Raw genomic sequence first — 56,929 nt, 5'->3', positions numbered from 1 at the left:
CCTTGCCGCGGGCCACGGCCGTGAGGATCTTCAGCAGCGCCTCGCCGACATGGTCGAGATCATGGGGCACGCGCTCGGGCAAGGTGACGTGATCACCTGCGCTCGGGCCGACGCGGAGTTTCACGCCCTGCTCATCCAGGCCGCGGGCAACCGCATGCTGGAGCACCTCTCCGGCATCGTTTCCGCCGCCCTGCATGTCTCGGGTGGCCCGGTGACCGGTTGCGACCGCCCCAATGAGGCATCGCTCGGCCACCACGCGCGGATCGTCGACGCCCTGGCGTCCGGCGACTCCGCAGGCGCCGAGGCGGCCATGCGCCAGCTGCTCGCGATCCCTCTAGAGGTGGAGCGGGTGGTGCCGGCGCCGCGCGAGCACTGAGCGCGCGGCACGGTCAGGGCGTACGAGCCAGGTGTCGCCGGACCCTCGTGGTCCGGCGGCACAATTGTGGGGGGATGTAGCCCCTGGTCGCGTTCGTCGGAAATGGGGTGTGACTCGGGCCACGCGGATTGGGCGTAACACTCCTCGAAACAGCGCGATGACTTAAGAGGTGACCGCCGCGGAAGGAATACAGCAGCCGATCAGTGCGCTGTGCAGTTCTGAGGCATAGCCCGCGCCGTCGGCACACTCCCAGCCGACGGTCGTCGGTTCAGCCCTCTCCGGGCCGGGCCGGAAGCCGTTTCCATCGTTCCGAGAGGTTGTTCGTGTCGGCCAGCACATCCCGTACGCTCCCGCCGGAGATCGCCGAGTCCGAATCTGTGATGGCGCTCATCGAGCGGGGAAAGGCTGATGGGCAGATCGCCGGCGATGACGTGCGTCGGGCCTTCGAGGCTGACCAGATTCCGCCAACCCAGTGGAAGAACGTTCTGCGCAGCCTCAACCAGATCCTCGAGGAAGAGGGTGTGACGCTGATGGTCAGTGCCGCGGAGCCGTCCAAGCGCGCCCGCAAGAGTGTCGCAGCGAAGAGCCCGGTCAAGCGCACCGCCACCAAGACTGTCGCGGCCAAGACGACCGTGACGCGTACCGTCGCGGCCACCGCCGCCCCGTCGGCCGAGACCGTGGACGTGGTGGCCGATGACGCCACCGCGGCCGCCCCTGCGAAGAAGGCGGCAGCCAAGAAGACGGCTGCCAAGAAGACCGCCGTGAAGAAGACGGCGGCCAAGAAGACCGCGACGAAGAAGGCCGGCAAGCAGGACGACGAAGCCCTTGACGGCGACGACGCGGCCGAGGATGTCAAGGCCGGCAAGGGTGAGGAAGAGGAGGGCGAGGGCGAGAACAAGGGCTTCGTCCTCTCCGACGACGACGAGGACGACGCACCTGCGCAGCAGGTCGCCGTCGCCGGCGCCACGGCCGACCCGGTCAAGGACTACCTGAAGCAGATCGGCAAGGTCCCGCTCCTCAATGCCGAGCAGGAGGTCGAGCTCGCCAAGCGCATTGAGGCGGGTCTGTTCGCCGAGGACAAGCTGGCGAACTCCGACAAGCTCGCGCCGAAGCTCAAGCGCGAGCTGGAGATCATCGCCGAGGACGGCCGCCGCGCCAAGAACCACCTGCTGGAGGCCAACCTCCGTCTCGTGGTCTCGCTGGCCAAGCGCTACACCGGCCGCGGCATGCTCTTCCTGGACCTGATCCAGGAGGGCAACCTCGGTCTGATCCGCGCGGTCGAGAAGTTCGACTACACCAAGGGCTACAAGTTCTCCACGTACGCCACCTGGTGGATCCGTCAGGCGATCACCCGCGCCATGGCGGACCAGGCCCGCACCATCCGTATCCCGGTGCACATGGTCGAGGTCATCAACAAGCTCGCGCGGGTGCAGCGCCAGATGCTCCAGGACCTGGGCCGCGAGCCCACCCCGGAGGAGCTGGCCAAGGAACTCGACATGACCCCTGAGAAGGTCATCGAGGTCCAGAAGTACGGCCGCGAGCCGATCTCCCTGCACACCCCGCTGGGTGAGGACGGGGACAGCGAGTTCGGTGACCTGATCGAGGACTCCGAGGCGGTCGTCCCGGCCGACGCGGTCAGCTTCACGCTCCTCCAGGAGCAGCTGCACTCGGTGCTCGACACCCTCTCCGAGCGTGAGGCCGGCGTGGTCTCCATGCGCTTCGGTCTCACCGACGGACAGCCGAAGACGCTGGACGAGATCGGCAAGGTCTACGGCGTGACGCGTGAGCGCATCCGTCAGATCGAGTCCAAGACCATGTCGAAGCTGCGCCACCCGTCGCGTTCGCAGGTGCTGCGCGACTACCTCGACTAGGTCGCAGGAGTACACGGAACGAGGGCCCACGTCCCAGGGGGATGCGGGCCCTCGTTCCGTGCTTGGGGTGCGGATCGACGTCGGCGGAATGACTCTGGGTAGGCATCGTCCATCGCAGAGTCAGGAGTACGCGTATGTCCCGTACCGTCGTCCGCGCCATGACCCGGGCGCTCGCCCTCACTGCCGCCGCGGCCGTGATACCGCTCGGATTCCCCGCCCCGGCCGTCGCGGACAGCATCGTCATCGGGGGTCAGCCCGCTCACGTCAAGGACAGCCCGTGGGTGGTGGCTCTCTCCAGCCGTGACCGGTTCGGAGATGCCCGCGCCGGCCAGTTCTGCGGCGCCGTGGCGGTGGGGCCGAAGAAAGTGCTGACGGCCGCGCACTGCCTCAGCAGGGAGGCGCTCGGTGTCGATGTCGGCCAGGTGCGCGATCTGCGGATCATCTCCGGCCGGGACGAGCTGAACGGCTCCGGCGGCAAGGAGATCGCGGTGAGCGGGACCTGGGTCAACCCCGGGTTCGACACCAGCACCAACAGCGGCGACGTCGCGGTGCTGACCCTCGCCGAGGCGTTGCCGGAGCAGAGCGTGATCCCGATGGCCGAAGCCGGTGACGCCGGGTACCAGCCGGGTACTCCCGCTGTCGTCTACGGGTGGGGGGACACCACGGGCAACGGCGACTACGCGTCGTCACTCCGGTCCGCGAAAGTGAGCATTCTGCCGGACAGCTCGTGCGAGCAGGCCTACCCGGGCGGCAGGAACGGCACGTACAAGGCCTCTGCGATGCTCTGTGCGGGCGAACCGCAGGGCGGGTACGACGCATGCCAGGGTGACAGCGGAGGGCCCCTGGTGGCCCATGGGCGGCTTGTGGGGCTGGTGTCCTGGGGGAGCGGCTGCGGTCGCGCCGGGAGCCCCGGGGTCTATACGCGGATTTCCGCCGCCATCGGGTGGATGGCTGACGCCGGCTGACCGATACCGGCTCCGGGCACGAGAACGGGCGGCCCCCCTTGCGGAGGGAGCCGCCCGTCGGCCGGTCCGGGACCGGACCCTGGCTCGTCGTGGATGCGAGGTGTCAGTGTTGTTCCTCTTCGGCGGCTTGGGCCTGCACGGCCGTCAGTCGGTCCGTCTCATCCTGTATTTCCGCGGCGATCTTCTTGAGTTCCGGCTCGAACTTGCGACCGTGGTGGGCGCAGAAGAGCAGTTCACCGCCACTGATCAGGACGACGCGCAGGTATGCCTGGGCGCCGCAACGGTCACAGCGGTCTGCTGCGGTCAGCGGGCTCGCGGGGGTCAGAACAGTAGTCACGTCGCCTCTTCTCTAGCTCGACGAGCTGTCGTACCAGGGTCAACATCCAACCAGCCCGAAAACGTTCCCGCTCGTGGCTTTTCTTCGAAACTTCTTCTCGAGATGGCTGTCTGTTGCCGGTTCGCGGCGAATGTGCCGTATTGCGTGGCGCTACGGTTTCGCGTTGCTTGTCTTGGTCGGTCCGTCCGGCCGGCTGGCTTGCCGGCTTGTTCATGAGGACGTGCCCGGAGCCTAAATGGTTCATGCGTGGAAGGGAACGTGATGTGCACGTCACTCCGACAAGGGATCGAACGTGCATGCGAGGCTGGACTAGTGTGAGCGTTCTCCGAGGGTGGCGTTACACCCGCTCCACCAGGCCTCGGTACCCTCTCAGCGGCAACCGAAGCCGAGCCCGTTACCCACTGGGCCCCAAATGAAATTCAGCGAGGAGCGAACCGCGTGACCGCCGATACGTCCGTGCCGTCCACTGCGCTGCTGACCGGAGCAGACCGAGACGGTTCCAACTACACCGCGCGGCATCTGCTCGTACTCGAGGGGCTCGAAGCGGTTCGCAAGCGCCCCGGGATGTACATCGGGTCCACCGACAGCCGCGGCCTCTTGCACTGCCTCTGGGAGATCATCGACAACTCCGTCGACGAGGCTCTCGGTGGGTACTGCGATCACATCGAGGTCATCCTCCACGACGACAACTCCGTCGAGGTCCGCGACAACGGCCGGGGCATCCCCGTCGACGTGGAGCCCAAGACCGGTCTGTCCGGCGTCGAGGTCGTGATGACCAAGCTCCATGCCGGAGGCAAGTTCGGCGGTGGCTCGTACGCCGCCTCCGGCGGTCTCCACGGCGTGGGCGCCTCCGTGGTCAACGCACTCTCCGCCCGGCTCGACGTGGAGGTCGACCGCAACGGCGTGACCCACGCGATCAGCTTCCGGCGCGGGGTTCCCGGCATGTTCACCGAACAGGGACCGGACAGCCCCTTCGACCCGGCCAACGGGCTCCTCAGGGGCAAGCGGGTCCCGAAGGCGCGAACCGGTACCAGGGTCCGGTACTGGGCCGACCGGCAGATCTTCCTCAAGGACGCCAAGCTCAATCTGGACACGCTCTACCAGCGGGCCCGTCAGACGGCCTTCCTCGTTCCCGGTCTCACCATCGTCGTGCGCGACGAGCGGGGCCTGAACGGCGAGGGCAAGACCGAGGAGACCTTCCGTTTCGACGGCGGGATCAGCGAATTCTGCGAGTACCTCGCGCAGGACAAGGCCGTCTGCGACGTTATGCGCCTGACCGGTCAGGGCACCTTCAAGGAAACCGTGCCCGTACTCGATGAGCGCGGGCACATGACGGCGACCGAGGTCACCCGCGAACTGGTCGTCGACATCGCCATGCGCTGGGGCACCGGGTACGACACCAACCTGAAGTCCTTCGTCAACATCATCGCCACCCCCAAGGGCGGCACCCATGTGTCCGGGTTCGAACGCTCCGTGACCAAGACGATCAACGAGGTGCTCCGCTCCGCGAAGCTGCTGCGCGTCGCGGAGGACGACATCGTCAAGGACGACGCGCTGGAGGGCCTCACCGCGGTCGTCACCGTACGGCTCGCGGAGCCGCAGTTCGAGGGGCAGACCAAGGAGGTGCTCGGAACCTCCGCGGCCAACCGGATCGTCGCCAACGTCGTGGCCAAGGAGCTCAAGGCACACCTGACCTCGACCAAGCGGGACGCGAAGGCCCAGGCCAGGGCCGTCCTGGAGAAGGCGGTGGCCGCCGCCCGCACCCGGATCGCGGCCCGCCAGCACAAGGACGCGCAGCGTCGCAAGACGGCTCTGGAGTCCTCCTCGCTGCCCGCGAAGCTCGCCGACTGCCGCAGCGACGACGTGGAGCGCAGCGAGCTGTTCATCGTGGAGGGCGACTCCGCGCTCGGGACCGCCAAACTGGCCCGGAACAGTGAGTTCCAGGCCCTGCTGCCGATCCGGGGCAAGATCCTCAACGTTCAGAAGGCATCCGTCTCCGACATGCTGAAGAACGCCGAGTGCGGCGCGATCATCCAGGTCATAGGAGCAGGGTCCGGACGGACCTTCGACATCGACGCGGCCCGCTACGGCAAGATCGTCCTGCTGGTGGACGCCGATGTGGACGGCGCCCACATCCGGATCCTGCTGCTGACGCTCTTCCAGCGGTACATGCGGCCGATGGTCGAGGCGGGGCGGGTCTTCGCCGCGGTGCCCCCGCTGCACCGGATCGAGCTCGTCCAGCCGAAGAAGGGCCAGGACAAGTACATCTACACGTACTCGGACAACGAGCTGCGCCAGCGGCTGCTGGAGCTCCAGCGCAAGAACGTCCGGTACAAGGACTCGATCCAGCGCTACAAGGGGCTGGGCGAGATGGACGCCGACCAGCTGGCCGAGACCACGATGGACCCGCGCTTCCGCACGCTGCGGCGGATCAACATCGGCGATCTGGAATCGTCCGAGCAGGTCTTCGATCTGCTGATGGGCAACGAGGTGGCGCCCCGCAAGGAATTCATCACCAGCTCGGCCGCCACGCTGGACCGCTCGCGCATCGACGTCTGAGTCCGCGGCCGTCCGGCCCGTGCGGCACCGGAGCCGTCGTCTCCACCCAGGGGTGGAGATGACGGCTCCACCCACGATCCACCCCTGAGCCGATCCCCTGACCTGGCTGTTTCCGTAGCGTCGGAGTCGTAGAACTTCCCGCTATTCGGAGGCCTCCATGTCCGGGCTCGTCAATGTCCTGGTGATCGTCGCGGTCATCGCTCTCGTAGTGGTCCGCCAGTGCTCGGCGCGGCAAATCTCCGGCGACCGGCGCTGGTGGGTGCTGCCGGGTGTCCTGCTCGTCATGGCGCTGCGCGAGCCCGGACTCGTGGACCGGCACCACGAGACACTCTCCCTCGTCGTCCTGGGCGCCGAGCTGGTCGTGGGGCTGGTCACGGGCGCCGCCTGGGGATGGACGGCCCGGCTCTGGCGGGCGGAGGACGGCTCCCTCTGGAGCAAGGGGACCAAGGCCACCGTCTACGTCTGGACCGGAGGTCTGGTGCTGAGGGCGGCCCTCTACGGGGTGGCCGCGGCGCTGGGCGTGCATCAGGGCAGCCCCGCCCTGATGACGGCTCTCGCCGTGACACTGCTGGTGCGCAGCGGGGTGCTGGACCGGCGGGCCGCGGAGATACCGGCGTCGTACGGTGTTGCTGCTGACCGCGCGCCGTTCCGGCAGGCATGGAAGGACCGTGTGTGACACCCGCTTCGTGGACGAGCTGGCCTTCGCGGGAGGCTCTCTCGCGGGAGACGCGCACCCGCTCACGGATCGTCATCGCGTGGTCCGTACGGGCCGGGCTGCTCACCCTGATGCTCTGGGGGACCTTCACGGGCGGGCTGTTCGAGCCCTGGGAGATCGCGGTCGGCCTGATCGGGGTGCTCGGCTGCGCGGTGCTCGCGGTGGTCTTCTTCCGGGCCAGCCTGGAGAACCGCCTGTGGGTGTCCCTCGGCACGCTCGCCCTGCTGATGCTGGCGGCGTTCGGGGCCCAGCAGGCCGGGGCCACAGTGCCGGCGGTGGTGCTCTGGTGCGGCTGCGCGGTCACGGCTCTGGAGCGGCTGCCGCTGGTGGCGGGAGTCCCGTCCACGGCGGTGGCACTCGGCGCGTACGCCGTCGTGAACACCGACGACTGGCCGGCCACCGCTATGACCACGGCGGGGCTCTGCCTCGCGGGCTACGTGCTGCGCCTGGACGCCGAGGCCCGCGGCAGCGCGCGGCGGCTTCTCGCGCAGGAGCGGGCCGCGCGGAAGGCGGAGGCCGAGACGGCCGCCCTGGACGAGCGGTCCAGGATCGCCCGGGAGATCCACGATGTGCTCGCCCACAGTCTCTCCGCGCAGTTGGTGCATCTGGAGGCGGCGCGGCTGCTGATCGAGCGGGAGCCCGCGGGGCAGTTCCGGGACCAGGTCCTTCAGCGGGTGGTCGCGGCCCGCTCCATGGCCCGTGAGGGGCTTGCGGAGACCCGCCAGGCGCTCTCCGCCCTGCGCGGCGAGGTATCGCCGGTGGAGGACTTCCTGCGCCGGCTGGTGGCGGCAGAGCCGGCCGAGGTCAGGGTGGAGGGCGAGCGCCGGACGCTGACCGCCGAGGCCTCGCAGACGGTCCGGCGCGTCGCACAGGAGGCGCTGACCAATGTGCGCAAGCACGCGCCGGGGGCCAGGGTGATCGTCCGGCTGGAGTACCTGCCGGACGGGATCGCCCTGGAGGTCAGCGATTCGGGTGGGAGAAGTCCCGGGGGCGACCTCGCTGTCAGTGGCTCCGGATACGGTCTGCTGGGAATGAGGGAGCGCGCCGAACTGCTGGGCGGCACGCTGGAGGCCGGTCCCGGCGAGGAGGGGTTCGTGGTGAATCTGAGGGTGCCCGCGTGACCGCGCGGGTGGTGGTGGCCGATGACCAGTCGGTGGTGCGCGAGGGAATCGTCATGCTGCTGGGCCTGCTCCCCGGGATCGAGGTGGTCGGATCGGCGAAGGACGGGGAAGAGGCCGTTGCCCTGGTCGCCGAGCTTGCACCCGACGTGGTCCTGATGGACCTGCGGATGCCCCGCTGCGACGGGGTGGAGGCAACGCGCCGTATCCGCAAGGACTTTTCCGCCACCCAGGTCGTCGTGCTCACGACCTTCGCCGAGGACGACTCGCTCTTCCCCGCACTCCGGGCCGGGGCCCGCGGCTATCTCACCAAGGACGCCGGGGGCGACGAGATCGTGCGGGCCATCGAGGCGGTGCTCTCGGGCGAGGCCGGGCTCTCGCCCGCCGTGCAGCGCCGGCTGCTGGAACAGGTCACCACGGGGCCGTTGCCCCTGGCCGGGGGCGGTGAGCCGGAGCTGCCCGACGGGATGACCCCTCGCGAGGTGGAGGTGCTCGTCCTGATCGCCGACGGGATGTCCAACGCGGAGATCGCCCGCGGCCTGCACATCTCGCAGGCCACCGTGAAGAGCCACATCAACAACCTGTTCGCCAAGGCGGGGCTCCGCGACCGGGCGCAGGCGGTCCGCTACGCGTACGTTCGAGGGCTCGCACAGCCACCCGGTACATCCTTCACCTGAAGAGGTGAAGTCCCGCGAATGAAGTGCCCGGGATCTTCCCGATCTGCCCATTCTTGGGTACGCGGCCGAAGTGGTCCGTGGACAAGGGGAGTTGTTCGGTGGAGAAGGAAGCAGGGCGCGAGTCCGCAACGATGAGACTCGACGACCCGTGGTACGACGCGCTGGCCTCCGGATGGGGGGAACTGGACGGTACGGGAAGCTTCGCGCCCGCCGGGACGCCCGATTCCGTGGCACCGCAGCGCGGCCACAGCGCGGCGGACATCTACCTGGAGGTGCAGCGTAGCGACGCCTTCCAGGAGGTGCGGCGCCGGTACCGGCGCTTCGTCGTCCCCGCCACCCTCGCCTTCTTCGTCTGGTACCTCGCCTACGTGGTCATGGCGGTCACCGCGCCCGGCCTGATGGCGAGACCGGTGGCCGGGGCGGTCAACGTCGCCATGGTCGCGGGGCTCGGGCAGTTCCTCACGACGTTCCTGCTCACCGGCGCGTACGCACGGCACGCGCGGCTGCGCAGGGACCGGGCGGCGCTCGATCTGCGCTGGGAGACACAGGAGATGACACGGGGGCTGGGGCGTTGAGCGGGAATCACCAGACCCTGGCGCTCCTGCTGTTCAGCGTCTTCATCGCCGTCACACTCGGCATCACCACCTGGGTGAGCCGCAACCGGCACGGTTCGGCCGAGGAGTTCTACGCCGGCGGCCGGCTGTTCTCGCCCATGGAGAACGGATTCGCCATCGCGGGCGACTACATGTCGGCCGCGTCCTTCCTCGGCATCTCCGGTCTGATCGCCCTCTTCGGATACGACGGCATGCTGTACTCCGTCGGCTTCCTGGTCGCCTGGCTCGTCGTGCTGCTCCTCGTCGCGGAACTCGTCCGCAACTGCGGCCGGTTCACTCTCGCCGATGTGGTCGCGGCGCGCATGGCGGAGCGCCCGGTCCGGATCGCGGCGGGGACGTCATCCGTCACGGTCTCCGTGCTCTACCTGGTGGCGCAGATGGTCGGCGCGGGCAGCCTGGTGGCCCTGCTCCTCGGCGGAACGAGCGGCGCCACGCGGTCCTGGACCGTCATCGGCGTCGGTGCGCTCATGGTGATCTACGTGTCGCTCGGCGGCATGCGCGCCACCACCTGGATCCAGATCGTGAAGGCCGTCCTGCTGATGGCGGGCACGATCGTCCTCACCGTGCTCGTCCTGGTCCACTTCCACGGCAATGTCAACGAGCTGCTCAACTCCGCGGCCGACCGCAGCGGGTACGGCAAGAAGTTCCTCTCGCCCGGTCTCCGGTACGGCGGCACCTGGACGGCACGCGTCGACTTCATCAGTCTCGGACTGGCCCTGGTACTCGGCACGGCCGGACTGCCGCACATCCTGTCGCGCTTCTACACCGTGCCGACCGCCCGCGCGGCCCGCCGGTCGGTCGTCTGGTCCATCGGCCTCATCGGCAGCTTCTACCTGATGACGATCGTGCTCGGATTCGGGGCGGCGGCGCTGGTCGGCTCGGCGGACGTCCGGGCGTCGAATCCCGCCGGGAACACGGCCGTTCCGCTGCTGGCCCTGGTGCTCGGCGGCGGCGAGGGCTCCACCGGGGGAACGATTCTGTTCGCCGTGGTCGCCGCTGTGGCCTTCGCGACCATCCTCGCCGTCGTCGCCGGGATCACCCTTGCCTCGTCCGCCTCCGTCGCCCACGACCTCTACGCGTCGCTCCGCCGTCCGGGTTCCAAGCAGCGCAGCGAGGTCGCCGTGGCCCGGGTCGCCGCAGCGGGGATCGGGGTGGCCGCCATCGGTCTGGGGCTGCTCGCCCAGGACCTGAACGTGGCGTTCCTGGTGGGCCTGGCCTTCGCCGTCGCGGCGTCGGCGAACCTGCCGGTGCTGCTCTACTCGCTGTTCTGGCGGAACTTCACCACGCGCGGGGCGGTCTGGTCGGTCTACGGAGGGCTGATCCCCGCCGTGCTGCTCGTCCTGTTCTCCCCGGTGGTCTCCGGCAGCGCCACCTCGCTCTTCCCCGGCGTGGACTTCCAGCTCTTCCCGCTGGAGAACCCCGGCCTGGTCTCCATCCCGCTGGGATTCCTGGCCGGCTGGATCGGCACCGTCACCTCGCAGGAGCCGCCGGACGCGGCCAAGCACGCGGAGACCGAGGTCCGCGCACTGACCGGAGCCGGCGCAGTCTGACGGGTGACGGCGCGCCCTCAGGTGCGCGGGAGGCCGTCGCCCCAGGCATAACGGTGCTCCGGAGGCATCCTGCTCGGCCGGTCGCCGCACCAGTGCGAGCCCCGGGCCTCGCTTGCCGTGCGCGGGCGGGTCCTTGGCCGCGCCGAGGGCGACGACGCCCTCCCGGATGCCGTGCAGCATCGCCTCGCGCTCCGTCGGCAGCCCGGCGATATCGGAGAAGCCCAGGTCATGGGTCTGCCGTTGCAGGCGCCGGAGATCAGCCGCGCTCTGCGCGACGGCCGGCGCCCGGCGCATCGCCCGGTCGTCGAGTTGTGCGCTGAGGGGTGCCGGAAAGAGGCCGGTGGCGAGTACGGTGACGCCGGTGGCGATGGTCGGCCGCATCAGCGGTACCTGCGAGAAGACCCGCTGGGGCCGGCCGAGCTGACGCCGCTTCCTGGCCGTGGGCGGTGTGACGCTCATCGTGGAGACGGCAGAGGGCATTCCGCTGTCTTCCGAAAATCGTCTCGTTTCCAGCCCCACGCAATCCGCTTGCGTTTCTTGCGCTAATCTTGCACTCATGACGCGACGACTTGCTCAGGTGGCACAGAAGGTTGGAGTCAGCGAGGCCACGGTCAGCCGGGTGCTCAACGGCAAGCCAGGAGTCTCCGACGCCACGCGGCAGGCCGTCCTGTCCGCGCTGGACGTCCTCGGGTACGAGCGGCCGACCCAGCTGCGCGGCGAGCGGGCCCGGCTGGTCGGCCTGGTCCTGCCCGAGCTGCAGAACCCGATCTTCCCCGCCTTCGCCGAGGTGGTCGGAGGTGCGCTGGCGCAGCAGGGTCTGACGCCCGTCCTGTGTACCCAGACCAAGGGCGGCGTCTCCGAGGCGGACTACGTCGAGCTGCTCCTCCAGCAGCAGGTCTCGGGCGTCGTCTTCGCCGGTGGCCTCTATGCCCAGGCCGACGCCCCGCACGACCACTACAAGGTGCTCGCCGACCGTAAGATCCCCGTCGTTCTGATCAACGCGGCCATCGCCCATCTCGGCTTCCCGGCCGTCTCCTGCGACGATTCCGTCGCCGTCGAGCAGGCCTGGCGCCATCTGGTCTCGCTCGGTCACGAGCGCATCGGCCTGGTGCTCGGCCCCTCGGACCACATGCCCTCGCTGCGCAAGCTGGCCGCCGCCCGGGTGCTCGCCGAGGAGTCCGGCAGGGCCATCCCCGACGCGTGGGTGGCCAGGGCGATGTTCTCGCTCGAGGGCGGGCAGGCGGCCGCCATGCGGCTGCTGGACGAAGGGGTCACGGGGTTCATCTGCGCCAGCGACCCGCTGGCCCTGGGCGTGGTGCGCGCGGCACGCCGCCGCGGCCTCTCGGTCCCCGCGGACGTCTCCGTCGTCGGGTACGACGACTCGGCGTTCATGAACTGCACCGAGCCGCCGCTGACCACGGTCCGCCAGCCGATCGAGGCCATGGGGCGGGCGGCCGTCGAGCTGCTCTCCGTGCAGATCGGAGGGCGGGCAGTGCCCTCCGACGAGCTGCTCTTCGAGCCTGAGCTGGTGGTACGCGGCTCCACGGCCCAGCCCCCGCGCAACGCTTCCCGCTGACCGTCGCTAATTTGCGCCTGGCGAACCGTCTATTGCGGCGGCGTCCCGATGGCGTCGGGCAGCGGTCGAGGCGGTCGCGGCCCGGTGTACTGGCCGATGGGGCGCATCCGCAGCGGGCGCTCCCCGTACTCCTCCAGGGCATGGGCGATCCACCCCGCGGTTCGGGAGATCGCGAACACGGTCTCACCCGCCTCCGCCGCCATGTCCGAGGAGACGGACAGCACCGCGAGCGCCAGATCGACATTCGCGTGCAGCGGGGCGTGGCGCGCGGTCGTGGTGACCACGTCGCGCGCCGCGGCCAGCGCCGGCGCTGCTCGCGGGACCTTTGTGAGCAGCGCGAACAGCGTCGTGGCCCGTGGGTCCTCGCCGGTGTAGAGCCGGTGGCCCAGCCCCGGTACCCGGCGCCCGGTGCGGAGGTGGTCCGCGACCACCGGGGCCGCGCCGCCCCGCTCCAGGGCCTCGGCCAGCATCCGGTGCGCCAGTCCGCTGGCCGCGCCGTGCAGCGGCCCCTCCAGCACCCCGAGCCCCGCCGACACCACCGCGTAGGGGTGGGCCCGAGCGGAGGCCGCGACCCGGGCGGCCAGGGTGGAGGCGGCCAGGTCGTGGTCGATCAGCAGTCCCAGAGCGGTGTCCAGCACGGCGAGTGACGCCTCGTCGGCCGGGAGTGCGGTGAGTTTCGGCCACAGTTGACCCGCCAGACCGGTGTCGGAGGATGCGCCCGCGCCGCCGGCCCCGGCCCCGGCCCCGCCCGCGTCCCCGTTCGCGCCGCCGCCCCTGCCCCCGTCCGCGCCCACCGTCGGCAGTGCGGCCACCAGGGTCGGGATCAGACTCCGGGCGCCCCCCAGCACCGCCTCGCGCGACAGGTCGAAACGCAGCGGATCGGCGGCGGCCGCGGCGACGACCGCCACCCGCAGCCGGTCCGTCGAACCGCAGTGCACCGGCAGTGCGCCGACCGTCCGGCGGGCCGCGGCCAGCGCTTCGGAAGGTGCCGTGAAGCGCGTGCCCGTCCGCAGTTCACCGGTCCAGAGCCACTCGGCGACCTCCTCGTAGCTATGGCGCCGGGCCAGCTCCGTGGCGTCCACGCCCCGGAAGTAGTAGCGGTCGCTCTCGATGAGCGTGATGCCGGTCCGGAAGGCGAGCTCACCGGCGGGGGAAGCGGGCTCCCTGCGTCCCGTACGCCGGGCCAGGGCGTCGACCTCCGCCGCGTCGAACGTGCTGCCCCGCCCGCCGGGCGCGCGGTTGCTGCTCAGCTGGCCCCGGCTCACGTACGCGTACACCGTCTCGGGCTTCACGCCCAGGCGCTCGGCCGTCTCCCGGGTGGTGAGCCGATGCGCCGTGGGCCCAGAACTGTCGCCCGCATCTGCTTGATCCGTCATGCTGCTCACCGTATCCATATTGATTCAATCAACATTGACAGATTCAAAGTCAAGCATGGACAGTCGAATCAATGTCAAGAGTCACAACACCGGAATGTCCATGGAGGAAGCAATGACGACCATGACCGGCTCAGCCCCGCTCGACGTCCCCCGAGGCCTCGCGGGTGTCGTCGTCACCGACACGGCCCTCGGTGATGTCCGCGGCAGGGAGGGCTTCTACCACTACCGGCAGTACTCGGCGGTCGAGCTGGCGCAGACCCGCGGCTTCGAGGACGTCTGGTACCTGATGACCGAGGGCGAACTGCCCGGTCCGGCCGCCCGCGCCGACTTCGCGGCCCGCACCGCCGGACTGCGCCGGCTGCCCGCGGAGGTGCGTGACGCCCTGCCCGCCATAGCCCGTGCCGGCGCCGTCTCCGGTCCGCTCGCGGGGCTGCGCACGGCGCTCTCGCTGCTCGGCGCATCGGCGGGCTTCCGCCCCGTGTACGACATCGACGCCGGCCGGCGCCGTGCCGACGCGCTGACCGCCTGCGCCGCGGTCCCCACCGTGCTCACCGCCCTGCACCGGCTCGGTCGGGGCCTCGAACCGGTGGAGCCGCGCGACGACCTGCCGTACGCGGCCAACTACCTCTACATGCTCACCGGTTCCGTGCCGGACGCCGCCCGGGTCAGGGCCGTCGAGCAGTATCTGATCTCCACCGTCGACCACGGCTTCAACGCCTCGACCTTCACCGGCCGGGTCGTCGCCTCCACCGGCGCGGACGTCGCCGCATGCCTGGTGGCGGCCGTCGGCGCGCTCTCCGGACCGCTGCACGGCGGTGCGCCCAGCCGGGCCCTCGACACCCTGGACGCCATCGGGACCCCCGACCGCATCGACGGATGGATCCGCGAACGGGCGCTCGCCGGTGACCGGATCATGGGCTTCGGGCACCCGGTCTACCGCACCGAGGACCCGCGCTCGCGCATGCTGCGCGGCATCGCCCAGAGCTTCGGCGGACCACTCGTCGACTTCGCCGTCGAGGTGGAACGGCAGGTCGAGGCGATCCTCGCCGAGCTCAAGCCGGGGCGCGAACTCCACACCAACGTGGAGTTCTACGCCGGAGTGGTCATGGAACTGTGCGGGCTGCCGCGCGAGATGTTCACGCCGACGTTCTGCGCGGCGCGAGTGGTCGGCTGGAGCGCCAATATCCTGGAGCAGGCGGAGGACTCAAAGATCATCCGCCCGGCGGCCCGTTACGTCGGCCCGCCTCCGCCGCAGCCGGTCCCGGCCGCCTGACGTCCCCCGAAGGGCCCCCGTTGAACCCGTCGTCCCCGCCCCGCAGCCGGCAGATCCCGGTCATCGTCCTCGCAGGATTCCTGGGATCCGGCAAGACGACGCTGCTCAACCACCTGCTGCGCCATCGCGCGGGAAACCGGATCGGCGTGATCGTCAACGACTTCGGGTCCATCGAGATCGACGCCATGACCGTGTCCGGGCAGGCCGGCTCGACGGTCTCACTCGGCGGTGGCTGTCTGTGCTGCGCGGTCGACGTGAGCGAGCTGGACACCTACCTGGAGACCCTCACCCGGCCCGCCGCCCGGCTCGACGTGATCGTCATCGAGGCGAGCGGGCTCGCCGAACCCCAGGAACTCGTACGGATGCTGCTGGCCAGCGACAACCCGCACATCGTGTACGGGGGACTGGTCGAGGTGGTCGACGCCGCCGAGTTCGCCGCCACCCGGGACCGCCACCCGGAGATCGACCGCCATCTCGCCGTCGCCGACCTGGTCGTGCTGAACAAGACGGACCGGGCCGGGGACGCCGGACTGCTCCGCATCCGGGAGGCCGTCGCCTCCACCGGCAGCACGGCGGCCGTCGTCCCCGCCACGTACGGGCGCATCGACCCCGAGCTGCTCTTCGATCCGGCGCTGCGGCCCGAAAGCGAGGAGAAGGCCCGGCAGCTGACCTTCGAGGACCTGTACCTGGAGGAGCGGGCGGCGGACGCCGGTGAGGAGCACGGGGACCATCTGCACGCGGCGTACGAGAGCGTCGAGTTCACCTCCGACGTGCCCATGAGCCCCCGTCGGCTGATGGGGTTCCTGGACTCCCGGCCGGAAGGCCTCTACCGGATCAAGGGGTTCGTCGACTTCGGCGCGGGGGACACGGACAACCGTTACGCGCTGCACGCGGTCGGCAGGTTCCTGCGGTTCGCCCCGCAGCCCTGGACGCGCGGCGAACCGCGGCTGACCGGGCTCGTGCTGATCGGCTCCGGCATCGACGCCGAGGCCCTGCGCAAGGAGCTGGCGGACTGCCGGGAGACCGTCCCGGCGCCGGGGGAAACGGCGCCGGGGGAAACGGCGCCGGACACAGCGCAGGACGCCGCACATGAGCGAAGCATGTGGGGCGTCCTGCGGTACGTGCGGCAGCCCGGCGACGACGCATAGCGCCACGGACCGGGCCGGCCGGTTACACCGGGCCGGCGATCACCGCGACCGGGGACTCCAGCGGCGTCCCCGAACCGTCGCGCCGCGGGTCGGGCTCGGGCAGCGTGGCCGGTGTGCCGTTCTTCTGCGCGGCGCGGGCGGGCGTCGGGCCGGCCCAGGCGAACGTCAGGATGTCCTCGCCCTTGAGGAACCGCTGACAGCGCACCCCACCGGTGGCCCGGCCCTTGCGCGGGTACTGGTCGAACGGGGTGTACTTGCACGTCAGCACGGAGTCGTCCAGCGTGCCGTGCGAACCGGCGACCGTGAACACCATGGCGTCCGCGGCCGGATCCACCGCGGCGAAGGAGAGCACCTCCGCGCCCTCCGTGAGCTTGACGCCCGCCATGCCGCCGGCCGGACGGCCCTGCGGGCGCACCTGTGCCGCCGGGTAGCGCAGCAACTGCGCGTCCGAGGTGATGAAGACCAGGTCCTCCTCGCCGGTGCGCAGCTCCACCGCGCCGACGATCCGGTCACCGTCCTTGAGGCCGATGACCTCCAGCTCGTCCTTGTTGGCCGGATAGTCCGGCACCACGCGCTTCACGACGCCCTGCAGGGTGCCGATCGCCAGCCCCGGCGAGGACTCGTCGAGCGTGGTGAGGCAGACGACCTCCTCGTCCGCCTCCAGGGTGAGGAACTCCGCGACCATCGCGCCGCCCGAGAGGCTGGGCGCCGCATGGGTGTCCGGCAGCTGCGGCAGATCGATCACCGCCAGCCGCAGCAGCCGCCCCGTCGAGGTCACCACGCCGACATCGCCCCGTGCCGTGGCGGGCACGGCCGACACGATCACATCGTGCTTGGCGCGCTTGGCGTCCTCGGCGAAGACGATCGGGTCGCCGTTGGCCGTACGCGCCAGCAGTCCGGTCGAGGACAGCAGCACCCGGCACGGGTCGTCCGCGACCTCCAGCGGTACCGCCGCGACCTGCGAACCGGCCGACTCCAGCAGCACCGTACGCCGGTCGGTGCCGAACTTCTTGGCGACCGCGGCCAGTTCCGTGGAGACGAGCTTGCGCAGCTCGTTGTCCGATTCGAGGATCGCGGTCAGCTCGTCGATCTCGGTGTTGAGCCGGTCCTGCTCGCTCTCCAGCTCGACCCGGTCGAACCGGGTCAGCCGGCGCAGCGGGGTGTCCAGGATGTACTGCGTCTGGACCTCGCTCAGCGAGAAGTGCTCGATGAGCCGGTCTTTGGCCTGCGCCGAGTTGTCGCTGGACCGGATGAGCCGGATGACCTCGTCGATGTCGATCAGCGCGACGAGGAGGCCCTCGACCAGGTGCAGCCGGTTGCGGCGCTTGGTCCGGCGGAACTCGCTGCGCCGGCGCACCACCTCGAAGCGGTGGTCGAGATAGACCTCCAGGAGCTCCTTGAGGCCCAGGGTGAGCGGCTGTCCGTCGACCAGCGCCACATTGTTGATGCCGAAGGACTCCTCCATCGGCGTCAGCTTGTAGAGCTGTTCCAGGACGGCCTCCGGCACGAAGCCGTTCTTGACCTCGATGACCAGGCGCAGTCCGTGCGAGCGGTCGGTGAGGTCCTTGACGTCCGCGATGCCCTGGAGCTTCTTCGCCGAGACCAGGTCCTTGATCTTGGCGATCACCTTCTCCGGACCGACGCTGAAGGGCAGTTCGGTGACGACCAGACCCTTGCGGCGTGCCGTGACGCTCTCCACGGCGACGGTGGCGCGGATCTTGAACGAGCCGCGGCCTCCCGCATAGGCGTCCTTGATGCCGCCGAGGCCCACGATCCGGCCACCGGTCGGCAGGTCGGGACCGGGGACGAACCGCATCAGGGTCTCCAGGTCCGCGCCCGGATGCTTGATCAGGTGGCGGGCGGCGGCGATGACCTCGCCCAGGTTGTGCGGCGGCATGTTCGTCGCCATGCCGACGGCGATCCCGGTCGTGCCGTTGACCAGGAGGTTCGGATAGGCGGCCGGGAGGACGACGGGCTCCTGCTCCTGGCCGTCGTAATTCGACTGGAAAGCGACGGTGTCCTCGTCGATCGACTCCGTCATCAACGACGTCGCGTCGGCCATCCGGCACTCGGTGTACCGCATGGCGGCCGGCGGGTCGTCGTTGCCGAGCGAGCCGAAGTTTCCGTGTCCGTCGACGAGGGGGAGCCGCATGGAGAACGGCTGTGCCATCCGCACCAGGGCGTCGTAGATCGACGCGTCCCCGTGCGGGTGCAGCTTACCCATGACCTCGCCGACGACGCGGGCGCACTTCACGTAGCCGCGGTCCTGGCGCAGGCCCATCTCGTTCATCTGGTACACGATGCGGCGGTGCACCGGCTTCAAGCCGTCACGGGCGTCCGGCAGGGCCCGTGAGTAGATCACCGAGTACGCGTACTCAAGGAAGGAGCCCTGCATTTCGTCGACGACGTCGATGTCGAGGATCTTCTCCTCGAAGTCGTCCGGCGGCGGGGTCTTCGTGCTGCGGCGGGCCATCGCGGCTGCGACTCCTTCACGGATTCTGTTCGGGCAACCTCAGGTTCTGACGCGGACCATTGTGGACCGCCGCACTGACAACTCCGACCTCGACCCGTCCCAAAGGGGGTTCTCCACCCGTCCCGAGGGGTCCGGACCCCGCTTTCCGGTGACCTGCGCGGCACGGGAACTTCGCCAGGCGTCGGTGCGCTTGCTTACAGTGGCAGGTCTCGCATCACTCCAGTATCGCGATCGAAGGGACGTACATGCCCATGGGTCACACGGCCACAGCCCAGGCCGGCTCCGGCGGCTTGACAGCGACCGAGCACCGTCTGGCCAACGGCCTGCGCGTGGTGCTCTCCGAGGACCATCTGACCCCGGTCGCCGCGGTGTGCCTCTGGTACGACGTCGGCTCGCGCCACGAGGTCAAGGGACGCACCGGTCTGGCTCACCTCTTCGAGCACCTGATGTTCCAGGGTTCGGGCCAGGTCAAGGGGAACGGACACTTCGAGCTGGTGCAGGGCGCCGGCGGCTCCCTCAACGGCACCACCAGTTTCGAGCGGACCAACTACTTCGAGACGATGCCCACGCATCAGCTGGAACTGGCCCTGTGGCTCGAGGCCGACCGGATGGGCTCGCTGCTCGCCGCGCTCGACGAGGAGTCCATGGAGAATCAGCGGGACGTCGTCAAGAACGAGCGCCGCCAGCGCTACGACAACGTCCCGTACGGCACCGCGTTCGAGAAGCTGACCGCCCTCGCCTACCCGGAGGGCCACCCGTACCACCACACCCCGATCGGCTCGATGACCGACCTGGACGCGGCGACGCTCGAGGACGCACGGACCTTCTTCCGTACGTACTACGCGCCCAACAACGCGGTGCTCTCGGTCGTCGGCGACATCGACCCCGGGCAGACGCTCGCCTGGATCGAGAAGTACTTCGGCACCATCCCGTCGCACGACGGCAAGCAGCCGCCGCGGGACGGCTCACTGCCCGAGGTCATCGGCGGTGAGCTGCGCGAGGAGGTCCGCGAGGAGGTCCCGGCGCGTGCGCTGATGGCCGCCTACCGGCTGCCGCAGGACGGCACCCGCGAGTGCGACGCCGCGGATCTCGCGCTGACCGTGCTGGGCGGCGGGGAGTCGTCCCGGCTGCACAACCGCCTGGTCCGCCGGGACCGGACGGCTGTCGCGGCGGGATTCGGGCTGCTGCGGCTGGCCGGTGCGCCCTCGCTCGGCTGGCTGGACGTCAAGACGTCCGGCGGCGTCGAGGTGGCGCAGATCGAGTCCGCGGTCGACGAGGAGCTCGCCCGGTTCGCCGAGGAGGGCCCCTCGCCCGAGGAGATGGAGCGCGCCCAGGCACAGTTGGAGCGCGAGTGGCTGGACCGGCTCGGTACGGTCGCGGGCCGGGCCGACGAACTGTGCCGGTTCGCCGTGCTGTTCGGTGACCCGCAGCTCGCCCTGAGCGCCGTGCACCGGGTGCTCGACGTCACCGCCGAGGAGGTCAGGGCGGCCGCCAGGGCCCAGCTGCGGCCGGACAACCGGGCGGTGCTGGTCTACGAGCCGGTCGAGTCGGCGGAGCCCGTCGAAGAGGCCGAAGCCGACGCCGCCAACGACACCGACGCGCACGAAGGAGCGGACAAGTGACCGACGCTGCCGCGACTGGAGTTTCGATGCAGTACCACCCGCAGCCCGCCCCGGGAGCGGCCAGGCCCTGGGCCTTCCCCGCACCCGAGCGCGGCGCCCTGCCCAACGGCCTCACGGTGCTGCGCTGCCACCGCCCCGGCCAGCAGGTCGTCGCCGTCGAGATCTTCCTCGAAGCCCCGCTGGACGCCGAGCCCGAGGGCCTGGACGGGGTGGCCACGATCATGTCGCGCGCCCTGTCCGAGGGCACCGACAAGCACAGCGCCGAGGAGTTCGCCGCCGAGCTGGAGCGGTGCGGCGCCACTCTGGACGCCCATGCCGACCACCCCGGTGTCCGGGTCTCCCTGGAGGTTCCCGCCTCCCGGCTGGCCAAGGCGCTCGGTCTGGTCGCGGAGGCCCTGCGGGCACCGGCCTTCGCCGACAGCGAGATCGAGCGGCTGGTGAACAACCGGCTCGACGAGATCCCGCACGAGCAGGCGAACCCCGCCCGGCGCGCTGCCAAGCAGCTCTCCAAGGAGCTCTTCCCGGCCACGGCCCGCATGTCGCGCCCGCGCCAGGGCACCGAGAAGACCGTGGAGCGGATCGACTCCGCGGCCGTCCGCGCCTTCTACGACGCCCACGTCCGGCCGTCCACCGCGACCGCCGTGGTCGTCGGTGACCTCACCGGCATCGACCTGGACGCCCTGCTCGCCGACACCGTCGGCGACTGGTCGGGCAACACGGCGGAGCGCCGCCCCGTCCCGCCGATCACCGCCGACGACACCGGCCGGGTGGTGATCGTGGACCGCCCCGGAGCGGTGCAGACGCAGCTGCTCCTCGGCCGGATCGGCGCCGACCGGCACGACAGCGTCTGGCCCGCCCAGGTGCTCGGCACGTACTGCCTGGGCGGCACGCTGACCTCCCGCCTGGACCGGGTGCTGCGCGAGGAGAAGGGCTACACCTACGGCGTGCGCGCCTTCGCCCAGGTGCTGCGCTCCTCGGCCCGGGACGCCGCCTCGGGGGCGACGGGCGCAGCGATGCTCGCCATCAGCGGCTCGGTGGACACGGAGTCCACCGGTCCGGCGCTGGAGGACCTGTGGAAGGTGCTGCGGACCCTGGCCGCGGAGGGTCTGACGGACGCGGAGCGCGAGACGGCCGTGCAGAACCTCGTGGGCGTCGCACCGCTGAAGTTCGAGACGGCGGCCTCCGTCGCCGCCACCCTCGCGGACCAGGTCGAGCAGCACCTCCCGGACGACTACCAGGCGCACCTGTACGCGCGCCTCGCGGACACCGGCACGGTGGAGGCGACGGCGGCCGTGGTCAACGCCTTCCCGGGGGACCGGCTGGTCACGGTCCTCGTCGGGGACGCCGCACAGATCGAGCAGCCCGTCAGGGCCCTCGGCATCGGAGAGGTCTCGGTCGTCACCGGCTGACCGCTCAATCCTCCTGAAAGTGGGGCAAAAGGAAGGCCCTGGCAGATCACCCTCCGCCAGGGCCTTCCCTTTTGTCCGATTTAGGGGAGAGGTTACCTGTCTGCCCTGTGGGATGTGCTACAAATCCGCCTGTCCGTTTGGTGTGGGGAAGTGCCCCCGCTTAGCGTCGGCTCGGCTGTCCGCCACTCGTATGCCGCATCCGTGACGTACCGGGCAGTCATCGCCGAGTCCCCGTCAGGCGCGAGCCCGGGGAGCCGGGGACCCACGCAGTCCCTGGGGTGAATCGGGTGCCCATGCCTCAGTGAGGCCGGGGGATCCGTAGGAGACCTTCCTGCTCCGAACCCGTCAGCTAACCCGGTAGGCGAGAAGGAAGGAAAGGACCAGCCACTTCATGGCGTTCACCCGTGCCACGGGGAAGCACCGTGCCCCGAGCCGTCTGACGCGCTGCGGCGCGAAGGCCGTCGGCATCGCGACCCTGGCCACCACCGGCGTCATCGGCTCCCTGGCCTCCCCGGCCCTCGCCGCGGACGCCGAGACCCCCGCCACCGACGAGACAGGCCTCTCCCAGGCCATCGCCATCGAGGGCGACCTGGCCGACCGGATCGACGCGCAGGCGGACGCGCAGCAGCACCAGGCCGATGCCGCCGCGAAGGCGAAGGCGGAAGCCAAGGCGAAGGCCGAGGCCGAGAAGAAGGCTGACGCCAAGAAGAAGGCCGACGCCAGGGCCAGGGCGGCCGCGAAGGCCAAGGCCGCCGCCAGGGCCGAGGCGGCCCGCGAGAGCGAGGCGCGTGCCGCCCGCTCCGCCGAGCGCGCCCGGCTGGGCACCTTCCAGCTCCCCGTCGCAGGTTCCTACGTGAGCACCGGCTACAAGTCCAGTGGCTCCCTGTGGTCCTCCGGCAGCCACTCCGGCATCGACTTCCACGCCGCGTCCGGCAGCTCCGTCGTCGCCGTCGGCGCCGGCACGGTCGTCGAGGCCGGCTGGGGCGGCGCGTACGGCAACAACATCGTGCTCCGGATGACGGACGGCACCTACACCCAGTACGGCCACCTCTCCTCGATCGGCGTCTCCGTCGGCCAGAGCGTCGGCCAGGGGCAGCGAATCGGCCTCTCCGGCTCCACCGGCAACTCCACCGGACCGCACCTCCACTTCGAGGCCCGGACCACGCCGTCGTACGGCTCCGACATGGACCCGGTCGCCTATCTGCGCGCCCACGGCGTCACCGTCTGACCGACGCGCGAAGCGCTTCGGTGAAAGGCCCCGGCAGCCCGCCGGGGCCTTCGTCGTGTCCAAAAGATATTCATGAATTTCCACCCGGCATCGGAAATGCGACCGCATTGCAATAGAGTCACAGGACAGGCGTCGATCGGCCGCGTTCCGCGGGGACTGAGGCGGAGGTTCGGACATGCGCATTCCGGCGCATTCGGTATGCACGGCAATCCGTGACGACATCGTCTCCGGTGTCTTCGAACGCGGCAGCCGACTCACCGAGGAGGTGCTCGCGCGCCGTTACGGGGTTTCCCGCGTCCCGGTACGCGAAGCGCTGCGCACCCTGGAGTCCGAGGGCTTCGTGGTCACCCGCAGGCACGCCGGGGCCTGTGTCGCCGAGCCCGACGAGCAGGAGGCCGCCGACCTCCTGGAGGTCCGGATGCTGCTGGAGCCGCTCGGCGCGGCCCGTGCCGCCCAGCGCCGCACCGACGCCCACCTCAAGGTGCTGCGCGGCCTGGTCAGGCTGGGTCAGGAGCGGGCCCGCCGGGGCGAGGGCGAGGATCTGCGCTCACTGGGCGGCTGGTTCCACGAGACGCTGGCCCAGTCCTCCGGCAGCCCCGGCCTGATCGCGCTGCTCACCCAGCTCCGGCACAAGATCGCCTGGATGTACGCGGTCGACCAGCCGGCCCGTCCGGCCGATTCCTGGGCCGAGCACGGGGCCATCGTGGACGCCGTGGCGCGCGGCGACGCGGAACGCGCTCGGGCGCTGGCCGCCCAGCACGCCGAGCGGGCCACCGCTGCCCACCGGCTGCGCCGCGCCGGCCGGCCGGGTGCCGCCGTCCCCCGCGCCGGCCGGGTGAGGACTTCGCAACCTGCCGTAAACACCCCGAGCGGCCGGCATTAACAATGAAGCCGTATACAAGGAACAGGGTATTCAGTGGCGCCTTCTTCTTGCTGCCCTGAATTATTCCGCGTGGGTTTTTCTCCATGGTTCGTCATTCCCGCGCACACGAAAGAGCCGCGACTCCCGGTCGGGGGTGTCGCGGCTCTTTCGCAGGAATTTCGGCGGTCGTGACCGCTGGGTCAGACGGTCTCCGGAAGCTCGTCGAGCCCCTCGGCGACCAGCTTGGACAGACGGTCCAGAGCAGCTTCGGCGTTGTCGGCCTCGGAAGCGAGAACGATCTCCTCGCCGCCCTGGGCACCGAGCCCGAGCACCGCGAGCATGGACGCGGCGTTCACCGGATTGCCGTCGGCCTTGGCGATGGTCACGGGTATCCCGGAGGCCGTGGCCGCACGGACGAAGATGGATGCGGGGCGGGCGTGCAGGCCCTCGGCCCAACCGACGTTGACGCGGCGCTCAGCCATGGTTCTGCCCTTCACGAATCAATGGTTGTCTAGACCAGTCTCTCATGCAGTGTGTGATGCTCCAGCCGACCCGCGACACGTCCGCGGGCCGCTCGTACCGTCGACCGGCCACCCTCAGACTGCCCCGGCCCCGACCCCCACGCGACCGCTGACCGAGCCGTACGCTTTGCCCATGGAGCCCTCTCCGGAGCAGAGTCCGCATCACGTCTACCCCGACCACTGGGAGGCGGACGTGGTGCTCCGCGACGGCGGCACCGCGCGGATCAGGCCGATCACCACGGACGATGCCGAACGACTGGTCAGCTTTTACGAGCAGGTGTCCCCGGAGTCGAAGTACTACCGTTTCTTCGCTCCCTACCCCCGGCTCTCCGCCAAGGACGTCCACCGCTTCACCCATCACGACTACGTCGACCGGGTGGGACTCGCCGTCATGGTGGGCGGCGAGTTCATCGCCACGGTCCGCTACGACCGGATCGACGCCCAGGGCAGGCCCGCGTCGGCCCCGGCGGACGAGGCGGAGGTCGCCTTCCTCGTCCAGGACGCGCACCAGGGCCGCGGCGTCGCCTCCGCGCTGCTCGAACACATCGCGGCCGTCGCCCGCGAGCGCGGCATCCGGCGCTTCGCCGCCGAGGTGCTGCCCGCCAACAACAAGATGATCAAGGTGTTCCGGGACGCCGGGTACACCCAGCAGCGCAGCTTCGAGGACGGCTCCGTCCACCTCACCCTGGACCTCGAACCGACCGCCGAGTCGCTCGCCGTCCAGCGCGCCCGGGAGCAGCGTGCCGAGGCACGCTCCGTGCAGCGGCTGCTCGCACCCGGCTCCGTCGCCGTCATCGGCGCGGGGCGCACCCCCGGCGGGGTCGGCCGCACCGTCCTGCGCAACCTCCTGGGCGCGGGCTTCACCGGCCGCACCTACGCCGTGAACAGCGCCCTCGCCGCCGGCCAGGACACCATCGACGGAGTGCCCGCCCACCGCTCCCTCGGCGAGATCGGCGAACCCGTCGACCTCGCCGTCGTCGCCGTACCGGCCGAGCGGGTCCCGGAGGCCGTCGCGGACTGCGGGGAACACGGCGTCCAGGGCCTGGTGGTCCTCTCCGCCGGATACGCCGAGTGGGGCGCCGAGGGCCGCGAACGGCAGCGCGAACTGGTGCGCCAGGCCCGCTCTTACGGCATGAGGATCATCGGCCCGAACGCCTTCGGCATCATCAACAACTCCGAAGCGGTCCGGCTGAACGCCTCCCTGGCCCCGGAACGGCCCGCCTCCGGGCGCATCGGCCTGTTCACCCAGTCCGGCGCGATCGGCATCGCCCTGCTCTCCGGGCTCTACCGGCGCGGCGCCGGCCTCTCCACCTTCATCTCGGCCGGCAACCGCGCCGACATCTCCGGCAACGACTTCCTCCAGTACTGGTACGAGGACCCGGACACCGATGTCGCCCTGCTGTACCTCGAATCGCTCGGCAACCCCCGCAAGTTCACCCGCCTCGCCCGGCGCACCGCCGCCGTGAAGCCGGTCGTCGTGGTGAAGGGCGCCCGGCACAGCGGCTCCACCCCGCCGGGCCACGCCGTACCCGTCAGCCGGATCCCGGACGCCACGGTCTCCGCGCTGATGCGGCAGGCGGGCGTGATCCGTGTCGACACGGTGACGGAGATGGTCGACGCGGGCCTGCTCCTCGCCGGCCAGCCGCTCCCGGCGGGCGGCCGTGTCGCGATCCTCGGCAACTCCGAGTCCCTCGGCCTGCTCACGTACGACGCCTGTCTGGCCGAGGGGCTGCGCCCGCGTCCGCCGCGCGACCTCACCACCGCCGCCACCCCGCAGGACTTCCGGGACGCGCTGGCCGAGGCGCTGGCCGACGAGGGCTGCGACGCGGTGATCGTGACGGCGATCCCATGGGTGGGCGAGGACGGCGAGGCGGAGGAGGGCGACGGCGAGGTGCTGGCCGCTGCCCTGCACACGGCCTCCGCCGCCGGGCCGGCCAAGCCGGTGGCCGTCGTCCATGTGGAGATCGGCGGCCTCGCGGAGGCCCTGGCCGCCGCCACCAGCACGGTGGCCCAGCAGCGCCCCGCGCCGGCGCCGGGACGGCCCCCGGCCACCCCCGCCACACCACCCCCGGCCAGCCCCGCCGTCACACCGTCCCCGGTGGCGCCGCCGCCCGGCGGAACGGACACCGCGCCCGCGGCAACCGCCTCCGAGGGCGCCCGTGCCGTCGGCCGGATCCCCGCCTACCCCGCCGCCGAACGGGCCGTCCGGGCACTCGCCGAAGCGGTGAAGTACGCCCAGTGGCGACGCCAGGCCGCGGTTCCCGGCAAGGTCCCCGAGTTCCTCGACGAGACCATCGACGAGCCGGGCGCGGCCGCCCGCATCGAGGCGCTGCTCGGCGAGGACCCCGATCCGCACGGCAGGCCCCTGGCGCACGACGAGGCCCGCGACCTGCTGGCCTGCTACGGCATCACCGTCCTGCCGACGCTCCCGGCCCCCGACGCGGAGGCGGCCGTCGCCGCCGCCGCGCGGCTCGGCTACCCGGTCGCGCTGAAGACCACCGCACCCCACCTGCGCCACCGCGCCGACCTCGGCGGTGTCCGGCTGGACCTCGCCACCGAGTCCGCGGTGCGCCGCGCGTACGGCGAACTGACCGACCTCCTCGGCAAGCCCGCCGAGCTCCGGCCCGTCGTGCAGGCCATGGCCCCGCGCGGTGTCGACACCGTCGTACGGGCCACGATCGACCCGGCCGCGGGCGCCGTCCTCTCCTTCGGCCTGGCCGGTGCTCCCTCCGAGCTCCTCGGCGACACCGCCCACCGGCTGGTTCCGGCCACCGACCGGGACGCCGCCGAGCTGATCCGCTCGATCCGGGCCGCCCCGGTCCTCTTCGGCTGGCGCGGCTCGGCGCCCGTGGACACCGCGGCGCTGGAAGAACTGCTGCTCAGGGTCTCCCTGCTGGTCGACGACCACCCCGAGGTGGTCTCCGTCGCCCTGGAACCGGTCGTGGTCGCCACCCAGGGGCTGACCGTCCTCGGAGCGAGCGTCCGGCTGTCGCCGCCGCCGGCCCGCACCGACCTCGGCCCCCGCCGCCTCTCCAACTACTGAACCGCCCCGGGCCGTGCCGTCCCGGACCACGTCCGGTACGGGGCGGGCAGGACGTCCCCGGCAGCCATCCGCCCCCCGTAGGATGGTGCGTATGGCTAAGACCGGTACGACGACCCAGGGGCTGCGCGCGGCGATCGAGCGCAGCGGCTACTACCCGGCCCTCGTGGCCGAGGCGGTGGAGGCCGCCGTGGGCGGTGAGCCGGTCGCTTCGTACCTGGTGCACCAGGAGACCACCTTCGACTCCAACGAGGTGCGCCGGCACGTCACGGTCCTGGTGCTCACGGACAACCGCTTCGTCGTCAGCCACACCGACGAGCAGAACGCCGACACCAGCTCCCCGACGCCCTACGCCACCACCTCCACCGAGTCGGTCAAGCTCGACCGGATCTCTTCGGTCGTGGTCAGCCGCGTCGTGGCCAACCCGGAGAAGTACGTCCCCGGCACGCTGCCCCGCGAGGTCGTCCTGACCATCGGCTGGGGCGCGGTCTCCCGGATCGACCTGGAGCCCGCCGCCTGCGGCGACCCCAACTGCGAGGCCGACCACGGCTACACCGGCAGCTCCACCGCCGACGACCTGAGCCTGCGGGTCAGCGAGGCCGGCGACGGCCCCGACACCGTGCGCCAGACCCTCGCTTTCGCCCAGGCGCTCTCCGAGGCCACGGCCGCGACCGCGGCGGCCGGCCGCTGATGGTCCAGCCGGCCTGGCAGGACCCCGTCCTGCTGCCCGTCGACACCGCCCCGGTGCCCGAGTACGGCAGCGGCTCGCTGGCCGATCTGCTGCCCACGCTCGTCGCCGGACAGGGCGTGCCCGGTTTCACGGCGGCGATCGCCGAGCTGACGCCCGCCGACCGGAACTGCGTCTTCCTGATCGACGGACTCGGCTGGGAGCAGATCCGGGCCCACCCCGACGAGGCCCCCTTCCTGCACTCCCTGCTGCCCACCTCGCGCGGCGGCACGGGCCGCCCGATATCCGCGGGCTTCCCGGCCACCACCGCGACCTCCCTGGCCTCGGTCGGTACCGGGCTGCCCCCGGGCGAGCACGGCCTCACCGGGTACACGGTGCGCAATCCGGAGACCGGCGCACTGATGAACCAGCTCCGCTGGAGGCCGTGGACACAGCCCAAGGTCTGGCAGCCGCACCCCACCGTCTTCACCCTCGCCGACGCGGCCGGAGTGCGTACCGCGCAGGTCTCCGCGCCCACCTTCGAGCAGACTCCGCTCACCAAGGTCGCCCTCAGCGGCGGCTCGTTCCTCGGCCGGCTGACCGGCGAGGACCGGATGGACGTCGCCGCCGAACGGCTGGCCGCCGGTGACCGCTCCCTCGTCTACACGTACTACAGCGAGGTCGACGGCATGGGGCACCGCTTCGGCGTCGACTCCGACGCCTGGCGCGGTCAGTTGATGCACGTCGACGGACTGGCCCGGCGCCTTGCCGAGCAGCTCCCGCCGCGCTCGGCGCTGTACATCACCGCCGACCACGGCATGATCGACATCCCGTTCGACGAGCAGTCCAGGATCGACTTCGACGAGGACTGGGAGCTGCGCGCGGGCGTCGCGCTGCTCGGCGGCGAGGGCCGCGCCCGTCACGTGTACGCCGTCCCGGGCGCCGAGGCCGATGTGCTGACCGTCTGGCGCGAGGTGCTCGGCGAGCAGTTCTGGGTGGCGAGCCGGGACGAGGCCGTCGCGGCGGGCTGGTTCGGCCCCCGGATCGACGAGCGGGTCCTCGGCCGGATCGGCGACGTGGTCGCGGCGGCCCACGACGACGTGGTGATCACCGCCTCCGACAACGAGCCCCACGAGTCGGCGATGGTGGGCATGCACGGCTCGATGACCCCCGTCGAGCAGCTGGTCCCGCTCCTCGAAGTACGCTCTTAGGCGTGTTTTGAAAGTCCCGTACGCGCCTTGGCCGTACGGGCCCGTTCCACGGCCCTCCCCGCCCGTCCCGAAAGGTGCTCGACCTCTCATGCCCGAGCTGGTGTTCTTCTCCGGAACCATGGATTGCGGGAAGAGCACCCTGGCGCTCCAGATCGGGCACAACCGGTCGGCGCGGGGCCTCCAGGGCGTGATCTTCACCCGGGACGACCGGGCGGGGGAGGGCAAGCTGTCGTCGCGGCTGGGGCTGGTGACGGACGCGGTCGAGGCGGACGGGGGGATGGACCTGTACGCGTACCTGGTCGCTCAGCTGTCGAAGGGCGGCAGGGTCGACTACGTGATCGTGGACGAGGCGCAGTTCCTCGCTCCGGACCAGATCGATCAGCTGGCTCGCGTCGTGGACGACCTGGAGATGGACGTCTTCGCCTTCGGTATCACCACGGACTTCCGTACGAAGCTGTTCCCCGGATCGCAGCGGCTGATCGAGCTGGCGGACCGGGTCGAGCAGCTCCAGGTCGAGGCCCTGTGCTGGTGCGGAGCCCGTGCGACGCACAACGCGCGGACGATAGAGGGTGAGATGGTCGTCGCGGGCGCCCAGGTCGTGGTCGGCGATGTGAACCGCCCGGCGGGCGAGGTGGGTTACGAGGTTCTCTGCCGCCGCCACCACTCGCGCCGCATGACCGCCGCGTCCGCCCGGGTGGGCGCACTGTCTCCTGACGTTCTGCCGGTTTCGCCTGCCTGACACCGGGTTCGTCTGCCGTTGGCGGCGACGGATGCCGGGAATTTCTTGAACTCCACGGCCCAGTGACGGCGGTGCAGGGAACTGATGACGCTTCCGTCTTCGATGTCGAACGCGGCGAACAGGCCGGTCACGCCGTGCCGTTGGCAGTCGTGGGTGCGCCGCTCCGGCATACCGGGCATCATCGGCAAGCCGCGCGTATACGACGTCCGGCTCGGCACGCCACAACACAATGCGCGCCCGAACAGCCAACCTCGACGCCCCCTGCGACCAGTGCGCCAGTTGGTCACGCTCGGCAGTGGTCAACACGAACTCGACGGAAGGGCGTCCCGAAAACGGCGTCCTGAAACCGTAGCAACTTGACGACAGGATTTCCGGGCAGGACACCAGGCCGTGCCCGACGGGGTGGCCGTCGGCCACCCCGTCGGTCCCTCTCACGTCAGCGACTCGCGGACCGCACGATCGTGAAGGCCGCGCCCTCCGGATCGGCGACTGTCGCCACCCGGCCGCTGGATCCCTCCCTGGGGGGCTGGAGGATGTGTCCGCCGAGCTCCACCACGTGCTGCGCCGCCTCGTCCGTGTCGGCGACCTCGAAGTACGTCATCCAGTGCGGGCCGCGGTCCCGCGGCAGGCCGTGGCCGACGCCGTGCAGCGACGCCACCGGGCGGCCGTTCAGATGCAGGGTCTGGTAGTCGAAGTCGGCCGAGACCACGGCCTCCGCCTCGTAGCCGAAGACCGCCTGGTAGAACTTGGCGACGGTCGCCGTCTCCCGGGTCACCAGCTCGTTCCAGACCGGCGTGCCGGGCGCTCCGGCCAGCGCGGTGCCGACGTGCCGGGCCGCCTGCCAGATCCCGAAGACGGCCCCGCACGGGTCGGAGGCGATGGCCATCCGGCCGGCCTCGCCAGCGTCGAGCGGTCCGACGCCGACCGTGCCGCCGCAGGCACGGATCGTCTCCGCCGTTACATCGGCGTCGTCGGTGGCCAGGTAGGTCGTCCAGGCGATCGGGAGATGCCGGTCGGGAGGCAGCTGTCCGATTCCCGCGACCTCCTTCCCGTCGATCAGTGCCCGGACATACGGGCCCAGCTGCTCCGGGCCCGGTCCGAACTCCCAGCCGAACAGTTCGGCGTAGAAGTTCTGGGTCGTGTCCAGGCCGTGCACGATCAGGCTCACCCAGCAAGGTGTTCCGGGTGTACGCCGAGCGGCAGCCTCGGTCATCGTCACTATCTCCTCGGACCATCGTGGTGGCCGTACGGGGGAACGGGGCCTGCGCGCCGTTGTGCGGTACGGGATGTGTACGCCCCGTGCAGATGCTTGCACCACCCGGCGCCCGATGCGCCCCGGCCGCGCCGCACTTTCCGTGATCTCGACGGACGAGATCCCGTTTGTTGCGGTACGACCATTTCGTGGTTGTTACGGGCGGGCAGGCAACTGCGCGAGGATGGCTCCCATGAAGCCCATCATCTCCGCATTCGAATGTGCGAGCGAGTCGGCGGGGCCACGTCCGCCGGTGCTCCTGGACGTACGTTGGCAACTGGGCGGCCCCCACGGCCGGTCCGACTACGAGGCCGGGCACATCCCAGGGGCGGTCTTCGTCGATCTGGACGCGGAGCTCGCCGGACCGGCGGGCGCCGGCGGCCGTCATCCGCTTCCCGGCCCGGCGGAATTCGGGGCGGTGATGCGCCGCGCCGGCGTCGGCCGGGACCGTTCGGTGATCGTGTACGACGGCGGCCAGGGCTGGGCGGCGGCCCGCGCCTGGTGGCTGCTGCGCTGGACGGGGCACCGGGACGTCCGGGTGCTGGACGGCGGTCTCGCCGCCTGGACCGGCGAGCTGTCGAAGGAGATCCCGGCCCCCGCCGAGGGCGACTTCGTCCCCGAGCCGGGAGCGCTGCCCCTGCTGGACGCGGACGGCGCGGCGGCCCTGGCTCGTTCGGGCCTGCTGCTCGACGCACGGGCCGCCGAGCGCTACCGGGGCGATGTGGAGCCGATCGACCGGGTGGGCGGGCACATTCCCGGCGCGGTCTCGGCCCCCACGGGGGAGAACGTCGGGGCGGACGGGCGCTTCCTGCCCGCCGACGCGCTGGCCGCCCGCTTCGCCGGGCTGGGCGCGGACGGGGACACCGCGGGCGTCGGCGTCTACTGCGGCTCGGGCGTCTCCGGCGCCCATGAGGTGCTGGCGCTGGAGATCGCCGGACACCGGGCCGCTCTCTACGCGGGCTCCTGGTCCGAGTGGTCGGCCGACGAGTCCCGTCCGGTCGCCACGGGCCCCACCCCCCTGTAACGGGACAGCCGCGCGGAACCGGGCCCTCAACGGGACGGCCGGGCGCGACCTGGTCCGTAACGGGACAGCCGGGCGCAACCGGGATGACGGGTTCCGTCCGGACAGCGCACAGGGGCCCGTACGCAAGCGCGTACGGGCCCCCGTCATGCGGCGATCACCCGGTTCAGTCCTGTTTCTTGCGGCGCGTGCCGAAGACGATCTCGTCCCAGCTCGGCACCGCGGCCCGGCGGCCCGGCCGGACGCCGTCCGCCTCGGCCTGGCGATCCGTCGTCCCGGTCAGCCGGTCGCGGTGACCGGCCACCGCACGAGGCATCAGTACATCCGCGTAAGCGGAGCCGGCGCCCGCGGAGGCCGCCGGTGCGGGCGGATCCTCGGCCTCCGGCTCCTGCGCGGCCGGTTCGATCGCCGGGGGCTCGGGCGGCGAGGGGCGCTCCGGCACGACCATGTCGCCGCGGAAGCTCGGTACCGCCTCCAGGAGGCTGGTGAGCGAATCGCGTTCGCTCGCCGTGACCCCGCCGATGCGCTCCTCCGGCTCCGGGGGCGGAGGCGGGGCGGGGCGCTCCATCTGACGGTCCAGGGCGCGGTCCAGCGGCCGGTCACGCGGCAGCCGGGCGATCCGCGGGACGAACGGGAAGCTGGGTTCGGGCGCGGCGACGTCGTCGGTCTCGCCGATCAGCGAGCGTGCCTCGTCGTCCACCGCCTGGACCAGCCGGCGCGGGGCGTCGTACGTCCAGCTCGCCGAGTGCGGCTCACCGGCGACCCGGTACACCAGGAGAACCTCCCAGGTGCCGTCGTCGCGGCGCCAGGAGTCCCACTGGACGGTTTCTCTGTCGGCGCCGCGCAGCAGGAGACGCTCCTGCACCGCCTCGCCGAGCTGGGGGCCGGTGTTCTCGCCCGGACGGCGCACGGGAGTCTTCCGGGCCCGCTCGGCCATGAAGGCGCGCTCCGCGAGCACGGGGCCCTCGAAGCGGCGGACACGGTCGACCGGGATCCCGGCGAACTGAGCGACTTCCTCCGCCGAGGCACCGGCTCGTATCCGGGCCTGGATGTCGCGGGGGCGGAGGTGGCTCTCCACCTCGATCTCGATCTGGCCGAGCCGCGCGCGGTCGTTGCGCACGGCGGCTCGCAGCCGCTCGTCGATCGGAAGTGTGTACTCCGTGCTGTCTGCAGCCTTGAGCACCAGTCGTGTGCCGTCGTTGGAGACGGCCACGACACGCAGTTCGGGCATGGGGACCTCCCGGGTGGTGCCTGCCGACGTCACGTGCGTCGCTGCTTCCGCTAGTCGAGTGTGGCCTGCCCGGCTGCAGCCTGCCACAACATTGCCGTGTTGCCCGGCGTGTCGGGCGTGAGCCCTTGATCGCCAGTGTGGCACGGTGACCTCTTGCGCAACACAAAGTGACCTTAGGTCACTCTGTGCAGCCGGCCCCCGTGCGATGCCGTGGCGCCGCCGGATCGAGTGCCTCCTTCGGCCCCCTCCCGAAGGTTGCGGACTTCCACGCGGGAGTCCGGCCCCAGGGCTCGCCACAGTACTCCATTCGGACCATGTGGGTGGGCCGCCGCGCCGCCGAAGTTCTCGTCAGGCGCGGGAGTCGAGTCACCCGGCTGGAGGCGGGGTGTTCCCCTCGCGTGTCCTGCTTCACACAATCACCGTAAGCGGAACTATCGGCTTCGCTCAAATGTCCCTTCTTGTTACATGGTGGGAGCGATGTCAATCAAGGGCTGGAAATGGTGCAGAAGCCGGAAAGTGACATAGAACCCAGAGAAAGGCGGATCGATCTCAGCCTGCCCCAGGTCGCGGGCAGTGCGGTCGCGGCGGTCGCGGCGGCGGTGGCGGCCTCGCAACTGGGCGTGTACGGAACGATTCTCGGCGCCGGGGTGATGAGCATCGTGGCCACCTGCGGCGGCTCGGTCTTCCAGCACTTCTTCCGTCGTACGGGTGAGCAGATCCGCGAGGTCACGGTCCAGGTGAAGCACCCGGACCGCGAGGTGACCGTGCACACGCGCCAGACACGTGATGCCGGGGACGCGGACGGGACGTGGGGGACCCCCGAGACACGGGTCGCCCTCCGGGAGGCCGACGGCTCCGCCGACACGGCCGCGGTACCGCGGGCGGTGGACGCCACGACGGTCCTGCGCCGGGTGGACGGGGCGACCACGCCCAAGGACGCGGACGCCACCACCGTCCTGCGCCGGGCGAGCGGCGACCCGGACCGTACGCAGCTGATCAAGGCGCTCGACGGAACCCGGCCGCTCGCGACGGCCCCCGGGGCCGGGGACGACGCGTTCTCGGAGGCGACCACACACGGCACCCGGATCCGCGGCTGGAAACGCTCGGCGCTCGGGGCCGCGGTGGTGTTCGCGGTCTCGATGGCCGGGATCACCACGTTCGAACTGGTCTCGGGAAACGGCCTGAGCGGCGGCCGGGGAACGACCGTGGGCTCCGTCGTACGCGGCGAGCGCGGAACGTCTCCGGCCGACCCCACGCCGTCCGGCAGCGCCGACCCGGGCCAGGACCGGCCGACCCCGGGCCAGGGCGGCAGCTCGGATCCCGGCACCGACCCGGGGCAGGGCGGACAGAACCGGAGCCCGGAGACGGACCGGGGCGACGGCTCCACGACGGACCCGACGCCCAGCCCCACCCCCACCCCGTCGGGCTCCGCGGGCGACGGCTCCGTCGCCCCGCCTCCGCCCACCCCCGGCGACGGCGGCAGCACCGCCCCCGACCCGACGGGCACGGGCAGCGCGCCGGCGCAGGAGAACGCACCGGTCGGCACGGACAGCGGCCAGTGAGCGGGCGCGGTGATCAGTCGCCCAGGACCCGGCGCAGGTAGTCGTTGGCGAAGCGGCGGTCCGGGTCCAGCCGGTCCCGGACCGCGGCGAACTCGCCGAACCGCGGATACACCCCGGCGAGGTACCCGGAATCGCGGGTGTTGACCTTGCCCCAGTGGGGGCGGCCGCCGTGGGCGGTCATGATCCGCTCCACCGCCGTGAAGTACGCCTGGTAGGGCGTGCCCCGGTACAGGTGGACGGCGATGTACGCGGTCTCCCGGCCCGAGGCCGTGGAGAGCGCTATGTCGTCGGCGGGGGCGGTACGCACCTCCACCGGGAAGCTGATCCGCAGCGGGGAGCGCTCGACCATCGCCCTGACCTCGCGCAGCGCCTCCACGGCCGCCTCGCGCGGCAGGGCGTACTCCATCTCCACGAACCGCACCCGGCGCGGGCTGGTGAAGACCTTGTACGGGATGTCGGTGTACGTGCGCGCCGACAGGGCGCGGCTGGAGAGCTTGGCGATCGAGGGGATCGTGGCGGGTACCGCCCGGCCGAGCGAGCAGGCCGCCTGGAAGATCCCGTTGGAGAGGAGCTCGTCCTCGATCCAGCCGCTGACCCTTCCGGGCGGAGCGGCGGGGCCCGCGCTGCGGTTGTTGCGCTTGGTGTTGCAGTTGCCGGTGTGCGGGAACCAGTAGAACTCGAAGTGTTCGTTCTCGGCCACCAGCTGATCGAAGTCGGCCGTGACCTTGTCGAAGGTCATCGGTTCCTCGCGGGCGGTCAGCAGGAACAACGGCTCCACGGCGAAGGTGATCGCCGTGATGACGCCCAGGGCGCCGAGCCCGATCCGGGCGACGGCGAAGACGTCCGGGTTCTCGGTCTCCGAGCAGGTCAGCACCGTGCCGTCCGCCGTGACCAGCTCCAGGGCGCGTATCTGCGCGGATATCGACGCCGAGTCGCGGCCGGTGCCGTGGGTGCCGGTGGAGGTGGCCCCGGCGACCGTCTGATCCATGATGTCGCCCATGTTGGTGAGCGAGAGGCCCTCGCGGGCCAGCGCGGTGTTGAGCCGCTTCAGCGGCGTGCCCGCCTCGACGGTCACCGTCATCGCCGCACGGTCGACCTCCCGGATGCCGGTGAGCAGATCGGGGCGTATCAGCAGCCCGTCGGTGGCCGCGGTCGCGGTGAACGAGTGGCCGGTGCCCACCGCCTTCACCTTCAGGCCGTCATCGGACGCCCTGCGCAGCTCCTCGGCCAGCTCGTCCACGGAGGCGGGTGACACGGTCCGTACCGGACGGGCGGTGACGTTCCCCGCCCAGTTACGCCACGCGCTCGTCGTCGTCCGTGCGTAGGTGTCGGTCATCTTCCCCGCGCCCTTCCGTAGGAACCGGCCCACTGAGCCGGCGGTACCCCAGGAACGCCACCGCGGCCGCGAGCGCTCCCGCCACGGCGGGCACCGCGTACCCCGCCTTCGCCCCGGACGCGTCGACCACCCAGCCGGCGGCCGAGGAGCCGAGCGCCACACCCACGGCGAGCCCGGTGCTGGTCCAGGTCATGCCCTCGGTCAGTCTGGTGCGCGGTACGTGCTGTTCGACGAGAGCCATCGTGGTGACCATCGTCGGTGCGATGGCGAGGCCCGCGACAAAGAGCGCCACGGCCAGGAACGGCAGGCTCCCGGCCAGTTGGAGGGGGATCATACTCACGGCCATCGCGCACACTCCCACCAGCCACCGGCCGGACGGCCTGCCCTTCAGGTGCAGCAGGCCGAAGACGGCCCCGGCGAGGCAGGAGCCCAGCGCGTACACGGCCAGCACGAGACTCGCCGCGGCCTTGTGGCCCTGCTCCTCGGCGAAGGCCACCGTCACCACGTCGACCGCCCCGAAGATCGCCCCGGTCGCCACGAAGGTCACCACGAGCACCTGGAGACCGCGGGAGGCCAGCGCGGAGCCGTCGGTGTGCCGCGCGTGCGGGTGCGGCACCGGCTCGGTGGCCCGCTGAGCGGTCAGCCAGAAGACGCCGACCAGCAGGAAGCCCGCGGCCAGCAACGGGCCCGCCTCGGGGAACCAGGCGGTGGAGAGCCCGATCGAGATGATCGGACCGAAGATGAAGCACACCTCGTCGACGATCGACTCCCACGCGTACGCGGTGTGGAGCTCGCGCGCCGAGCCCCGGTAGATCTCCGCCCAGCGGGCCCGGACCATCGAACCGACGCTGGGGACGCAGCCGGCTCCGGCCGCGAACACGAACAGCGTCCAGTCCGCCAGCCCCTGCTGCGCGCAGACCAGCAGACCGGCCACGGCCGCCAGGGCGACGAGGGTCACCGGGCGCAGCACCCGGCGCTGCCCGTACCGGTCGACCAGCCTGGATATCCGCGGCCCCACCACCGCCGCGGCCATCGCCAGCGTCGCCGAGAGTGCGCCCGCCAGCCCGTACCGGCCGGTCAGCTGGGAAACCATGGTCACCACGCCGATGCCCATCATGGACAGCGGCATCCGGCCGAAGAAGCCGGCCGAGGAGAACCCCTTGGAGCCGGGGGCGGCGAAGATCGCGCGATAGGGACTGGGCAAGGGGTACTCCGGTACGGCGCGGTCACACGCGGTGTCAGGGGTGAACGTGGCCGACACAGCTTACGGGTGGGGTGCTGGGGCGGATGTCGGTGGAAGCGGCGCCGGGGGCGGGTGGCAGGATCGATGTCATGTCCGATCTGCGTGAGCCCGCCCCCTACGACGCCCTGCTGCTGCTCTCCTTCGGAGGCCCCGAAGGTCCGGACGACGTGGTTCCGTTCCTGGCGAACGTGACCCGCGGCCGGGGTATCCCCGAGGAGCGGCTGAAAGAGGTCGGCAAGCACTACTTCCTGTTCGGCGGCGTCAGCCCGATCAACGGCCAGAACAGGGCCCTGCTCGACGCCCTGCGCAAGGACTTCGCTGAGCACGGACTCGATCTGCCGGTGTACTGGGGCAACCGCAACTGGGCGCCCTACCTGACCGACACCCTGCGCGAGATGGCCGGGGACGGACACCGTCGCATCGCCGTCCTGGCGACCAGCGCCTACGCGTCCTACTCCGGCTGTCGGCAGTACCGCGAGAACCTCGCCGAGTCACTGGCCGTCCTGGAGGCCGAAGGGCTGCCGGTGCCGCGCGTCGACAAGCTGCGGCACTACTTCAACCACCCCGGCTTCGTCGAGCCGATGGTCGACGGCGTCCTCGCCTCCCTGGCCGGCCTTCCCGAGGACGTGCGGGCCGGCGCACACCTCGCCTTCACCACGCACTCCATCCCCACCTCGGCGGCCGACGTCTCCGGCCCGCCGGAGGCGCACGGCGACGGCGGTGCGTACGTCGCCGAGCACCTCGACGTGGCACGGGTGATCGTCGAGGCCGTCCGCGAGCGGACGGGTGTCGAGTACCCGTGGCAGCTCGTCTACCAGTCGCGCAGCGGCGCCCCGCACATTCCGTGGCTCGAACCCGACATCTGCGATCACCTGGAGCTGCTGCACGGCGACGGCGTTCCCGCCGTGGTGATGGCACCCATCGGCTTCGTCTCGGACCACATGGAGGTCCTGTACGACCTCGACACCGAGGCCAACGCGAAGGCCGCCGAGCTCGGCCTGCCGGTGCGCCGGTCCGCGACCGTCGGCGCCGACCCGCGGTTCGCCGCGGCGGTGCGTGACCTCGTGCTGGAGCGCGCCGCCGCCGAACAGGGCCGCGGCCGGGAGCGGTGTGCCCTCGGGGCACTGGGAGCGAGCCACGACCTCTGCCCGGCCGGCTGCTGCCCGGCCCGTGTCCCGAGGCCGGCCGCCGCGGGCGCCGACAGCCCGTACGCGTGACGCCCCACCGACCCGACCCGCACCTCCTCATCCCCCTGGGAGCGCCGTGACCGACCCCCTGCTGTCCGAACTGCTGGACCTCGCCCTGGACGTCGCCCACCGGGCCGGCGCGCTGCTGCGCGACGGCCGGCCCGCCGACCTGGGGGTGGCCGCGACCAAGTCCAGCCCGGTGGACGTCGTCACCGAGATGGACATCGCCGCCGAGAAACTGATCACCGGCTTCCTGTCCGAACGCCGCCCCCAGGACGGCTTCCTCGGGGAGGAGGGCGCCAGCTCCGAGGGCAGCAGCGGCATCCGCTGGGTGATCGACCCGCTCGACGGCACCGTGAACTACCTGTACGGGCTGCCTACCTGGGCCGTCTCCATCGCCGCCGAACGGGACGGTGAGCGGGTCGTGGGCGTGGTGGAGGCCCCGATGCGCCGGGAGACGTACCACGCGGTACTCGGCGGCGGTGCGTACGCGAAGGGCGGTGCCTTCGGGGACGGCGGGGCCGCCCTGCGCTGCCGGCCCGCCCCGCCGCTCGACCAGGCGCTCGTGTCGACCGGCTTCAACTACGTCGCCGACGTCCGCGCGCACCAGGCCGACGTGGCGCGCGTGCTGATCCCGCGGCTGCGGGACATCCGGCGCGGCGGCTCCGCCGCCATCGACCTCTGCGACGTCGCCGCGGGCCGCCTCGACGGCTACTACGAGCGCGGCCTGCACCCGTGGGACCTCGCGGCCGGTGACCTCATCGCACGGGAGGCCGGCGCGCTCACCGGCGGGCGGCCGGGAACGCCCGCCGACGGAGACCTGTCGGTCGCCGCGTCACCGGGCGTCTTCGAGCCGCTGAGCTCCCTGCTGGAGGAACTGGGCGCCTGGCACGACTGAGCCCCTGTGCGGGCCGTGGGCGGCGTCGCGACGAAGAAGGCCCCGCATGTGCCGCTACGGCACCGCGGGGCCTTCTCGTGACGGCTCAGACGCTTGTGGCGCCGATGTGGACTCCGTGCTCGGCCGCGAGGCGGTGCAGATCCTCCAGCTCGCTCTGCTCGACGTCCGCAAGGAAGTCGTCACCCGTCTCGCGGGCCTTCGTGAGGTCGGACTCGGTGGTCTTGATGCGTTGCAGCAGACCTGCGGTGAAAGCGTCCATGAGGCGCCCCCTCATCGTGGGTCGGTGGCACGGGGGTGTGCCCGGGATTCCCTCCGCCGAGGCGGTAGGGCGGGTGATCACGCATCCTCCGGGGGAACGGAGGGGGCCAGTGGCACGCCACATACGAGACGTGATCGCGGGTGTGAATTCGTCCTCCCCAGCCCGGCCCTCAGAGAAACCTCAACTGGCCCGGAAAACCGCCGCATTCCGGGAAGCCGCAGGTCGGGCCGCGCCGTCTTACCGCCGGTTTATACGCGTTACGGGCAGGATGGAGGCGCACAGACCGTGCCCGGACACGGCCCGGATCATGGGCCACCGGCCTGATCCGGACGTTCCGCCGGTCCGTCGCGGACGTTGTGCAGCTCTGTTGTGGAAGTTCTAAGGAAGGAAGCGCCGTGCGCGTACTCGTCGTGGAGGACGAGCAGCTGCTCGCCGATGCGGTGGCCACCGGATTGCGCCGGGAGGCCATGGCCGTCGATGTCGTGTACGACGGTGCAGCGGCACTGGAGCGCATCGAGGTCAACGACTACGACGTCGTGGTGCTGGACCGGGACCTCCCCCTGGTGCACGGCGACGACGTCTGCCGCAGGATCGTCGAGCTGGGCATGCCGACCAGGGTGCTCATGCTCACCGCCTCCGGAGACGTCAGCGACCGGGTGGAGGGACTGGAGCTCGGAGCCGACGACTATCTGCCCAAACCCTTCGCCTTCAGTGAGCTGACCGCGCGGGTACGGGCCCTCGGGCGCCGTACGACCGTCGCCCTGCCGCCGGTCCTGGAGCGTGCCGGGATCAAGCTCGACCCGAACCGCCGCGAGGTCTTCCGGGGCGAGCAGGAGGTCCAGCTCGCGCCCAAGGAGTTCGCGGTGCTGGAGGTCCTGATGCGCAGCGAGGGCGCTGTGGTCTCGGCCGAGCAGCTCCTGGAGAAGGCCTGGGACGAGAACACCGACCCGTTCACCAACGTCGTCCGGGTGACCGTCATGACCCTGCGGCGCAAGCTCGGTGAGCCGCCGGTCATCGTCACCGTGCCCGGCTCCGGCTACCGGATCTGATGCCGGTGCCCACTGTCCCGCCGCCCGCGACGGCGCCCCCCAAACCCACGTGGGAGCCCAAACAGCAGGAGCCCCCGTACCCCTGGCTGCGTCCGACGATCCGGATACGCCTCACCCTGCTGTACGGCGGCATGTTCCTGATCGCCGGCATCCTGCTGCTGTCGATCATCTACATGCTGGCCGCTCAGGCCCTGCACGTGGGCAGTGAGCTGCCGTTCAAGATCGTCGACGGCCATGTGTCCAGCAACGTCTGCAACCTGCTGGGGGAGGGGAGCTCACCGAACTCCGTCAACGCGGCGATGAACTCCTGCGTCAACCACCAGCGTCAACAGGCGCTGGACACCCTCCTCAACCGGTCCCTGCTGGCCCTCGTGGGCCTGAGCATCATCGCTTTCGCCTTCGGTTACGCGATGGCGGGACGGGTGCTCTCGCCGCTGGGCCGGATCACCCGCATCGCCCGTCGGGTGGCCGGCACGGATCTGTCCAGGCGCATCGAGCTGGACGGTCCGGACGACGAGTTCAAGGAGCTCGCCGACACCTTCGACGACATGCTGGACCGGCTGGAGCGGGCCTTCACCGCGCAGCAGCGGTTCGTCGGGAACGCGTCGCACGAGCTGCGCACGCCCCTGGCGATCAACCGCACGCTGCTGGAGGTCCACCTCTCCGACCCGCAGGCACCCCCGGAGCTCAAGCAGCTCGGCAAGACGCTGCTGGCCACCAACGAACGCAGTGAGCAGCTGGTCGAGGGCCTGCTGCTGCTCGCCCGCAGTGACAACCAGATCGTCGAGCGCAAACCCGTCGACCTCGCCGAGGTCGCCTCGCGTGCCCTCGACCAGACACGGGGCGAGGCCGAGGCCAAGAACGTGGAGATGCGCGCCGAGCTGGCCCCGGCCGTGGTCCAGGGCAACGGCGTGCTGCTGGAGCGGATCGCGCTGAACCTCGTACAGAACGCGGTGCGCTACAACGTCCCGGACAGCGGCTGGGTCGAGGTCACCACCGAGCTCCTGCCGGGCCAGGCCCTGCTCGTCGTCTCGAACACGGGTCCAGTGGTGCCCGCCTACGAGATCGACAACCTCTTCGAGCCCTTCAGACGGCTGCGTACGGAGCGGACGGGCAGCGACAAGGGGGTGGGGCTCGGCCTGTCGATCGCGCGGTCCGTCGCGCGCGCTCACGGAGGCCGTATCATCGCGGAGCCCCGCGAGGGCGGTGGTCTTGTGATGCGCGTCTCACTGCCTGTCTGACAGGCCGGACGAAGCGATTCGCACTCGGTTTATTTTGTTCGCTTTGAGCGGAATTTTCGGGACCCGATCCCGGGGGGTCCGTGTGTGATCGATCACAGGAGCGAATTTCCGGCCATCCACGCTCCGTGACCAGGGCCCCCATCGGAAATCCGGTAAAAGTCGGGGTTTTCGGGGGCCATTATCACGGGAAGTACACGGGGTGGTGCCTGTGAAGGGCGCCGCCGGGACCGTGTACGGTCCCCATCGCCACCCAAGCCGATCACTCTCGAGCGGTCCTTTTGGGTGTCGATTGAGTAACAGACCTTGATGTGAGGCAAAATCTCCGCCTCGGGTCGGGCACAAGTCCGGCCTCTCACGCGTTACGTGCGCTGAGACACCGCAGACACCCAGAGGGGGAGAGCGACATGGCAACGGATTACGACACCCCACGAAAGACCGACGACGACGTCGATCAGGACAGCCTTGAAGAGCTCAAGGCTCGTCGGAGCGACAAGACGGCCTCGGCCGTCGATGTCGACGAGTTCGACGCGGCAGAAGGACTGGAGCTGCCCGGCGCAGACCTGTCCAACGAAGAGCTGGCCGTAAGGGTCCTGCCGAAGCAGGCCGACGAATTCACGTGCATGAGCTGTTTCCTCGTGCACCACCGCAGTCAGCTGGCCCGCGAGAAGAACGGCCAGCCGATCTGCCGCGACTGCGACTGAGGTCCGGTCGGCCGTGGCAGGGGACACACCGTTCCGGAAGCGGCGCCCCCGGCGTGGCAGTAAGGCGTCGGAGGCGCATCAGGGCGGTACAGGCCCGGCAGAGGGCGTAGCAGCGCCTGCCGAGCCGTCCGCCCTGCCACCCTCGCCGGGCGGACAGGACGAGCGAGGCCGGCCGGCCTCGCTCGAAGCAGCCGGAGCAGCTGCAGAAGTCGACACGGCCGACAGGGCCGAACAGGTCGACAGGACGGAGCCCGTGACCGGGGCAGGCCGTCTGAATTCAGTGAAACGGGGCGTACGCAAGGGCGGGGAGAGCGCGAGGTCGGCGATCGGTCATATCGCCGACCTGATCATCGATATCGCTCCCCGCGTCCCTGTGCGCGATCTCGCCACCCTGCGCAAGCAGTTCCCGGACCTAGGGCCCGAGGAACTGGCCGACCGGCTCATCGCGGGCGCGGGCAAGGCCACCGCCACCGTCGGCGCCGGAATCGGCGCGGCGGCCATGATGCCCGTACCGCCCGCCATGCTCGCCGAGCTGGCCGCGGAGATCACCGGTGTGGCCGCGATCGAGATGAAGCTCGTCGCCGAGCTGCACGAGGTGTACGGACTCCGTCCGCCCGGCGGCATCGGACAGCGCTCCACCGCCTACCTCACCTCCTGGACCGAGGAGCGAGGCATCGACGGCATGCGCCCTGTGACGGTCAATGCCGCGCTCGGCGGCCAGATGAAGCGCGAGCTGCGCCAGCAGATCATGAAGCGCACCGTGCGCGATCTGCCGAACCTGATTCCGTTCATGATCGGCGCCGCGGTCGGCGCGATGATGAACCGCCGCGAGACCAGAAGACTTGCCGAACGGGTCAGGAAGGATCTGCGCAAGCGGCAGATCCCCTGGGACCGGCTGCCGGAGCTGCCGCCGCTGGAACGGCCCGCGCTCCCGTACGAAGCCTTTCCCGGGTCTTCGGAGGACCAGCCCCCGAAGGACTAGAGCCCTTCCCCCGGGCTCGCTCTAGGCCCGCACCGCCGCCTTCAGTGCCGCCACCAGGGCCTTCGGCTCGCGCGTCGACAGAAAGACGTACGGAGTCGGGTCCTGCGGATCGGTGATCTTCACCCGCACCGCCGTCGGGATATAGCTGCGCAGCAGCATGAACGCCCGGGTGTCCGCCTTGTACGAGCGCCAGGCGCGCGCCTCCTCGGCCTCCAGCACCTCTGCCTCACCGAGCGCCGAGACCGGGATCCGCGCGTCACCCGCCACGAGCGCGTCACCCACCACCCGGATCCGGGCGGAGCCGTACGAGCTCACCACCACCGCCGACGCGGCCGTGCCGCCCACCAGGCCGGCGAGCAGCGGCAGGGTACCCAGTGGCAGCAGCATCAGCGCGCACGCGATGCCGAAGAGGAAGCAGATCACCCACCATGAACGGGGTGCGGTGAGGCGTTCGTCGAATGGCGGGGCGGAAGGCTGCATGCGCACAAGCTTGGCACGGCGCGACCAGCGGGTACCCGCGCGGGTAAGGTCTGCGGCTGTGAGTGGAACATCTGCGGCTATGAAGCCCCCGGCCGACGCGGTGAAACCGGTCCGGCACCCCGACGCGCCGCCCCCCGGTGAACTGCTCGGCGCGCACTACGAACACTGTTTCGGCTGCGGCGGAGGACAGCCGCACGGGCTGCACCTCCAGGCGCGGGCCGGCGAGGGTGTCGAGGTGACCGCCGAATTCACCGTGCAGGCCGCCCACCAGGGTGCCCCTGGCCTGGCGCACGGCGGGGTACTGGCCACCGCGCTCGACGAGACGCTCGGCTCGCTGAACTGGCTGCTGCGGGTGATCGCGGTGACCGGACGGCTGGAGACCGACTTCGTCCGCCCCGTGCCGGTCGACACGGTGCTGTACCTCGACGCAGAGATCACCGCCGTGCACGGCCGGAAGATCTACTCCAGGGCCACCGGCCGGATCGGCGGCCCGGACGGGCCCGTGGCGGTCCGGGCCGAGGCCCTCTTCATCGAGGTCAAGGTCGACCACTTCATCGAGAACGGCCGCCCGGCCGAGATCCGCGCGGCGATGGCCGACCCCGACCAGGCCAAGCGCGCCCGCGCCTTCGAGGTGAACCCCTGATGCGCCATCCCGTGGACGTACTGATCCGCAGGACCGACCCCGACGTGCCGATCCCGGCGTACGGGCACCCCGGCGACGCCGGGGCCGATCTGGTGACCACCGAGGCCGCCGAGCTGGCACCGGGCGAGCGGGCCGTGCTGCCCACGGGGGTTTCGATCGCACTGCCGGACGGGTACGCCGCGTTCGTGCATCCCCGATCCGGCATCGCCGCGCGCTGTGGAGTCGCACTGGTGAATGCCCCGGGGACGGTTGATGCCGGGTACCGTGGAGAGATCAAGGTGATCGTCATCAATCTCGACCCGCGCGAGTCCGTGCGGTTCGAGCGGTTCGACCGGATTGCCCAACTGGTCGTGCAGCAGGTCGAGAAGGTGCGCTTCCACGAGGTGTCGGAGCTTCCCGGTTCGGCGCGGGCCGAGGGGGGCTTCGGGTCCACCGGCGGTCATGCCGCCGTTGATGTTGATGGCGTCCGGGGCGGGGTTCCCCAGGACGGGAACAGCTACGCTTCGGTCGAATCCGACCGGGAAGGACAGTGACGTGTTCGGACGTCGCAAGAACAGTGGTTCCGCCGAGGACACGGCGGACGAAGCGCGCGAGGCCGAGCAGGTCGTCGACGAGCTCGATGACGCCGATGCCGCCAAGGGCGGATCGCGTCGGACGAACCTTCCGCCGGCGCCGCGACCGGACGGGCCGTGGGACATCGAAGAGGTCTCCCAGCCCGGCGAGGGCCGCGTCGACCTGGGCGGCATCTTCGTACCCGGTGTCGAGGGCATGGAGCTGCGTGTCGAGGTCGCCGGTGACGCGATCGTCGCCGCCACCGTCGTGCTGCGCGACAGCGCGATCCAGCTGCAGGCCTTCGCCGCCCCCAAGAAGGAGGGCATCTGGGGCGAGGTCCGCGACGAGATCGCCTCCGGCATCACCCAGCAGGGCGGGATCATCGACGAGGTCGAGGGCCCGCTGGGCTGGGAGCTGCGCGCGCAGGTCCCCGTACAGCTTCCCGACGGGGCGAACGGCGTGCAGCTGGTCCGCTTCGTCGGCATCGACGGCCCGCGCTGGTTCCTGCGCGGTGTGATCTCCGGCCAGGGTGCCGTGCAGCCGGAGGCCGCCGGTCTGCTGGAGACGGTCTTCCGGGACACCGTGGTGGTCCGTGGCGACGGCCCGATGGCCCCGCGCGACCCGATCGTCCTCAAGCTCCCCAACGACGCCCAGATGGTGCCCGAGGGTGTTCAGCAGGAGGAGCAGGAGGGCTCGAAGTTCTCCGGTGGCATGGGCCAGCTCCAGCGGGGCCCCGAGATCACCGAGGTGCGCTGACCCCGCACCCGTAAGCACCGGCCGGTGGGCCGTACCCCTTCGCGGGGGTGCGGCCCACCGGCTTTTCCGTGTCCGCGGGGGCGTCACCCCGGACCGTGCGGACGGCAGCGCGTATGGGGCGCGTATCGGGCACGTACGGGCGCCGTCAAGGGCCGGCCCATTTCCGTATGGAAGCCATCAACGCAGGTCAAAGCGGTGTCTGCGGCAGGTTTGCTCATGAGGTCCGAGAAATCCGCACCTCATCCAGGAGCACCCGATGGCCGATATGGCCTTCGTCGCCACCACGATCGCGGTCTTCGCGCTGGTGGCACTCATCGCCAAGGGGGTGACGAAGCTGTGACCGCCGAAAACGTGGTGGGTCTCGTCGTGGCCGTCGCCCTGCTGGGCTATCTCGTCCTCGCCCTTCTGTACCCGGAGAGGTTCTGAGCCCGAAATGAGCCCCGTCTTCGCAGGTGTGCTCCAGTTGCTCGCGCTCGTCGTGGCGCTGGGTCTGGCGTACCGCCCGCTCGGCGACCACATGGCCCGTGTCTACACCTCGCCCCGGCATCTGCGGGCCGAGAAGTGGATATACCGGGCCATCGGCGCCGATCCGAACACGCAGATGCGCTGGCCCGCCTATCTCCGCGGTGTCCTGGCCTTCTCCGCCGTGAGCGTCCTCTTCCTGTATCTGCTGCAGCGGCTCCAGGGCTCGCTGCCCGGCTCCCTCGGCTTCGTCTCGATCGACCCCGACCAGGCGTTCAACACGGCGGCGTCGTTCGTCGCCAACACCAACTGGCAGTCGTACTCCGGCGAACAGGCCATGGGTCATGTCGTGCAGACCGGCGGCCTCGCGGTGCAGAACTTCGTCTCGTCCGCCGTCGGTATCGCCGTCGCGGTGGCGCTGGTCCGGGGCCTCGCCGCCACCCGTACCGGTGAACTCGGCAACTTCTGGACCGACCTGGTGCGCGGCACGGTACGGATCCTCCTTCCGATCTCGGTGATCGGCGCGCTCGTGCTGGTCGCCTGCGGGGCGATCCAGAACTTCTCCGGCATCCACTCCGTCGGCCAGTTCCTGGGCGGTTCGCAGCAGTGGAACGGCGGCGCGGTCGCCTCGCAGGAGGTCATCAAGGAGCTGGGCACCAACGGCGGCGGATACTTCAACGCCAACGCGGCCCACCCCTTCGAGAATCCCAACGGGCTCTCCAACCTCTTCGAGATCTTCCTGATCCTCGTCATCCCGTTCGCGCTGACCCGCACCTTCGGCCGGATGGTCGGCTCGCTCAGGCAGGGCTACGCCATCCTCGCCACCATGGGCGTCATCTGGCTCGGCTTCACCGCGCTGATGATGTGGACCGAATTCGCCCACCACGGGCCCGCGTTCGATATCGCGGGCGGGGCCATGGAGGGCAAGGAGAATCGTTTCGGTGTGGGCGGCTCGTCCCTCTTCGCCGTGGCCACCACGCTCACCTCGACCGGCGCGGTGAACTCCTTCCACTCCTCGTTCACCGGCTTCGGCGGCGGCATCACGATGCTCGGCATGCAGCTCGGCGAGATCGCGCCCGGCGGCACCGGCTCCGGTCTCTACGGGATGCTGATCATGGCGGTCATCGCGGTGTTCATCGCCGGCCTGATGGTCGGCCGCACGCCCGAGTACCTCGGCAAGAAGATCGGCACCCGCGAGATCAAGCTCGCGGCCTGCTACATCCTGATCACCCCGGCGCTGGTGCTCTGTTTCACCGGCGTCGCCATGGCCCTGCCCACCCCGGGCAACTCGATGACCAACTCCGGGGCGCACGGCTTCTCCGAGATCCTCTACGCCTACACCTCCGGCGCCAACAACAACGGTTCGGCCTTCGCCGGACTGGCCGCGGACACCCAGTGGTTCAACACCACGATCGGACTGGCGATGCTGCTGGGCCGGTTCCTGCCCATGGTGTTCGTCCTCGCCCTGGCGGGCTCGTTCGCCGGGCAGCGGCCCGTACCGGCGACCGTCGGCACCCTCGGCACGCACAAACCGCTCTTCAGCGGACTGCTGGTCGCCACCGTCATGATCATCGCCGGTCTGACCTACTTCCCGGCCCTGGCTCTGGGGCCGCTGGCCGAGGGGCTGGCGTCATGACCCTCCGTACGAAGCAAGAGGACGCGATGTCCACAGTCACACCGTCCCGCGCACCGCACCGGGACACCCCGTCCGGGCAGGGCCCCGAAGGACGCGTCGGCGCGGGTCTGTTCGACCCCAGGATGCTGATCGCCGCGTTCCCCGACGCGGTACGCAAACTCGATCCCCGGGTGATGATCAAGTCCCCGGTGATGTTCGTGGTGCTGACCGGCTCGGTGCTCACCACCGTGCTGGCGGCCCTGGACCCGGGGGACTGGTTCGGCTGGGCGATCACGGTCTGGCTCTGGCTGACCACCGTCTTCGCCAACCTGGCGGAGGCGGTCGCCGAAGGGCGCGGCAAGGCCCAGGCCGACACCCTGCGCCGGGCCAAGACGGACACCGTCGCCCGCCGGGTCATCGGCGGGAACGAGGAGCGGGTCCCGGGCACCGAACTGCGCATCGGTGATCTGGTGGTCTGCGAGGCCGACGACATCATTCCGGGCGACGGGGACGTCGTCGAGGGGGTGGCGAGTGTCGACGAATCCGCGATCACCGGCGAATCGGCGCCGGTCATCCGGGAGTCCGGCGGCGACCGCAGCGCCGTGACCGGTGGGACGAAGGTGCTCTCCGACCGCATCGTCATCAAGATCACCACCAAGCCCGGCGAGACCTTCATCGACCGGATGATCGCCCTCGTCGAGGGCGCGGCCCGGCAGAAGACGCCCAACGAGATCGCGCTGAACATCCTGCTCGCCTCGCTGACCGTCGTGTTCCTGCTGGCCGTGGTCACCCTCCAGCCGTTCGCCGTCTACGCCGGCAGCGAGCAGTCCATGATCGTGCTGGCCGCGCTGCTGGTCTGTCTGATCCCGACCACCATCGGCGCCCTGCTGTCCGCCATCGGCATCGCCGGCATGGACCGGCTGGTGCAGCGCAACGTGCTCGCCATGTCGGGGCGCGCCGTGGAGGCGGCGGGCGATGTGTCGACCCTGCTGCTGGACAAGACCGGCACGATCACCCTCGGCAACCGGCAGGCCGCGGCGCTCCTCCCGGTCGCGGGCGTGACGGAGGCCGAACTGGCGGACGCCGCCCAGCTCTCCTCGCTGGCCGACGAGACGCCCGAGGGGCGGTCCGTCGTCGTCCTGGCGAAGGAGGCGTACGGGCTCCGCGAGCGGCACCAGGGGGAACTGGCCACCGCGCAGTGGGTGGGCTTCACCGCCCGGACCCGGATGTCCGGGGTGGACGTCGGCGGACGCCGGATCCGCAAGGGAGCCACCGGTTCGGTCGCCGCATGGGTCCGGGAGCGCGGCGGCACGGTCCACCCCGACGTCGCCACGCTCACCGACCGGATCTCCCGCGAGGGCGGTACGCCGCTGCCGGTCGCGGTCGACGACGGGGACGGCGCCCGGGTCCTGGGTGTCATCCACCTCAAGGACGTCGTCAAGGAGGGCATGCGCGAGCGGTTCGGTGAACTGCGCCGGATGGGCATCCGCACCGTCATGATCACCGGCGACAACCCGCTGACCGCGAAGGCCATCGCCGAGGAGGCGGGGGTCGACGACTTCCTCGCCGAGGCCACGCCCGAGGACAAGATGGCCCTCATCAAGCGGGAGCAGGCCGGCGGCAAGCTCGTCGCGATGACCGGCGACGGAACGAACGACGCCCCGGCGCTGGCCCAGGCCGACGTCGGCGTGGCCATGAACACCGGAACCTCGGCCGCCAAGGAGGCCGGGAACATGGTGGACCTGGACTCCGACCCGACCAAGCTGATCGAGATCGTCGAGATCGGCAAACAGCTGCTGATCACCCGCGGCGCACTGACGACGTTCTCCATCGCCAACGACGTCGCGAAGTACTTCGCGATCATCCCCGCGATGTTCGCCGTGGTCTATCCGGGCCTGGACAAGCTCAACATCATGGACCTGTCCTCACCCCGGTCCGCGATCCTGTCCGCCGTGATCTTCAACGCGCTGATCATCGTCGCGCTGGTGCCGCTCGCGCTGAAGGGCGTGCGCTACCGGCCCGCGGGCGCCGATTCGATGCTCCGGCGCAACCTCGGGATCTACGGACTGGGCGGCCTGATCGCCCCGTTCATCGGCATCAAGATCATCGACCTGATCATCTCCCTCATCCCCGGAATCGGCTGACCTGCCATGAACAACTCCGTAGGAAACTCCGCCCGGCTTCTGTGGGCCGGACTCCGCGCCCTGCTCGTCCTCACCGCGGTCTGCGGCGTCCTCTACCCGCTCGCCGTCACCGGGATCGCCCAGGGCCTCATGCCCGGCCGGGCCAACGGCTCCGAGATCAGCTCCCAGGGCAAGGTCGTCGGCTCCGAACTCATCGGCCAGCGCTACGACCTGCCGCTCAAGAAGGGCCAGGAGACCCCCGACCCCGATCTCAAGTGGTTCCAGCCCCGCCCGTCCAACGGCCTCGGCAGCAACAGCGTCAACACCCAGTACTCGCTCCTCGTCTCCGGCGCGACCAACCGCTCCGGCGACAACAAGGACCTGATCGACTGGGTCACGGCCGCCAAGGCCGCGGTGGTGAAGGACAACTCCGTCCCCGGCCACCCCGTGCGCCCCGCGCAGGTGCCGGCCGACGCCGTCACCTCCTCCGGCTCCGGTCTCGACCCGGACATCTCCCCGGCGTACGCGCAGCTCCAGGTCCGCCGGGTCGCCGAGCGCAACCACCTGGACGCGGGGCAGGTGGCGAAGCTGGTGGAGCGGCACACCGACGGCCGGATCCTCGGATTCGCGGGTGAGCCGCGGGTCAACGTCCTCGGGCTGAACGTCGCGCTGCGGCAGCTCGTGAGCGATACCGCGGGACGCTGACGCGCACGCGATGCCCGGGACCGGCCGCCGCGGCCGGCCCCGGGCATTGCCCGTTACCGGGCCTCATGGACATACTGGCGGCCGACGGACCGAGGACGTACGGGGAGCGACATGACCGACAGCACCACCGCGGCGGGCACCGGCGGGGAGAGCGGCACCGCAGTCGCCGAGAGGCCCATGGTCCGGATCGAGGACCTGCACCGCTCCTACGGCTCCGGCGCCGCGGCCGTGCACGCGCTGCGCGGGGTGTCCTTCGAGATACCGCGCGGCGAGCTCGTCGCGCTCAAGGGGCGCTCCGGCTCCGGCAAGACCACCCTGCTGAACCTCGTCGGGGGACTCGACAGCCCCGACCGCGGCCGGATCACCGTGGACGGCACCGACCTCTCCACGCTCGGCGAGAACGGACTGCTGGAACTGCGCCGCGACCGGATCGGCTTCATCTTCCAGTCCTTCGGCCTGATCCCGATCCTGACCGCGGCGGAGAACGTCGGCGTACCGATGCGGCTGCGCAAGGCCGACCCCCGCGAGCGTGAGGAGCGGGTGTCCCTGCTGCTCTCCCTGGTCGGCCTCGCCGACCACGCGGCCCAGCGCCCCGGCGAGCTCTCCGGCGGCCAGCAGCAGCGGGTGGCGATCGCCCGCGCGCTCGCCAACCGGCCCGCCCTGCTGATCGCCGACGAGCCGACCGGACAGCTCGACGCGGAGACCGGCCTCGCGGTGATGGAACTGCTGCGCGCGGTCGTGCACAGCGAGGGCGTCACCGCGCTCGTCGCCACCCACGACGCCCAGCTGCTCGGCCTCGCCGACCGGGTCCTCGAACTCAGTGACGGGCACATCGTCGAGCACGTGTAGGCGAGCCGGCCGGGCGTATCTCCGGCCCGGGGGAGGCCCGGCCCAGGCATCAGAATTACGTCAATACGCTCCGCTCCGGCACCCTCCGCCCGATATGCCGGAAATTCAGGGGGTAGCTTCGACAGTAGCTGCCGCATCGGCCGCAGCCGCTTTCGGGAAGACAATGGGGCCATGGCGCGCGGCAAACTTCGGATCTACCTCGGTGCGGCACCCGGCGTCGGCAAGACGTACGCCATGCTCTCCGAGGCGCACCGCCGCGTGGAGCGGGGCACCGACTGCGTCGTCGGCTTCGTCGAGCACCACGACCGCCCGCGCACCGAGGTCATGCTGCACGGCCTCGAACGGACCCGGCGCCGCGAGATCGAGTACCGCACCGCGGTCTTCACCGAGATGGACGTCGACGCCGTCCTGGAGCGCGCCCCGGCCGTCGCCCTGGTGGACGAACTGGCGCACACCAATGTGCCCGGCTCCCGCAACGCCAAGCGCTGGCAGGACGTCGAGGAGCTCCTCCAGGCCGGCATCGACGTGGTCTCCACCGTCAACATCCAGCACCTGGAGTCCCTCGGCGACGTCGTCGAGTCGATAACCGGCGTACGCCAGCGCGAGACCGTGCCCGACGAGGTGGTCCGCCGCGCCGACCAGCTCGAACTTGTCGACATGTCGCCGCAGGCGCTGCGTCGGCGGATGGCCCACGGCAACATCTACAAGCCGGACCGGATCGACGCCTCGCTCTCCAACTACTTCCGCCCCGGCAACCTCACCGCCCTGCGCGAGCTGGCCCTCCTCTGGGTGGCCGACCGGGTCGACGAATACCTCCAGCAGTACCGCGGCGAGCACAACATCCGCACCACCTGGCAGGCCCGCGAACGCATAGTCGTCGGACTCACCGGCGGCCCCGAGGGCCGCACCCTCATCCGCCGGGCCTCCCGGATGGCGGCCAAGGGCTCCGGCAGCGAGATCCTCGCCGTCTACATCGCCCGCAGCGACGGACTGACCTCGGCCTCACCGAAGGAACTCACCGTCCAGCGCACCCTCGTCGAGGACCTCGGGGGCACCTTCCACCACGTCATCGGCGACGACATACCCTCGGCGCTCCTCGAATTCGCCCGCGGTGTCAACGCCACCCAGATCGTCCTCGGCTCCAGCCGCCGCAAGGCCTGGCAGTACATCTACGGCCCCGGCGTCGGCGCCACCGTCGCCCGTGAGTCCGGCACCGACCTCGACGTCCACATCGTCACCCACGACGAGGTCGCCAAGGGCAGGGGCCTGCCCATCGCCCGCGGCGCCCGGCTCGGCCGGGCCCGCATCATCTGGGGCTGGATCGTCGGCGTGGGTGGCCCGGTCCTCCTCTCGCTGCTCCTCAAGGGCCTGGAGAACGGTCCGGGGCTCGCCAACGACGTCCTGCTGTTCCTCTTCATGACCGTCGCCGCCGCCCTGCTCGGCGGGCTGCGGCCCGCCCTCGCCTCGGCCGCGGCGGGCTCGCTGCTGCTGAACTACTGGTTCACCCCGCCCACCCACACCCTGACCGTCCAGGACCCCGAGAACTTCGTCGCCATCGTGATCTTCTTCGCGGTGGCGGTCTCGGTCGCCTCCGTCGTCGACCTGGCGGCCCGCCGAACCCACCAGGCCGCCAGACTGCGCGCCGAGTCCGAGATCCTGTCCTTCCTGGCCGGCAGCGTGCTGCGCGGCGAGACCACCCTGGCCGCGCTGCTCGACCGGGTCCGCGAGACCTTCGGCATGGAGTCCGTCGCGCTGCTGGAGCGGCAGAGCGACGTCGACCCGTGGACGTGCGCGGGGAGCGTCGGCCCCGGGCCCGTCGCCCGCCCCGAGGACGCCGATGTGGACATGCCCGTCGGCGACCACATGGCCCTCGCGCTCTCCGGCCGGGTGCTGCCCGCCGAGGACCGCCGGGTGCTCGGCGCGTTCGCCGCCCAGGCCGCCGTCGTACTGGACCGCCAGCGCCTCGTAGGCGAGGCGGAGGAGGCCCGCCGGCTCGCCGAGGGCAACCGGATCAGGACCGCGCTGCTGGCCGCCGTCAGCCACGACCTGCGGACCCCGCTCGCCGCCATCAAGGCCGCGGTCAGTTCCCTGCGCTCCGACGACGTCGCCTGGTCCGACGACGACGAGGCCGAACTCCTGGAAGGCATCGAGAACGGCGCGGACCGCCTCGACCACCTGGTGGGCAACCTCCTCGACATGTCCCGGCTCCAGACCGGCACCGTCACCCCGCTGATCCGCGAGATAGACCTCGACGAGGTCGTGCCCATGGCCCTGGGCGGCGTGCCCGAGGACAGCGTCGACCTCGACATCCCCGAGACGCTGCCGATGGTCGCCGTCGATCCCGGACTGCTGGAGCGGGCCGTCGCCAACATCGTCGAGAACGCCGTCAAGTACAGCCCCGACGGCGACCGCGTCACAGTGGCCGCCAGCGCACTGGGCGCCCGCGTCGAGCTACGGGTGGCCGACCGCGGCCGCGGTGTCCCCGACGACGGCAAGGAACGCATCTTCGAACCCTTCCAGCGCTACGGCGACGCCCCGCGCGGCGCCGGGGTCGGCCTGGGTCTCGCGGTGGCCCGCGGTTTCGTGGAATCCATGGGTGGCACGCTGGACGCCGAGGACACCCCGGGCGGCGGCCTCACCATGGTCCTGACCCTCAGGGCGGCATCGGGACACGTCCCGGTCAGCCCCGACCTGCCCGCGCGGGTCACCTCATGATCCGCGGAGAGCTCCGCGGACCCGATGTACAGCAGAAAGGCAGGACCGCGATGACCCGGGTGCTTGTGGTCGACGACGAGCCGCAGATCGTACGCGCCCTCGTGATCAACCTGAAGGCGCGCAAGTACGAGGTGGACGCCGCGCCCGACGGGGCGACCGCCCTCCAGCTCGCCGCCGCCCGCCACCCCGACGTCGTCGTCCTGGACCTCGGGCTGCCCGACATGGACGGCGTCGAGGTGATCAGGGGGCTGCGCGGCTGGACCCGGGTGCCGATCCTGGTGCTCTCGGCCCGCCACACCTCCGACGAGAAGGTCGAGGCGCTGGACGCGGGCGCCGACGACTACGTCACCAAGCCGTTCGGCATGGACGAGCTGCTGGCCCGGTTGCGCGCCTCGGTGCGCCGCGCCGAACCCGTCGGCCAGGACGGCGGCGACCAGGTCGTGATCGTCGAGACCACGGGCTTCACCGTCGACCTGGCCGCCAAGAAGGTCCAGCGCGAGGGACGGGACGTGAGGCTCACCCCCACCGAGTGGCACCTGCTGGAGGTCCTGGTCCGCAACAGCGGCCGGCTGGTCAGCCAGAAGCAGCTGCTCCAGGAGGTCTGGGGGCCGTCGTACGGCACCGAGACCAACTATCTGCGGGTCTACATGGCCCAGCTGCGGCGCAAGCTGGAGGCCGACCCCGCGCACCCCCGGCACTTCGTCACCGAACCGGGGATGGGATACCGCTTCGAGCGCGCCTGACGGACGCCGGCCGGCTCTCCCCAGAACCCGTTCGAGTGAGACGGCGGTCATCCTCCCGGACCCCCGGGGACCGGTACGCTTCGGTTATGAGTGCTGTTCCTCGATTCGAGAAGGCCGGGAAGGCCGAGCGGCCGTCCGGGCGCTTCCGGCGGATGCTCGACCGGCTCTCCAGCTCCCAGGAGGACCTGGAGCGCGAGGAGCTGGCGGAGGACTCGCATGCCTCGGGGTGCACCCGGATCTCGGAGTGCAGCGACCGCCAGATCGTGAAGGTCACTGGTACCTTGCGGACGGTCACCCTGCGACCGCGCGCCGGAGTGCCCGCCCTTGAGGCGGAGCTCTTCGACGGCACCGCTCCGCTGGACGTGGTCTGGCTCGGCCGCCGCTCGATCGTGGGCATCGAACCGGGCCGCAAGCTCATCGCCTCGGGCCGGATCTCCATGAGTCACGGGCGCCGGGTGCTGTTCAACCCCAAATACGAACTCCGACCGCTCGGCAAGGAGTAGCCGGTGACGTCTCTTGACAAGCCGACGTCCGACACGGACCCCACCACCCGCACCGACCAGCAGGAGGCCGACGCGAAAGCGGTCACCGAGGCCGCGCTCTTCGAGGCCTTCGGTGGCATCCGGGGCATGGTGGAGACAGTCCTGCCGGGACTGCTCTTCGTCACGATCTTCACCATCGACAAGAACCTCACGTACTCGGCCGTCGCGGCCGTGGCGGTGTCGCTGGTGCTCGTGGCCGTCCGGCTGATCCGCAGGGACACCGTCAAGCACGCCTTCAGCGGTGTCTTCGGTGTGGCCTTCGGCGTCGTCTTCGCGAAGATGACCGGCAACGCCAAGGACTTCTATCTGCCGGGCATGGTCTACACGCTCGGACTGGCCCTCGCCTACCTGGTGACCACCGTGGCGGGACTGCCGCTGATCGGCCTGATCCTGGGCCCGGTCTTCAAGGAGAACCTCTCCTGGCGCACCAGGAACCCCGGCCGCAAGAAGGCCTACGCCAAGGCCAGCTACGCCTGGGGACTGGTCCTGCTCGCCAAGTGCGCGATCCTCTTCCCGCTGTACTGGTGGGGCGACACCACCCAGTTCGGCTGGGTCCTGGTGGCGCTGAAGATCCCGCCGTTCCTGCTCGCGGTCTACCTCACCTGGGTCTTCCTCGCCAAGGCGCCGCCGCCCATCGACGTCTTCGCCGAGATGGAGGCCGAGGAGCAGGCGGAGAAGGCCCGCAAGGCGGCGGCCACGGAAGCGACGGCCCGCAGCCAGGAGTTCTGAGGTCCGCACACGGAACAGGGAAGGGGCCCCGGGCGCCTCGGCACGACCGGCAGCGGCCTCCAAGAACTGCTCTTCGGCTCGGCTCCTTCCGACGACGCCGCGCTCGTCCTTCTGGCAGACCAACTC

The 56,929-nt window shown here is 70.8% G+C and carries 50 protein-coding genes, 2 pseudogenes and 1 riboswitch (1 of these 53 cut by a window edge); of the genes and pseudogenes, 40 read left to right on the top strand and 12 right to left on the bottom strand.

Going from position 1 to position 56,929, the window contains the following annotated elements:
• The 3 genes from AB0I52_RS15220 to AB0I52_RS15210 form a co-directional block, all read left to right on the top strand.
• Positions 1-376, top strand: partial view of a FadR/GntR family transcriptional regulator gene (locus AB0I52_RS15220; RefSeq protein WP_363072744.1) — the 3' portion only. 512 nt of this gene lie to the left of the window's left edge; 376 of the gene's 888 nt are visible here — the last part of the coding sequence; its start codon lies beyond the left edge, outside the window; its stop codon occupies positions 374-376.
• Between the two features lie 323 nt (positions 377-699).
• Positions 700-2,247 (top strand): RNA polymerase sigma factor, encoded by a 1,548-nt coding sequence (locus AB0I52_RS15215; RefSeq protein WP_363072618.1) that lies wholly within the window; start codon positions 700-702, stop codon positions 2,245-2,247.
• Positions 2,248-2,381: 134 nt separating this feature from the next.
• Positions 2,382-3,212, top strand: a complete 831-nt coding sequence (locus AB0I52_RS15210) for a serine protease (protein WP_363072616.1) — start codon at positions 2,382-2,384, stop codon at positions 3,210-3,212.
• Between the two features lie 103 nt (positions 3,213-3,315).
• Here the strand turns inward: AB0I52_RS15210 and AB0I52_RS15205 are convergent, their stop codons facing one another.
• Positions 3,316-3,549, bottom strand: coding sequence for a hypothetical protein (locus AB0I52_RS15205; protein ID WP_024489001.1), 234 nt, complete (start codon positions 3,547-3,549; stop codon positions 3,316-3,318).
• Between the two features lie 438 nt (positions 3,550-3,987).
• Here AB0I52_RS15205 and AB0I52_RS15200 point away from each other — a divergent pair, with 438 nt between their 5' ends.
• From AB0I52_RS15200 to AB0I52_RS15175, 6 genes are all read left to right on the top strand, one after another.
• Positions 3,988-6,108: a DNA topoisomerase IV subunit B gene (locus AB0I52_RS15200; protein ID WP_363072614.1), complete on the top strand. Its 2,121-nt coding sequence runs from the start codon at positions 3,988-3,990 to the stop codon at positions 6,106-6,108.
• Positions 6,109-6,265: 157 nt separating this feature from the next.
• Entirely contained in the window at positions 6,266-6,784 is a 519-nt protein-coding gene (locus tag AB0I52_RS15195; RefSeq protein WP_363072612.1) for a DUF1453 domain-containing protein, read from the top strand.
• Positions 6,781-7,944: a histidine kinase gene (locus tag AB0I52_RS15190; RefSeq protein WP_363072610.1), complete on the top strand. Its 1,164-nt coding sequence runs from the start codon at positions 6,781-6,783 to the stop codon at positions 7,942-7,944. Before AB0I52_RS15195 ends, AB0I52_RS15190 begins: the two co-directional genes overlap by 4 nt.
• The gene (locus tag AB0I52_RS15185) at positions 7,941-8,618 is read left to right on the top strand and encodes a response regulator transcription factor (RefSeq protein WP_363072608.1); all 678 of its coding nucleotides are present in this window, start codon (positions 7,941-7,943) and stop codon (positions 8,616-8,618) included. The genes AB0I52_RS15190 and AB0I52_RS15185 overlap by 4 nt, the downstream gene beginning before the upstream one ends.
• Before the next feature lie 131 nt (positions 8,619-8,749).
• Complete coding sequence (locus tag AB0I52_RS15180) at positions 8,750-9,193, top strand: DUF485 domain-containing protein (protein WP_363072742.1); 444 nt, start codon at positions 8,750-8,752, stop codon at positions 9,191-9,193.
• On the top strand, positions 9,190-10,782 hold the full coding sequence (locus AB0I52_RS15175) for a cation acetate symporter (protein ID WP_363072606.1): 1,593 nt from the start codon (positions 9,190-9,192) through the stop codon (positions 10,780-10,782). Before AB0I52_RS15180 ends, AB0I52_RS15175 begins: the two co-directional genes overlap by 4 nt.
• A gap of 144 nt (positions 10,783-10,926) precedes the next feature.
• Here the strand turns inward: AB0I52_RS15175 and AB0I52_RS15170 are convergent.
• Positions 10,927-11,241, bottom strand: a pseudogene (locus tag AB0I52_RS15170) (hypothetical protein); the annotation flags it as partial.
• Positions 11,242-11,338: 97 nt separating this feature from the next.
• Here AB0I52_RS15170 and AB0I52_RS15165 point away from each other — a divergent pair.
• Entirely contained in the window at positions 11,339-12,358 is a 1,020-nt protein-coding gene (locus AB0I52_RS15165) for a LacI family DNA-binding transcriptional regulator (protein WP_363072604.1), read from the top strand.
• A 29-nt stretch (positions 12,359-12,387) separates the two neighbouring features.
• Here AB0I52_RS15165 and AB0I52_RS15160 read toward each other — a convergent pair whose 3' ends face one another.
• On the bottom strand, positions 12,388-13,734 hold the full coding sequence (locus tag AB0I52_RS15160) for a citrate synthase (RefSeq protein ID WP_363072602.1): 1,347 nt from the start codon (positions 13,732-13,734) through the stop codon (positions 12,388-12,390).
• Positions 13,735-13,846: 112 nt separating this feature from the next.
• On the opposite strand from AB0I52_RS15160, the gene AB0I52_RS15155 reads away from it, so the two are divergent.
• Positions 13,847-15,007 (top strand): citrate synthase/methylcitrate synthase, encoded by a 1,161-nt coding sequence (locus tag AB0I52_RS15155; protein ID WP_363072600.1) that lies wholly within the window; start codon positions 13,847-13,849, stop codon positions 15,005-15,007.
• 20 nt (positions 15,008-15,027) lie between these two features.
• Entirely contained in the window at positions 15,028-16,155 is a 1,128-nt protein-coding gene (locus tag AB0I52_RS15150) for a GTP-binding protein (RefSeq protein ID WP_363072598.1), read from the top strand.
• A gap of 22 nt (positions 16,156-16,177) precedes the next feature.
• Here AB0I52_RS15150 and AB0I52_RS15145 read toward each other — a convergent pair whose 3' ends face one another.
• Positions 16,178-18,628 carry a DNA topoisomerase IV subunit A gene (locus tag AB0I52_RS15145; RefSeq protein ID WP_363072596.1) on the bottom strand — a complete coding sequence of 817 codons (2,451 nt, stop codon included), beginning with the start codon at positions 18,626-18,628 and terminating at the stop codon, positions 16,178-16,180.
• 245 nt (positions 18,629-18,873) lie between these two features.
• On the opposite strand from AB0I52_RS15145, the gene AB0I52_RS15140 reads away from it, so the two are divergent.
• The 4 genes from AB0I52_RS15140 (at position 18,874) to AB0I52_RS15125 (ending at position 23,770) form a co-directional block, all read left to right on the top strand.
• Entirely contained in the window at positions 18,874-20,250 is a 1,377-nt protein-coding gene (locus AB0I52_RS15140; protein ID WP_363072594.1) for a pitrilysin family protein, read from the top strand.
• A gap of 26 nt (positions 20,251-20,276) precedes the next feature.
• The gene (locus tag AB0I52_RS15135; protein WP_363072740.1) at positions 20,277-21,659 is read left to right on the top strand and encodes a pitrilysin family protein; all 1,383 of its coding nucleotides are present in this window, start codon (positions 20,277-20,279) and stop codon (positions 21,657-21,659) included.
• 211 nt (positions 21,660-21,870) lie between these two features.
• A riboswitch (cyclic di-AMP (ydaO/yuaA leader) is annotated at positions 21,871-22,037 on the top strand.
• Between the two features lie 13 nt (positions 22,038-22,050).
• Positions 22,051-22,887: a M23 family metallopeptidase gene (locus AB0I52_RS15130; RefSeq protein WP_363072592.1), complete on the top strand. Its 837-nt coding sequence runs from the start codon at positions 22,051-22,053 to the stop codon at positions 22,885-22,887.
• Positions 22,888-23,062: 175 nt separating this feature from the next.
• Positions 23,063-23,770: a GntR family transcriptional regulator gene (locus AB0I52_RS15125; protein WP_363072590.1), complete on the top strand. Its 708-nt coding sequence runs from the start codon at positions 23,063-23,065 to the stop codon at positions 23,768-23,770.
• A 179-nt stretch (positions 23,771-23,949) separates the two neighbouring features.
• Here the strand turns inward: AB0I52_RS15125 and AB0I52_RS15120 are convergent, their stop codons facing one another.
• Positions 23,950-24,231, bottom strand: coding sequence for an HPr family phosphocarrier protein (locus tag AB0I52_RS15120; protein WP_123462851.1), 282 nt, complete (start codon positions 24,229-24,231; stop codon positions 23,950-23,952).
• A gap of 172 nt (positions 24,232-24,403) precedes the next feature.
• Between AB0I52_RS15120 and AB0I52_RS15115 the strand changes: the two genes are divergently transcribed.
• The 4 genes from AB0I52_RS15115 (at position 24,404) to AB0I52_RS15100 (ending at position 29,927) form a co-directional block, all read left to right on the top strand.
• Complete coding sequence (locus AB0I52_RS15115) at positions 24,404-27,313, top strand: GNAT family N-acetyltransferase (protein ID WP_363072587.1); 2,910 nt, start codon at positions 24,404-24,406, stop codon at positions 27,311-27,313.
• A gap of 91 nt (positions 27,314-27,404) precedes the next feature.
• Positions 27,405-28,001: a DUF5998 family protein gene (locus tag AB0I52_RS15110; protein ID WP_123462856.1), complete on the top strand. Its 597-nt coding sequence runs from the start codon at positions 27,405-27,407 to the stop codon at positions 27,999-28,001.
• Positions 28,001-29,188, top strand: coding sequence for a nucleotide pyrophosphatase/phosphodiesterase family protein (locus tag AB0I52_RS15105; protein ID WP_363072585.1), 1,188 nt, complete (start codon positions 28,001-28,003; stop codon positions 29,186-29,188). The genes AB0I52_RS15110 and AB0I52_RS15105 overlap by 1 nt, the downstream gene beginning before the upstream one ends.
• Before the next feature lie 88 nt (positions 29,189-29,276).
• Positions 29,277-29,927: a thymidine kinase gene (locus AB0I52_RS15100; protein WP_362967087.1), complete on the top strand. Its 651-nt coding sequence runs from the start codon at positions 29,277-29,279 to the stop codon at positions 29,925-29,927.
• Between the two features lie 38 nt (positions 29,928-29,965).
• Here AB0I52_RS15100 and AB0I52_RS15095 read toward each other — a convergent pair.
• Positions 29,966-30,115 (bottom strand): annotated as a pseudogene (locus AB0I52_RS15095) (IS630 family transposase); the annotation flags it as partial.
• A gap of 248 nt (positions 30,116-30,363) precedes the next feature.
• Positions 30,364-31,140 carry a VOC family protein gene (locus AB0I52_RS15090; protein ID WP_363072583.1) on the bottom strand — a complete coding sequence of 259 codons (777 nt, stop codon included), beginning with the start codon at positions 31,138-31,140 and terminating at the stop codon, positions 30,364-30,366.
• Between the two features lie 232 nt (positions 31,141-31,372).
• On the opposite strand from AB0I52_RS15090, the gene AB0I52_RS15085 reads away from it, so the two are divergent.
• Positions 31,373-32,203, top strand: coding sequence for a sulfurtransferase (locus tag AB0I52_RS15085; RefSeq protein ID WP_363072581.1), 831 nt, complete (start codon positions 31,373-31,375; stop codon positions 32,201-32,203).
• 163 nt (positions 32,204-32,366) lie between these two features.
• Here the strand turns inward: AB0I52_RS15085 and sepH are convergent, their stop codons facing one another.
• Positions 32,367-33,431, bottom strand: coding sequence for a septation protein SepH (gene sepH / locus AB0I52_RS15080; RefSeq protein ID WP_363072579.1), 1,065 nt, complete (start codon positions 33,429-33,431; stop codon positions 32,367-32,369).
• A 497-nt stretch (positions 33,432-33,928) separates the two neighbouring features.
• On the opposite strand from sepH, the gene AB0I52_RS15075 reads away from it, so the two are divergent.
• Entirely contained in the window at positions 33,929-34,993 is a 1,065-nt protein-coding gene (locus AB0I52_RS15075) for a hypothetical protein (RefSeq protein ID WP_363072577.1), read from the top strand.
• Between the two features lie 13 nt (positions 34,994-35,006).
• Here the strand turns inward: AB0I52_RS15075 and AB0I52_RS15070 are convergent, their stop codons facing one another.
• Positions 35,007-36,329 carry a D-arabinono-1,4-lactone oxidase gene (locus AB0I52_RS15070; protein ID WP_363072575.1) on the bottom strand — a complete coding sequence of 441 codons (1,323 nt, stop codon included), beginning with the start codon at positions 36,327-36,329 and terminating at the stop codon, positions 35,007-35,009.
• Entirely contained in the window at positions 36,286-37,533 is a 1,248-nt protein-coding gene (locus tag AB0I52_RS15065) for an MFS transporter (RefSeq protein WP_363072573.1), read from the bottom strand. The genes AB0I52_RS15070 and AB0I52_RS15065 overlap by 44 nt, the downstream gene beginning before the upstream one ends.
• A gap of 128 nt (positions 37,534-37,661) precedes the next feature.
• Between AB0I52_RS15065 and AB0I52_RS15060 the strand changes: the two genes are divergently transcribed.
• Both AB0I52_RS15060 and AB0I52_RS15055 read left to right on the top strand, forming a co-directional pair.
• Complete coding sequence (locus AB0I52_RS15060) at positions 37,662-38,789, top strand: ferrochelatase (RefSeq protein ID WP_363072571.1); 1,128 nt, start codon at positions 37,662-37,664, stop codon at positions 38,787-38,789.
• A gap of 46 nt (positions 38,790-38,835) precedes the next feature.
• The gene (locus AB0I52_RS15055; protein ID WP_363072569.1) at positions 38,836-39,657 is read left to right on the top strand and encodes an inositol monophosphatase family protein; all 822 of its coding nucleotides are present in this window, start codon (positions 38,836-38,838) and stop codon (positions 39,655-39,657) included.
• Between the two features lie 85 nt (positions 39,658-39,742).
• Here the strand turns inward: AB0I52_RS15055 and AB0I52_RS15050 are convergent, their stop codons facing one another.
• Positions 39,743-39,916 (bottom strand): hypothetical protein, encoded by a 174-nt coding sequence (locus AB0I52_RS15050; protein WP_362966737.1) that lies wholly within the window; start codon positions 39,914-39,916, stop codon positions 39,743-39,745.
• A 395-nt stretch (positions 39,917-40,311) separates the two neighbouring features.
• Between AB0I52_RS15050 and AB0I52_RS15045 the strand changes: the two genes are divergently transcribed.
• From AB0I52_RS15045 to AB0I52_RS15030, 4 genes are all read left to right on the top strand, one after another.
• Positions 40,312-40,965 (top strand): response regulator transcription factor, encoded by a 654-nt coding sequence (locus tag AB0I52_RS15045; protein WP_024490544.1) that lies wholly within the window; start codon positions 40,312-40,314, stop codon positions 40,963-40,965.
• Positions 40,965-42,206: a HAMP domain-containing sensor histidine kinase gene (locus AB0I52_RS15040; RefSeq protein WP_363072567.1), complete on the top strand. Its 1,242-nt coding sequence runs from the start codon at positions 40,965-40,967 to the stop codon at positions 42,204-42,206. The genes AB0I52_RS15045 and AB0I52_RS15040 overlap by 1 nt, the downstream gene beginning before the upstream one ends.
• Positions 42,207-42,610: 404 nt before the next feature.
• Positions 42,611-42,907, top strand: a complete 297-nt coding sequence (locus tag AB0I52_RS15035) for a DUF4193 domain-containing protein (RefSeq protein WP_003965732.1) — start codon at positions 42,611-42,613, stop codon at positions 42,905-42,907.
• Positions 42,908-42,920: 13 nt separating this feature from the next.
• The gene (locus tag AB0I52_RS15030) at positions 42,921-43,889 is read left to right on the top strand and encodes a hypothetical protein (protein WP_363072565.1); all 969 of its coding nucleotides are present in this window, start codon (positions 42,921-42,923) and stop codon (positions 43,887-43,889) included.
• A gap of 21 nt (positions 43,890-43,910) precedes the next feature.
• Here AB0I52_RS15030 and AB0I52_RS15025 read toward each other — a convergent pair whose 3' ends face one another.
• Positions 43,911-44,369, bottom strand: coding sequence for a DUF3093 domain-containing protein (locus tag AB0I52_RS15025; protein WP_363072563.1), 459 nt, complete (start codon positions 44,367-44,369; stop codon positions 43,911-43,913).
• A gap of 58 nt (positions 44,370-44,427) precedes the next feature.
• Between AB0I52_RS15025 and AB0I52_RS15020 the strand changes: the two genes are divergently transcribed.
• The 12 genes from AB0I52_RS15020 (at position 44,428) to AB0I52_RS14965 (ending at position 56,803) form a co-directional block, all read left to right on the top strand.
• A complete protein-coding gene (locus AB0I52_RS15020) occupies positions 44,428-45,012 on the top strand; it encodes a PaaI family thioesterase (protein WP_363072561.1) in 585 nt (194 codons plus the stop codon).
• Positions 45,012-45,545 carry a dUTP diphosphatase gene (gene dut / locus AB0I52_RS15015; RefSeq protein WP_123462922.1) on the top strand — a complete coding sequence of 178 codons (534 nt, stop codon included), beginning with the start codon at positions 45,012-45,014 and terminating at the stop codon, positions 45,543-45,545. The genes AB0I52_RS15020 and dut overlap by 1 nt, the downstream gene beginning before the upstream one ends.
• Before the next feature lies 1 nt (position 45,546).
• A complete protein-coding gene (locus AB0I52_RS15010) occupies positions 45,547-46,320 on the top strand; it encodes a DUF3710 domain-containing protein (protein WP_363072558.1) in 774 nt (257 codons plus the stop codon).
• A 336-nt stretch (positions 46,321-46,656) separates the two neighbouring features.
• The gene (gene kdpF, locus AB0I52_RS15005; RefSeq protein WP_037777601.1) at positions 46,657-46,746 is read left to right on the top strand and encodes a K(+)-transporting ATPase subunit F; all 90 of its coding nucleotides are present in this window, start codon (positions 46,657-46,659) and stop codon (positions 46,744-46,746) included.
• Positions 46,747-46,753: 7 nt separating this feature from the next.
• The gene (gene kdpA / locus AB0I52_RS15000) at positions 46,754-48,418 is read left to right on the top strand and encodes a potassium-transporting ATPase subunit KdpA (RefSeq protein WP_363072556.1); all 1,665 of its coding nucleotides are present in this window, start codon (positions 46,754-46,756) and stop codon (positions 48,416-48,418) included.
• Positions 48,415-50,541 carry a potassium-transporting ATPase subunit KdpB gene (kdpB, locus tag AB0I52_RS14995; protein ID WP_363072554.1) on the top strand — a complete coding sequence of 709 codons (2,127 nt, stop codon included), beginning with the start codon at positions 48,415-48,417 and terminating at the stop codon, positions 50,539-50,541. Before kdpA ends, kdpB begins: the two co-directional genes overlap by 4 nt.
• Positions 50,542-50,547: 6 nt before the next feature.
• Positions 50,548-51,225, top strand: a complete 678-nt coding sequence (locus AB0I52_RS14990) for a potassium-transporting ATPase subunit C (RefSeq protein ID WP_363072552.1) — start codon at positions 50,548-50,550, stop codon at positions 51,223-51,225.
• A gap of 111 nt (positions 51,226-51,336) precedes the next feature.
• Positions 51,337-52,074 carry an ABC transporter ATP-binding protein gene (locus AB0I52_RS14985; protein ID WP_363072550.1) on the top strand — a complete coding sequence of 246 codons (738 nt, stop codon included), beginning with the start codon at positions 51,337-51,339 and terminating at the stop codon, positions 52,072-52,074.
• 171 nt (positions 52,075-52,245) lie between these two features.
• Complete coding sequence (locus tag AB0I52_RS14980) at positions 52,246-54,789, top strand: sensor histidine kinase KdpD (RefSeq protein ID WP_363072548.1); 2,544 nt, start codon at positions 52,246-52,248, stop codon at positions 54,787-54,789.
• A gap of 50 nt (positions 54,790-54,839) precedes the next feature.
• A complete protein-coding gene (locus AB0I52_RS14975) occupies positions 54,840-55,532 on the top strand; it encodes a response regulator (protein ID WP_363072546.1) in 693 nt (230 codons plus the stop codon).
• 86 nt (positions 55,533-55,618) lie between these two features.
• Entirely contained in the window at positions 55,619-56,035 is a 417-nt protein-coding gene (locus AB0I52_RS14970; RefSeq protein WP_363072544.1) for an OB-fold nucleic acid binding domain-containing protein, read from the top strand.
• Positions 56,036-56,038: 3 nt separating this feature from the next.
• On the top strand, positions 56,039-56,803 hold the full coding sequence (locus AB0I52_RS14965; protein WP_363072542.1) for a DUF3159 domain-containing protein: 765 nt from the start codon (positions 56,039-56,041) through the stop codon (positions 56,801-56,803).
• Positions 56,804-56,929: the final 126 nt, after the last annotated feature.

Origin of the sequence: Streptomyces sp. NPDC050423, assembly GCF_040655445.1 — a bacterium.
Lineage (GTDB): Bacteria > Actinomycetota > Actinomycetes > Streptomycetales > Streptomycetaceae > Streptomyces.
This window is presented reverse-complemented; position numbering and strand designations above follow the sequence as displayed.

Coding starts and splice junctions, on each gene's coding strand:
- AB0I52_RS15060 (WP_363072571.1), top strand. CDS start 37,662: ATGTCCGATCTGCGTGAGCCCGCCCCCTACGACGCCCTGCTGCTGCTC.
- AB0I52_RS15090 (WP_363072583.1), bottom strand. CDS start 31,140: ATGACCGAGGCTGCCGCTCGGCGTACACCCGGAACACCTTGCTGGGTG.
- AB0I52_RS15180 (WP_363072742.1), top strand. CDS start 8,750: ATGAGACTCGACGACCCGTGGTACGACGCGCTGGCCTCCGGATGGGGG.
- AB0I52_RS15085 (WP_363072581.1), top strand. CDS start 31,373: ATGAAGCCCATCATCTCCGCATTCGAATGTGCGAGCGAGTCGGCGGGG.
- AB0I52_RS15160 (WP_363072602.1), bottom strand. CDS start 13,734: ATGACGGATCAAGCAGATGCGGGCGACAGTTCTGGGCCCACGGCGCAT.
- AB0I52_RS15165 (WP_363072604.1), top strand. CDS start 11,339: ATGACGCGACGACTTGCTCAGGTGGCACAGAAGGTTGGAGTCAGCGAG.
- AB0I52_RS15050 (WP_362966737.1), bottom strand. CDS start 39,916: ATGGACGCTTTCACCGCAGGTCTGCTGCAACGCATCAAGACCACCGAG.
- sepH (WP_363072579.1), bottom strand. CDS start 33,431: ATGCCCGAACTGCGTGTCGTGGCCGTCTCCAACGACGGCACACGACTG.
- AB0I52_RS15025 (WP_363072563.1), bottom strand. CDS start 44,369: ATGCAGCCTTCCGCCCCGCCATTCGACGAACGCCTCACCGCACCCCGT.
- kdpA (WP_363072556.1), top strand. CDS start 46,754: ATGAGCCCCGTCTTCGCAGGTGTGCTCCAGTTGCTCGCGCTCGTCGTG.
- AB0I52_RS15100 (WP_362967087.1), top strand. CDS start 29,277: ATGCCCGAGCTGGTGTTCTTCTCCGGAACCATGGATTGCGGGAAGAGC.
- dut (WP_123462922.1), top strand. CDS start 45,012: ATGCGCCATCCCGTGGACGTACTGATCCGCAGGACCGACCCCGACGTG.
- AB0I52_RS15140 (WP_363072594.1), top strand. CDS start 18,874: ATGCCCATGGGTCACACGGCCACAGCCCAGGCCGGCTCCGGCGGCTTG.
- AB0I52_RS15135 (WP_363072740.1), top strand. CDS start 20,277: ATGCAGTACCACCCGCAGCCCGCCCCGGGAGCGGCCAGGCCCTGGGCC.
- AB0I52_RS15040 (WP_363072567.1), top strand. CDS start 40,965: ATGCCGGTGCCCACTGTCCCGCCGCCCGCGACGGCGCCCCCCAAACCC.
- AB0I52_RS15130 (WP_363072592.1), top strand. CDS start 22,051: ATGGCGTTCACCCGTGCCACGGGGAAGCACCGTGCCCCGAGCCGTCTG.
- AB0I52_RS14970 (WP_363072544.1), top strand. CDS start 55,619: ATGAGTGCTGTTCCTCGATTCGAGAAGGCCGGGAAGGCCGAGCGGCCG.
- AB0I52_RS14985 (WP_363072550.1), top strand. CDS start 51,337: ATGACCGACAGCACCACCGCGGCGGGCACCGGCGGGGAGAGCGGCACC.
- AB0I52_RS15070 (WP_363072575.1), bottom strand. CDS start 36,329: ATGACCGACACCTACGCACGGACGACGACGAGCGCGTGGCGTAACTGG.
- AB0I52_RS15035 (WP_003965732.1), top strand. CDS start 42,611: ATGGCAACGGATTACGACACCCCACGAAAGACCGACGACGACGTCGAT.
- AB0I52_RS14990 (WP_363072552.1), top strand. CDS start 50,548: ATGAACAACTCCGTAGGAAACTCCGCCCGGCTTCTGTGGGCCGGACTC.
- AB0I52_RS15145 (WP_363072596.1), bottom strand. CDS start 18,628: ATGGCCCGCCGCAGCACGAAGACCCCGCCGCCGGACGACTTCGAGGAG.
- AB0I52_RS15075 (WP_363072577.1), top strand. CDS start 33,929: ATGGTGCAGAAGCCGGAAAGTGACATAGAACCCAGAGAAAGGCGGATC.
- kdpB (WP_363072554.1), top strand. CDS start 48,415: ATGACCCTCCGTACGAAGCAAGAGGACGCGATGTCCACAGTCACACCG.
- AB0I52_RS15115 (WP_363072587.1), top strand. CDS start 24,404: ATGGAGCCCTCTCCGGAGCAGAGTCCGCATCACGTCTACCCCGACCAC.
- AB0I52_RS15105 (WP_363072585.1), top strand. CDS start 28,001: ATGGTCCAGCCGGCCTGGCAGGACCCCGTCCTGCTGCCCGTCGACACC.
- AB0I52_RS15210 (WP_363072616.1), top strand. CDS start 2,382: ATGTCCCGTACCGTCGTCCGCGCCATGACCCGGGCGCTCGCCCTCACT.
- AB0I52_RS15110 (WP_123462856.1), top strand. CDS start 27,405: ATGGCTAAGACCGGTACGACGACCCAGGGGCTGCGCGCGGCGATCGAG.
- AB0I52_RS15195 (WP_363072612.1), top strand. CDS start 6,266: ATGTCCGGGCTCGTCAATGTCCTGGTGATCGTCGCGGTCATCGCTCTC.
- AB0I52_RS14980 (WP_363072548.1), top strand. CDS start 52,246: ATGGCGCGCGGCAAACTTCGGATCTACCTCGGTGCGGCACCCGGCGTC.
- AB0I52_RS14975 (WP_363072546.1), top strand. CDS start 54,840: ATGACCCGGGTGCTTGTGGTCGACGACGAGCCGCAGATCGTACGCGCC.
- AB0I52_RS15125 (WP_363072590.1), top strand. CDS start 23,063: ATGCGCATTCCGGCGCATTCGGTATGCACGGCAATCCGTGACGACATC.
- AB0I52_RS15155 (WP_363072600.1), top strand. CDS start 13,847: ATGACGACCATGACCGGCTCAGCCCCGCTCGACGTCCCCCGAGGCCTC.
- AB0I52_RS15120 (WP_123462851.1), bottom strand. CDS start 24,231: ATGGCTGAGCGCCGCGTCAACGTCGGTTGGGCCGAGGGCCTGCACGCC.